Consider the following 57,671-nt stretch of genomic DNA (forward strand, 5'->3'; position numbering starts at 1 on the left):
TCCTACCATACAAGCGAGCCTGCTCGCGATAGCGGTGGATCAGTCACTAAAGAGGTGTCTGCACTACCGTCATCGCGAGCAGGCTCGCTACCACAGGTTTTTCTGGTGACCTTGCTTCAGGGAGTGACTCAGCGGATCTGATGCTTGTGCAGCAGGCGATAGAACGTTGGCCGGGACACGCCCAGGACCCGGGCTGCGACGCTCAGGTTGTCACTGTGCCGGTTGAGCACATCGCTCAATGCCTGGCGCTCGGCACGGGTCTTGTAGTCTTCAAGGGTGCCCATCGGTGCCACGACCCCATGAGGGCTGGCCAGGCCAAGGTCGCGGGCTTCGATCTGCCGCCCCTCGGCCAGCACCAGGCCGCGCCGGACACGATTGGCCAGTTCCCGGATATTGCCCGGCCAGTCGTGCATGCCCATCGCCACCAGCGCATCCTCGCTGAAGCTACGGGGCCGACGGCCGGTTTCCTGGCTGTAGAGATGGGAAAAGTGACTGGCGAGCATCGACAAATCGCCGTGGCGTTCCCGCAGCGGCGCCATTACCACTTGCAACACGTTCAGGCGATAGTACAGGTCTTCACGAAACAGCCGATGCTCGATGGCCGCCTCCAGGTCCACGTGGGTGGCCGCCAGTACCCGCACATCGACGGCAATCGGCTGGCTGCCACCCACCCGTTCGATGTGCTTTTCCTGCAGGAATCGCAACAGATTGGCCTGCAATTCCAGCGGCAGGTCACCGATCTCATCCAGAAACAATGTCCCGCCGTGGGCCGCTTCGATGCGGCCGATCTTGCGCTGGTGAGCGCCGGTGAACGCGCCTTTCTCGTGACCGAACAATTCGGATTGGATCAGGTGTTCAGGGATCGCGCCACAGTTGATGGCAATGAACGGCTTATTGCGCCGCAGGGATTGTGAATGCAGGGTGCGCGCCACCAACTCCTTGCCAGTACCGCTTTCGCCACGAATCAATACCGGCGACTCGGTGGGCGCCAGTTTGCCCAACAACTTGCGCAATTCGCGAATCGGTTTGCTGTCGCCCAGCAGTTCATGTTCGGGGAGCTGGACATGAACCGAGCCCTGCCCGCGCAGACGCGCCATGCCAAACGCCCGGCCCAGTGTCACCTGCACCCGTGAAACGTCGAAAGGCAAGGTATGGAAATCAAAAAACCATTCGCAGACAAAATCGCCCACATTCTTCAGGCGCAACACTTCCTGGTTGAGCACCGCGATCCACTCGGTACCGCTGCGGCTGATCAACTCCTTGACCGCTTCCGGGCGCTCCAGGTGAAAAGGCTGCAACCTCAAAAGACCCACGTCGCACGTTCGATCAGCGGCATGTTCGAGCGAGCAGCTCTCTACCGCCCAACCCACGGTGCGCAGGCCCGGTAACAGGCGATGGCAATCATCGCAGGGATCAACCACGAGCAGACGACGTGACGTACTGGCTTCGATCATGACTGATCCTTGGCGCCAAAAATAAGAAATATGATTAGAAACAGTCGTTTGGCAAACCTGCATGTAACAGTAGCAAGAAGTTGACACACCCTTGTATCAATTGATTATTGAAATCTCTTCAAAGTGGTTATAAGCGAGCGTTTCGTTAGTTGCCGTGTCGAAAAACTTTCAGGACGCTTTCAAACAAAAGGCTTTTGACCGGGTCTGAAAGAAAATCGAAATTTATTCAAGGAATGTGTGACCTGACCCACGGTTCGGAACATCAGTACAAGTAACCCGCCGCACGGTCCGCCCAACCGACGGCACATCATCTGATTGGGCACTTTTATGAGAGAACGCCATGAACGCCCCGCTCCGTATCAACGAAGCTCTTTTGATTGCCGACCGCGCATTTAAACCTTTCCAGTGCGTGGCCTGGGCTCCACAGGATGGCAACGGCGAATTGAGCCTGACCGTCGTCGACCGCACCAATACCCATATTGGCCGCACTCAGATTCCAAGCAGCGCCTATACCGATCCAGCCCAACTGGCCAACCTGTTGAAACAGGCCCGCGCCGAATTGAGCCAGGAAGGTTACAAGTTGCAATCCTGGTCCATGCCGGAATAAACGCGCTCTTTTTCGTATACAGTCCGAAGCCTGTTTCGATAGCAGGCTTGGCACTGAGCCGGAAAGTCATTGCTCTGGCACGAATCGCAGCTATTTGTACAGCATCTGACAGTTGTGCGCTGTCACATTCAGGGATTGAATGTTGCCCTCATGCAGTCATCGCCCCTCCGGGCCGGTCGACGCGCAAGGAGAGGCATGCATGCTCAATCAATTCGCGCCTGAGCTTCCAATGGCGGCGGTACACGCCGGCCAACTGGACGCTGGCTTTGCCTACAACGGCAAGGCATTGGTTCAATTTTCCGGGAGCATCTCCAGCCTGACCACAGGGCTGGCCCTCGACCGTACCGGACGTATTCTGCTGGCGGCCAGGATCGAGACTCCCCATGGCAGCCGGTTCGGGCTCGCACGGCTCAACCACGACGGTTCGGCGGATCCGGGCTTTGGAGTCGATGGCTGCGTAACCGGTTCCTTTGAGCACGGCTTCGAAGCAACGGCAGGCAAAGTCGCCGAGTTGCCCGATGGAAAGATCCTGTTATCCGGCCTGCATTACGAAAGCGCCGAGCGTACTCTCCCCGCCCTGGCTCTGTTCGATCAACAAGGCCGCCCCGTTCCCGGTTTCGGCAACGCCGGACGACAAGTCATCCGGATCGAAGGCAATCTCTCCCAAGGTCTGCGCGACCCCTGGTTGCCACCTGGCTTACCAGGCCTGGAAGCCTGCGACGTGCGCGTGCAGGCGGACGGTCGGATTCTGTTGTTGGCCAATCATCATTACCAGCTGTCCGACCATGTCGGCATCCTGATCCGACTGCTACCCGACGGCACACTGGACGCCTCATTCAACAGAGGCGGTTTTGTCATGGTCCGGCGCCTGCTGAAGAACACCTGGCTGAGCTGTCTCGCTCTCCAGGCCGACGGCAACATCGTGGTGGGTGGCGCCATCGATCTGCCCCAGCAAGGCTTGATGGTCCGCTATGACCCCAGCGGCAGGCTGGACGACAGCTTCGGCGAGAACGGTTTCCTGTGCATCGCCGCCAAGGAACGCGGTGTGATGATCAACCAGATCGTTCAACACCAGAACGGTGATCTGCAAGCGTTCGGCAGCAGTCGCGACCCCATGCACTGCCTGTCCCTGAAGGTGCACCGGGACGGCAGACCGGATCAGCACTGCAACCAGGGACAGTGCCGGCTCCTGGAGATCGGGCGCAACGCCAGCCAATGGACCGCTGCCCAGGTTCAACCCGATGGAAAACTGGTCACCGCCGGAGCCACCATCGGAGGCATCGAGGCCGACTTCGTGCTGGCCCGGCATCTGCCGGACGCCAACCTCGACCCGATGTTCGGCCAGGGCAAAGGCTGGGTGCGTACGCGGCTCGGCTATAGCCTGGACACCGCCACCTCTCTCGCGATACAGGCCAATGGAAAAATTCTGGTGGGAGGCCATTCCTTCCACGGTACCTACCGAGCCGTGGTGACCCGGTATTGGGCCTGACCCGGAAAGCACCGACCGTTGATGAGCGGTATGAATTCCTACGCTTGATATTCCTCATGGCTTACGGCAAGTTGCGCGCTTCTAAATAAAAGGAGCAGCCGATGTCCGGTTCCATGGCCCAGGCTTTCGCCCACAACTTCCTTGGGCACTCTCCACGCTGGTACAAGGCGTGCGTCGTCACCTTCCTGATCGTCAACGCCCTGGTATTGTGGACCCTCGGTCCGGTGGCGGCGGGCTGGATGCTGGTCATCGAGTTTATCTTCACCCTCGCCATGGCCCTCAAGTGCTATCCATTGATGCCCGGCGGCCTGCTGCTGATCGAAGCCCTGGCGCTGGGCATGACCACCCCCAAGGCGCTGTACGACGAGTTGCTGCACAACTTCCCGGTGATCCTGCTGCTGATGTTCATGGTCGCCGGGATCTACTTCATGAAGGACCTGCTGCTTTTCCTGTTCTCCCGTCTGCTGCTGGGCGTGCGCTCCAAGGCATTGCTGGCCCTGATGTTCTGCTTTCTCTCGGCGTTCCTGTCGGCCTTTCTCGATGCGCTGACCGTCACGGCGGTGATCATCAGCGCCGCCGTGGGCTTCTATTCGGTTTATCACCGCGTCGCGTCGGGGAATGATCCACGCCAGGACAGCAGCGTGGATGAAGACCACGACCTGCCGGCCTTGCACCATGGGGACCTCGATCAGTTCCGGGCGTTTTTACGCAGCCTGCTGATGCACGGCGTCGTCGGCACCGCGCTGGGTGGCGTATGCACCTTGGTGGGTGAGCCACAGAACCTGCTGATCGGCCATGAAATGGGCTGGCATTTCGCAGATTTCTTCCTGAAAGTCGCCCCCGTATCGCTGCCGGTGCTGGTGGCCGGGCTGGTGACCTGCGTGGCATTGGAAAAGCTGCGCTGGTTCGGTTACGGCACGCTGCTGCCGGATAACGTTCGCGCCGTGCTGGCCGATTACGCCGAACAGGACAACCGCGAGCGCACCTCACGGCAACGCGCGGCCCTGATCGTCCAGGGTATCGCCGCACTGATCCTGATCGTGGCCCTGGCGCTGCATATTGCCGAAGTCGGTCTGATCGGCCTGACGGTGATCGTGTTGATCACTGCGTTCACCGGTATCACCGATGAGCACCGCCTGGGCAACGCGTTCAAGGACGCGATGCCGTTCACCTCGCTGCTGGTGGTGTTCTTTGCGGTGGTGGCGGTGATTCACGATCAGCAGTTGTTCACGCCACTGATCCAATGGGTACTGGCCCTGCCCGCCGATCAGCAGCCCGGCATGCTGTTTATTGCCAACGGTCTGCTGTCGGCCATCAGCGACAACGTATTCGTGGCCACCATCTACATCACCGAAGTGAAGCAGGCCTTCATCTCCGGCCACATGAGCCGCGAACAGTTCGAGACCCTGGCGGTGGCGATCAATACCGGCACCAACCTGCCCAGCGTTGCCACGCCCAACGGCCAGGCCGCCTTCCTGTTCCTGCTGACCTCGGCCATTGCCCCGCTGATTCGCCTGTCCTATGGCCGGATGGTGTGGATGGCAGTGCCCTATACCGTGGTCATGGGTGGCTTGGGGTGGTTTGCGGTGACGTATTGGTTGTAGCCAGGGATCTTGCAGCCCAACGCGAAACCCTTGTGGGAGCGAACCTGCTCGCGATTGCGTCAGCTCAGTCACATCGGCGCTGGCTGACCCGAAGCCATCGCGAGCAGGCTCGCTCCCACAGGTTCCGGGTCAGTTACGGGGCAGGATGTACCGCTCGATCGCCAGCGCCGCGCCGTCCTCGGTAACAGGTGCGGTGATCACATCGGCCTGGCGCCTGATCGCCTCTTCCGCCTGGCCCATGGCAATCGACAGGCCTGCGCGATGGAACATCGCCGGATCATTGCCGCCGTCGCCCATGGCCGCCGTCTGCTCCAGCGGCACCCCCAGGAATGCCGCCAGGGTCGACAGCGCCTCCCCCTTGTTGGCTTGTATCGCGGTAACGTCCAGGTAGATCGGTTGCGAACGCGACACCTGGGCCTGGCCCTTGAGCAGCGAATGCAGGCGGGTCTCCAGCTCGACCAGCAGATCCGTATTGGCGCTGGTGGCGACGATCTTGTCGATGCGCTCCAGGTAGGGTTCGAAACTCTCGACTTCAACCGGCGGATAGCCCAGGCCACGGGTTTCCACCGGCACCATCGGCCCGTGGGCGTCACGCACCAGCCAATGGCCATCAGCAAACACCCAAACCTCGATGCCAGGCTGGTCGGCGTACAGCGCCAGGGTCGTCAACGCCACCTCGGGTGGCAGGTAGTGCACAGCGAGAAAGCTGCCGTCGGGATGCACCAGGGTACCGCCGTTGAAGGCCGCCGTCGGCAAATCGACACCCAGGGCTTCGATCTGCTGCAGCATTGCCCGGGGCGGCCGTCCGGTGGCGAGGCTGAACAACACGCCGGCCTCGCGCAGGGAGCGAACGGCTTCGATGGTGCGCTGGTTGAGGCTGTGATCGGGCAGGAGCAGCGTGCCGTCCATGTCACTCAGCAGAAAACGGATGGGGCGTTTCAATTGATCACTCATCCGAGGTCATGCCAGGCGCGAGCATCGCGTGCCAACAGGTCATCGGCGGCCGACGGGCCATCCTCTCCGGCCTTGTAGGGCTGGACGGTCGCGTCCTGCTGCCAGGCATCGAGAAACGGCTGCACGGCACGCCAGCCATTTTCGATGTTGTCGGCGCGCTGGAACAACGTCTGATCGCCGGTCAGGCAATCGTAGATCAGGGTTTCGTAACCCGTGGATGGTTGCATTTCAAAGAAATCCTTGTAGGCGAAGCCCAGTTCTATATTCGCCATGTCGAGCGTCGGCCCCGGTCGCTTGGCCAGCAGATCGAACCACATGCCTTCGTTGGGCTGGATCTGTATCTTCAGGTAGGTCGGTTGCAATTCCTCGACTTCGGTATCGCGAAACTGCGCGTAAGGCGCCGGCTTGAAACAGATGACGATTTCCGTGTCCCGCACGCTCATGCGCTTGCCGGTACGCAGATAAAACGGCACCCCCACCCAGCGCCAGTTGTCGATCATGACCTTCAGCGCGACATAGGTTTCGGTGCCGCTGTCGGCCGCCACGTTGGCTTCCTCGCGGTAACCGTTCACCGGCTTGCCATCGATGGTGCCTGCGACGTACTGACCGCGCACCGAGTTGGCACGAGCCTGTTCCACCGACCAGGGGCGGATGGCCCCAACCACCTTGGCCTTCTCCCCTCGGACCGCGTCGGCACCGAAGGCGGCCGGCGGCTCCATGGCCACCATCGCCAGCAACTGGAACAGATGGTTGGGCACCATGTCCCGCAGGGCGCCGGTATGCTCGTAAAAACTGCCACGGGTTTCCACCCCCACCGTTTCAGCGGCGGTGATTTGCACGTGGTCGATGTAATGATTGTTCCAGAACGCTTCGAAGAAACTGTTGGAGAAACGGCTGACCAAGATGTTCTGTACGGTTTCCTTGCCCAGGTAATGGTCGATCCGATAGATCTGCTTCTCGCTCATGACCTTGAGCAGGCAGGCATTCAGCGCTTCGGCGGTGTGCAGGTCCGAGCCGAACGGCTTTTCGATCACCACCCGCCGGAACGCATCAGCCCGTTCCTCAAGCAACCCGGCCGCACCGAGGCGGCGGACCACTTCACTGAAAAAGCGCGGCGCGGTCGCCAGGTAGAACACCGCATTACCCGTACCGCTGGTGGCGATCTTCGCTGCCAACGCGGCATAGGTGCTGTCGTCGAGGAAGTCGCCCTGTACATAGCTGATGCCTTTGGCCAAGCGGGCCCACAGCACCGGGTCGAGCGCACGGTCGGCATCGCCGCCCTTGCTCGCCGCTTCGTGACGGATGAAGTCCTCGAGTTTCCTGGCGAAGTCCACGTCGCTGATGGCATTGTGATCAACGCCGACGATCTGCAGTCCATCCCCCAGCAACCCGTCACGGCTGAGGTGGTACAGCGCCGGCATCAGCAGGCGCTTGACCAGATCACCATGGGCACCGAACAGGAACAGCGTGGTCGGTGGTGCGGGCTCTGCCTTGGATTTCCTGCCGGTCGCGGTCATTTTTTCGGCGTCTCCACATGGCCGCCGAAGCCGAAGCGCATGGCGGACAGCATTTTGTCACCGTAGGTGCTCTGCTGGCGGGAACGGAAACGGGCGAACAGCGAACTGGATAGCACCGGCACCGGTACCGCCTGCTCGATGGCGGCCTCGATGGTCCAGCGCCCTTCGCCGCTGTCGGCCACCTCACCGGAAAAGCCGTCCAGCTTCGGATCGCTGGCCAGGGCGTCGGCTGTCAGATCCAGCAACCAGGACGACACCACACTGCCGCGTCGCCAGACTTCGGCGATATCGGCCAGGTTCAGGTCGAAACGCTGTTCCGGCGGCAGGCTTTCGCTGGACTTGGTCTTGAGGATGTCGAAGCCTTCGGCAAAGGCCTGCATCATGCCGTACTCGATGCCGTTATGGATCATCTTCACGAAATGCCCGGAGCCCGCCGGGCCGGCGTGAATGTAGCCGCGCTCGGCGCGATCGTCGTCGGACTTGCGGTCACGGGTGCGGGGAATATCGCCCATGCCCGGTGCCAGGCTGGCGAACAGCGGATCCAGGCGTGTGACCACCTCGGCGTCGCCGCCGATCATCATGCAATAACCGCGCTCCAGGCCCCAGACGCCGCCGGAAGTGCCCACATCCATGTAGCTCAGGCCTTTTTCCGAGAGGGCTTGAGCACGGCGGATGTCGTCCTTGTAATACGTGTTACCGCCATCGATGATCACATCACCTGGCTCCAGCAGCGCGCTGAGCGCATTGATGGTGTCTTCGGTGGGCGCGCCGGCCGGCAGCATGACCCAGACCGCCCGCGGTTTATCCAGGCCGGCCACCAATGCCGGCAGATCCGCTACACCCGTGGCCCCTTCCTGGACCAGGTTTTCGACGAACGCGACGTTGCGGTCAAAGACCACCGTGGTGTGCCCATCGAGCATCAGGCGCCGCGCAATATTGCCGCCCATGCGGCCCAGTCCAATAATCCCGAGTTGCATGTGCTGATGCTCCCTACTACAAATAAAGGTAAGTCAAAGGTTTAGCTTCAATATGATTTGGCTGCGACAAATGGAGGTTAGTCCAGAGCCTTGCTGCATAGTTTCCGGTTAATTCGTGCGATCACAAGGGGGATAACGCTTCAAACCCGGTCGAAGGCACGGCGACCATGAAAAATAAAAAAGTTCCATTCACGAGCAAAAGAAATCAGAATCGGCGCCGATAGTAGTGGTGTCGACCAAAAAGCTGGCGACATCTCTATAGTTGATGTAGCCATTTGCGAGGTGAGCAATGGACCCAGTCGTTACCGCACGTCCTCCCCAAACCCTTTACGTGACCATTCGTCGCGACGAATTGCGCCTTCTCAAGGAAGAACGCGATCTGCTGCTCGATGAAGTGACCCAGCTGCGCATGCAGTTGCAGCATGCCCAACTGTCCCATCAGGGCCAGGCCCTGGCTCGATAACCGATCCACAGGCGCAACGCAAGGAAGTGGCATTGGGGAAACCCGTGTCGCTTCCCACAGTTTCCTGGACAGGTTTGTTCGGCACTTCCCCTCGCCACACGTGCATTCGCACCCAAGCTACCGATTTATAACCGAAAAACTCACGAAGTTTTCACAACGCTCTCGGGATACTTCCGGCCTTTAGGGTGCTCGGCGCATGCCTGCGGTTACCATCCGGTGGCAACAGCTTCGTCGGTGTAGATAAAAAGGCTGGAGCGCTTGATGAGTCTGTTCAAACGCAGCAAAACGACTGCGAAAGGTTTCGATTGGGCCGGTTTCGGTTGGCTTTTCCTGTTTTTCTGGTATTTCTCGGGCATTACTCAACTGCTGATCCTGTTGAGCGATACCTCCGGGTTCTCCGGGTTTCGCCAGGCATTCACCATGAGTGCGCTGTGGCTGGCGCCCATGCTGCTTTTCCCCGCCCGGACCCGCCTGCTCGCCGCGCTAATCGGTGTAGTGCTGTGGGCCTGCTCCATGGCCAGCCTGGGTTATTTCTTCATCTATCAGCAGGAATTTTCCCAAAGCGTCATCTTCATCATGTTCGAGTCGAACGTGGCTGAAGCCGGCGAGTACATGACCCAGTACTTCGCCTGGTGGATGGTGCCGGCGTTCCTCGCCCATACCGCAGTGGCTTATTTCCTCTGGACGCGCCTGCGTCCGGTGTACCTGCCCCGCGGCCAGGCCCTGGTCGCGGCGGTTGTGATCCTCGGCGCCGTGGTCGGTTACCCGCTCGTCAAGCAAACCCAGCGCGCCGGCAGCCTGGCCGGCGGCCTGGAAAAATTCGAAGACCGCATCGAGCCAGCCGTACCTTGGCAGATGCTGGTGGCATACCGTCGTTACGGCGAGCAATTGGCAAGCATGCAAGGCATGTTGCACAGCGCCAGCAAGATCGAGCCATTGCGCAGCCTCAAGGACACCATGGCCAACCAGCCGGCGACCCTGGTGCTGGTGATCGGCGAGTCCACCAACCGCCAGCGCATGAGCCTGTATGGCTACCCGAGGGAAACCACGCCGGAGTTGGACAAACTCAAGGACCAACTGGCGGTCTTCGACAATGTGATCACGCCGCGCCCATACACCATCGAAGCCCTGCAACAGGTGTTGACATTCGCCGACGAGCAGAATCCGGACCTGTACCTGACGACCCCTTCGCTGGTCAGCATGATGAAGCAGGCGGGCTACAAGACCTTCTGGATCACCAACCAGCAGACCATGACCAAGCGCAACACCATGCTCACGACGTTCTCCCAGCAGGCCGATGAGCAGGTGTACCTGAATAACAACCGTAACCAGAACGCCGCGCAGTACGATGGCGACGTGATCGCTCCGTTCAACAAGGCCCTGGCCGATACCGCACCGCGCAAGTTGATCGTGGTGCACCTGCTCGGCACTCACATGAGCTACCAGTACCGTTACCCACCGACCTTCAACAAGTTCACTGACCGCCAGGGCGTACCGGCAGGCCTGCGTGACGATCAGGTGCCCACCTATAACAGCTACGACAACGCAGTGCTGTACAACGACTTCGTGGTTTCCAGCCTGATCAAGGACTACGCCAAGAGCGATCCCAACGGCTTCCTGTTGTACCTGTCGGACCACGGTGAAGACGTGTTCGACTCAGCGGGTCACGCCACCCTTGGCCGCAACGAAGGCAAGCCTACCGCGCCGATGTACACCATTCCATTCATCGCCTGGGCTTCGCCCAAGTGGCGCGAAACCCATGACTGGAACTTTGCCGGCGACCTGTCACGGCCTTACAGCAGTTCTCAGCTGATCCATACCTGGGCAGACCTGGCAGGCTTGAGCTTCGATGAGCTGGACCGCAGCAAGAGCCTGGTCAGCAGCGACTTCCTGGCCCGCCCACTGTTGATCGGCAACCCCTATCAACGCCAGCACAAGGCGCTGATCGACTTCAGCCTGATGCAGCCCAAGGCGCCGACGGTCAAGGTGGTGCAGCAGTAATCGCAAAAGTGTCGGCACACCCGACACTTTCATCAGTGCCCCGCGCTTTCGCGAGCAGGCTCGCTCCCACAGGGAAATGGCGGTGAATACGGCTTTGTGTTCAGCCGAGATCAATGTGGGAGCGAGCCTGCTCGCGAAGGCGTCGGTACATTCAGCACAGGCATAGGGAACCCGTCACAGGGGCTTGGTCCAGAACAGCATGCGCCCGTGGGCCGGGTCGAACATGCCGGCGGCGAAGCCGAATTTCGAATAACTGGCCTGGGCCACGGCATTGCCTTCAAGCACTTCCAGGGTGATCTTGCAGCAACCGCGCTGGCGTGCGATGTCTTCGACTTTCTGCAGCATCTTCTGGCTCAGGCCCAGTCCGCGAAACGCCTTCATGACGACGACATCATGGATATTCACCAGCGGCCGGCAGGCAAAGGTCGAAAAACCTTCGAAACAATTGACCAGCCCCGCCGGCTCGCCGTTGACGAACGCCAGCACGCTGAACGCGTGGGGACGCTTGGCCAGTTCCTCCGGCAGATGCAGCAGGACTTCGGCCGGCAGCGACCGGCCGCCGCCCATGGGGTCCTCCGCATAGCCGTTGAGGACGAGACAGATCGCTTCGGCGTGAACCGGATTGGTGTAGCTGGCTTGCAGTACTAGAACGTCCTTGGCTTCTTCCATGACCTTGCATCTCTCTTCGCGGGTACGGCGGGTAATACCGGCGGATGGGGCCGTCGGCGGGTACGGGTCAGGCGGGCTGACCAAAACGTTGCATCTGCATTTCCTGGAGGCGACTGAGGGTACGGCGAAACGGGAATTGCAGATAGCCCTCGGTATACAACTGGTCCATGGGCACTTCGGCCGACAAGTACAGTGGCACCTTGCGATCGTAGCATTCGTCGATCAGGGCAATGAAGCGTCGTACACCGTCATCGTGGACCGACAGTTGCGGCAGCTCCCGATCCCCCGCCTCGACCCGCTCTACGCCGTCTTCCGTACCTCGGGCGATACGCCCTTCGCGCTGCTCGGCACTCAAGCTGGGCACGTCGCTGAGCAGGATAACCTTGTAGCGGTCACACAGCCCCATGAAATCCAGGGCGGAGAACGGCTGCTCGCACAAATCCCGGTAGCGGCTCCAGAGCACCGTGTCGCTGGCCTTGACCGGCTCCAGCAAGCGATGGCCGACTTGCACCGGATCACTGCTGGACTGTTGCCCTGCGCTCAACCGTTCGAAGACTTCGCCCAATGGCTCGGGCTGCCCGGCGCCTCGTAGCCAATAGCGTTGCTGTAGCGCGCCTGGGTGCTGGCGGTGATCCTGCCAGCCGTTCACCGGCACGACTTGCATGTGTTGCTTGATCGCCGTGATGGTCGGCAGGAACCGTTCGCGGTTATGGCCGTTGGCATAGAGTTCGTCGGCTGGCAGGTTCGAGGTGCTCACCACTACCATGCCCAACTCGAACATGGCCTGGAACAGGCGCCCGAGGATGATGGCATCGCCGATGTCGGTGACGAACAACTCATCGAAACACAGCACCCGCACTTCCCGGCTCAGCTCCCTGGCCAAGGCCTGCAATGGGTCCGGCGTGCCCGTGAGCTGGAACGAACGCTGGTGCACCCAGGCCATGAAGTGATGGAAATGCTGACGACGGGCCGGAACCTGGAGACTTTCATGGAAACGGTCCATCAGCCAGGTCTTGCCACGCCCCACCGGCCCCCAGAGATACACCCCCTTGATCGACTTGCGTCCCTCGTGCAGAGCCTTGTGGCATTGCTCCAGGGTCATGATCGCCAACTCCTGGGCCTCATCCTGGACAAAACCGTGATGTTCGATGGCGTGCTGCCAGGCACTCAAGGGGGAGTCGAAAGTCATGCGGCCCGGGTCCGGAGGAGGGAGGGGCTGAGTATGCCATGCCAGCAGCGACCAGTGAGCGGGCCCACCTATGAATCCACTCGAACCCGTGGCGGGGCATTCTTGTGGCGAGAGAGCTTGCTCCCTCGCCACAAAAGCAAGCTTCTTCAGCTTAAATCGAGATATCCAGCCGGCTGATCTTGCCCTGCTCATCGAGCCGGAAGGTATACCGCAACTCCAGCGGGCTGCCGGGGAAAGCCCCCGAGATCAGGTTGTGCACCAGCACCTTGCCCGTGCGTTGTTGCACGTTGAGCACTTCGACCCGCGGCTGGTAGCGGCGGGAAGTGTCTTCCATCCATTGGATGATGGCCTGGGTGCCGGCCCGATGCAGTCCTTCATCGAACACATTGGCATCCTCGGCAAAAAAACGCGTCACCGCCGAGCTGTCACGGGCATTGGCGGCCGCGATGTAACCGGCGATGGCCGGTGCCAGGGAAGAGACGGGATTGGACATGGTAGGGCTCCTTGTTTTTATCGAACGGGCACCATGCTAAAACACCCTCATGTCAGTTCTTGTCAGGAGTGAAGCGTCCGGTTTCGTCCAGTTTCATCGACTTCATCCAGGCCCGCAGCAAGTCGCTGCGCCTGCCGGGATAGCGCTCGCCCTGCTCGGTGGCCGAGGCAATCCGGTCGGTGCGAAAGGTCCGGTAGGCGCCACGCAATTCGCACCAGGCCACCACCACCCGAGCCTCGTTGAAGAAACCCAGGGCCAGGGGCCAGATCAGCCGCTGGCTCGGGGTATTGTTGACGTCGGCGTAATCGATGTGCAGCTTCGCCTGGACACGGATGGCCTGGCGATACACGTTCAGTTCCACGGTATTCTGCGGATACCCGTACCCCGGCGGGCCGGGCAACACCGTGGGGTTGCGCAAGGCATCCCGGACATCGGGAGCCAACACCGCGGCGACCTTCGCCAGGGCGTCGGCGGCCGCCTTGCCCAGTACCTCATCGCCGCGCTGATCCACGTAGCGCAAGCCCAGTACAATGGCCTCGATTTCGTCGGCGGTGAACATCAGTGGCGGCAGGAACAGGCCGCTGCGCAATACATAGCCGATGCCTGCCTCACCCTGGATCGGCGCCCCGAGGGCGGTCAGCTCGGCAATGTCGCGGTAGAGCGTGCGCTCGGATACCTTCAACTCTGCCGCCAGGGTCGCGGCGGTGACCGGGCAGCGCTTGCCACGCAAGACTTGCAACAAAGTGAGCAGCCGAGTGGTACGGGACACGATGGGCGATCCGGATGAAAAAGTTGCTGCAGATTAGCAGAGGCTGTTGTCAGAAACTGTCAGGAGCCCGGCCTATAGCATCGGCCCTGCTACAGCTCCTTTAGCCAGGAAGCTTGTGTGGCGAGGGAGCTTGCCCCCAGAAATCCTGGGAGCGCTTCGCACTCCAGCGGGAGCAAGCTCCCTCGCCACAAGGTTTGCGCTTATCCTGACCCAGTCGCGGCTTATTTTTTATAGAGAGAATCATCATGCGCAGAATCCCCGGCCTGTTCCTCCTGCTGACCCTGCTCAGCCTCAGCGCCTGCGCCCTCTTCCCGCACCGCGACCCGCTGAACATCAACGTGGTCGGCATCGAACCCTTGCCCAGCCAGGACCTGGAGATGCGCTTTGCCGTGAAGCTGCGCCTGCAGAACCCCAACGAAACCGCCATCGACTATAACGGCGTGGCACTGGATCTGGAGGTCAACGACCGCACGCTGGCGACCGGGGTCAGCGACCAGAGCGGCTCCATTCCACGCTACTCCGAAGCGGTGTTGAGCGTCCCCGTGAGCATTTCGGCCTTTTCCGTGCTGCGCCAGACCCTCGGCCTGAGCCAGACACAGGGTCTGGATAACCTGCCCTATGTGCTCAAGGGCAAGCTCTCCGGAGGGCTGTTCGGCACCATGCGCTTCGTCGACCGCGGAACCCTCGACGTGCCGGGGTCCGCGGCGACCTGGTAACTCAGGCGGTGAACCGCACGCCGGGCCGGGCCCGCTCATCCACCACCAGTTCGAACACGTCCGGCCTGGCGTAATGACCGACCACGTCATAGTCATAACGCGCCCGCACCAGGTCATCGGTATCGATTTCGGCGGTCAATAAGCCCGCCGCGTCCTTCAGCGGCCCGGCCAGCACATCTCCCATGGGTCCGACGATCACGCTGCCGCCGGCGATCAACGGACGCTCCGACGGCCAGTGCTCGACATCGATGCCCAGCGCCTGGGGCGAGGCCTGGACCTGGCAGGCACTGACCACGAAGCATCGTCCCTCGTGGGCGATATGACGCATGGTCACCTGCCACATCTCCCGTTCATCCACCGTCGGCGCACACCAGACCTCCACACCCTTGGCATACATCGCGGTGCGCAGCAGCGGCATCATGTTTTCCCAACACACCGCCGCGCCGACCCGCCCGACCTGACTGTCGATCACCGGCAACGTCGAACCATCGCCCTTGCCCCAGATCAGCCGCTCGGTGCCGGTGGGCATCAGCTTGCGATGCCTGGCCACCAGCCCTGCCTCCGGTTCGAAGTACAGTGCCGTGCAGTACAGGGTGCTGCCGGCCCGCTCGATGACGCCCAACACCAGGCTGGCCCCCGTACGCGCCGAAAGCCCGGCTAACGCTTCGGTTTCGACACCCGGTACATCAATGGCATTGGCAAAGTAGCGGGCGAATGCCTCCCGCCCCTCCGGCAGCCGGTAGCCCAGTCGGGTGCCGAACCCTTCGCCCTTGGGATAGCCTCCCAACAGGGCTTCGGGCATCACTACCAGGCGGGCGCCGGCCTGGCGTATGGCGTCTTCGTAGGAAAGGATCTGCGCCAGTGTCTCCTCCTTGCCGCCCGGCAAGGAACCGATCTGCAGGGCAGCCACAATGGATTTCGGCATGGGTGTTCAACTCCTCGGTCATCAGGTGTTGCCGATTCTCAGGCGGCGGACGATCATGAATAAAGCCCCATACATTGCTAAACGATATGAACGCCATGAATATCGCCAACCTCGATCTCAACCTGCTCAAAACCTTCGAAGCGCTGCACGACGAATCCAGCGCCAGCCGCGCCGCATTGCGCCTGGGCGTGACCCAGTCGGCCATCAGCGCGGCGCTGCGCAGGCTGCGGGATGTGTATGACGATCAACTGTTCGTGCGTACCGGTCGGGGTCTGGCGCCAACACTGCGGGCCAATCAACTCAAGCCGGTGATCAGCGAGGCCCTGGACAAGTGCCGCCAGAGCCTGACGATGATCGATCCGCAGGCCAGTCATTACGACGGTCGCTCGGTCATCGTCGGCCTGTCCGACGACTTCGAGCTGGCCTATGGGCGCCGGCTGATCGAGGAAGTCGCGCGGCGGGCGCCGGGGTTGCGGCTGATCTTTCGCCAGACCCACAGCCAGATCGTCGGCCGCAACCTGATGGAGCGCAATTTCGACCTGGCGATCACGGCGGGTGGTTTCACGGAACGGTTGCTCAGCCGCCAGGTATTGGGTGAAGGCGATTATGCCTGTCTGGTCGACCCGGACAGCCTGGAGGAGAACCAGCAGACCCTCAGCCTGGAGTCGTTCGTGGGGCGCGAACACCTGTTGGTGTCATCGGGTGGTTTCATCGGCATCACCGACGAAGGACTGGCCGGGCTCGGCTTGAGCCGCAAGGTGTGCGCCTCGACCACGCATTTTGCCGCGTTGCCGTTCCTGCTCAAGGGCAGCCGGGCCGTGGCGACCATTCCGGGGCACGCCGCGAGGGCCATCGCGGCGTTCGGCGGCCTGGCGCTGCTGCCCTGCCCCCTCGCCTTGCCACGCTATCCCATCGAACTGGGATGGCGTACCCACACCCAGATGGATCCGGCCGCGGTCAAGGTTCGCGAGGCCATCGTCACGACCTTTGCGTGAGGCTTATTTGTTGGCAGCCATCAGCCGGTTGACCTCACTGCGCACCATGTTGGCGTATTCTGGAGGCGACATGCCGTCCAGCTCGGCACGTACCCATTCAGCCCATTTGCCTTTGCGCTTGGAGCGCTCGCCAAACAACCGGGCAGCGTCGCCCTTGGCCTTGCCCAGGTTGTTCTGCCACAACTCGAACAGTCGGGATTTTTCGTCTTCCAGCGCGGCACGCTCGGCCAGCGGCTTGTCAGCCAGATTGAAACTCATGGGAATTACCTGTTGCGTAAATGGGCGACATCTTACACCTTGTGCGGGAGCGTCTTAACCATCATTTAGGCTTGGCCATGCTGGCACCGCCTGACCTTCTGCAACTTTTGCACAAGCACAACACTCCACTGTTCACGGTAATCATCAACAAGGAGTAACTCGATGGCTCGTAGACCCACCGCGCAAGCGAACGGAGAGCAAATCAAGGATCAAGTGTTCAGTGAACTGAAGGCTTTGATCGAAGAGTCGGAGAAGCTGCTCAAGAGCAGCGAGTCGCTGGTCGGTGAAGAAGCCGAGAACCTGCGGGGCCAGATCTCCCAGAAACTGCAGCAGGCCTTGGACTCGGTCGCCAGCGCACGGGAGCGTACCCGGCCCATGGTCGACGCCACTGAACTCTACATCGGCGGCCACCCTTGGCAAACCGTGGCGATTTCCGCCGGTTTCGGGCTGGTGGTGGGCTTGTTGCTAGGGCGGCGTTAAGCAACGAACCCGTGGGAGCAAAGCTTGCTCGCGATAGCGGCAGACCAGCCAATACAGTTCGACTGACTGGCCCACTCGCGAGCAAGCTTTGCTCCCACAGGCGGAGGCTTGAAACCGACTGTTTTCAGGCAGCAGTTCCTTCGGATTACAATCCCGCCAGTTCCCGCAGCTGTTGCAATGTCTGCTCATCCAGCGCAATTCCATGCTGATCGGAGTGACTGCGCTCCCGATGCCGACGATCTCCCGGCAATCGCCGCAACCCCACTTCCTGCATTTGCCTGACCAGCTCCTGGCTGCGCTCGGCAAAGTTCTGTCCGGCGGCCTTGCTCGGGTCGATCACGATCAGCAATTGCCCGGTCCACGGCGTCTTGGCTCCCGGATGCTTGTTCCAATCGAACTCGAACGAGAAATTGCCGCCAGTCAGGGCCGCCGCCAGCAGCTCGACCATCATCGACAACGCCGACCCCTTGTGCCCGCCAAACGGCAGCAACGCGCCGCCGTCGAGAATCGCCTTCGGGTCGCAGGTCGGCTGGCCGAGGCTGTCCACCCCCATGCCTGGCGGCAACAACTCGCCTTTGCGCGCGGCGATCTGTACGTCGCCATGGGCGATGGCGCTGGTGGCCAGGTCAAATACAATCGGCTCGCCACCGGCCCGTGGCGCGGCGAAGGCAATGGGATTGGTCCCGAACAACGGACGGTCCGCGCCGTGGGGTACCACGCACGTCATGCTGTTGACCACGCTCAATGCCACCAGGCCTTCGTAGGCAAACGGTTCGACGTCCGGCCAAAGGGCGGCGAAGTGATGGGAATTCCGGATAGCCAACACCGCGATACCAGCGCTGCGCGCCTTCTCCAGCAATAACGGTCGTGCAGCGGCGAGGGCCGGCTGGGCAAAACCGTTGCCGGCGTCCACCCGGACGAAGCCCGATGCGACGTCTTCGACCACCGGCACCGCCTGGCCATTGACCCAGCCGCTGTTCAGCGTCGAGACATAGCCCGGCATACGGAAAACGCCATGGCTGTGGGCACCGTCGCGTTCGGCGCGGGCGCAGTTTTCAGCCAGGGTACGCGCCACCTCGGCGGAGGTGCCATGTCGCAGGAAAATCTTCTCCAGGAGCCCCACCAAGGCATCTAAAGAGAGAGGGCCGGAACCGGCATGATCGGATAGCGCAGACATCTGAAGCTCCAGAATGATTGTTGGAGGTAGCCACAGTGAGGGAGGAACAGTCCCGGATTAACACTGCTTCAGCCGCGTGCTGTCAATCTTTTCACCGCTGGCATGTCTGGAGCGCCTCAACCTGACAGGTCTGGCGCTTCGCGTGCGGTAACTATGTACCACCTTTGTCCCTTCATCGTTCTCTAGGCTGGCCGCTTCATCCATGCAAGTACCGCCTCATGGCGCCTTGATCGAGACGCAACGATGACCCGTGAGACCACCCCACTGCTATTTTGCGACGTCCTGGACGCCAAACGTCTGGACGAATTGAGCGCAACCCATGGGTTGGCGCAATCCGACCTCGACTGGCTGCACCACGCAGCCCTGCCCAGCCACACATTGCGTGCCGCGCAGACGCCATCGATGTCTGCCGAAAGCGTTCTGCTCCAGACCGAGGGACACGCTCCTGTTCCGCTTGCAGGCTGTTTCACCCTGACAACCTTGCCAGACGTCGGCACATCGTCCCCCAAGCCGGCATTCCTCTACACGCCGCTGGGTGGAATCGAGAAATTCGACAGCGCGCAGGCCCTCGAAAACCGAATCGACCAAATGCTCGCAACCCCTGTCGAGCGTAACGGCCTGTTCCAGCTCCTGGCCATTTCCCAACGCGCCGAACTGAACACGGGCAGCAATATCAGCCAGTCCCGACAGACCATAGACGAAGATGTTTTCAAGGCCCAGGTCGAATCCATCGAGCACGCTCAAAGCCTCAACGCGCTGACCATGGTCGATGAGCTGATCAAACTGCCCTCGCTGACCTCGATGCTCGACCACGTGTTGAAAGAAGTGCTGGCGAACCTTGACCATCAACAGACACGGGTAGCAATCACCGCCGATGCCGGACTCGGCGATCCGACCATGGGCAAAGTGACCAACAATCTGTCGCTGTCCGAAGCGGTCCTGTTGTACTTCCACCATCAGGGCCGACCAGCCCGGCATGACGTTGATTTCATCCACCCGGAAATCACGCTATCGCCCCATAACTCGCAACAGTGGGAAAACCTGTTGCGGGTCACTGCCAAAAACCTGATTCCCAAGCTCACCGAGTGCCTCAATGCCTATTGGGACGCCACCGGCCCATTCCATACCTCACGCCGGAAGCTGCTGTCGCAAGTCCTCAGCGACGCCCTGCGCGCAACTGTCCTGGGCAAGCGCGAGCAAAGGCAACTGACCGATGCCCAAAGCCAGGAACTGCTCCGATTGTTCGGGCCATCGCGCCAGGACGAGACGCCGCTGTTTATCGAAACGGTTCGCCTTTGGGAGTACGAGCCGCTCCATGTGGAGCTTGCCGGCTCGCTGATGATCAGTGGCAAGGGACATTACCTCTACACACCCAGTCATGACCTGCAGGTAGTGGACAATTACCGGGGGTTCAAGGAGGCATTGTTGGCGACGCCGACAGGTCTCCCACGCCAGGAGCAACTCTATAGCCTGTTGAGCCTGGAAGAGCGCAATCGCTTTCTGCGCCTTGACGAACCACAGGTCTCAGGAGGTTCGGTGGCTTTGCCGGTATTCGAATCCCTGGCGGAGGCCATCATCGGCAAGCAGATCAGTAACCTTCACTACGCATTGGAGATGTCCCGCCAGGCCACCGTGAACATCCACGCCCTGGTCGACAAGGCACTGGACATTCGCTCGTTGATCAACAAGAACCTGCTAGAGCATGGGACCGATGGGCACTGGGGTACCCTGCCGGCGTTTTATGGCGACTCGCGACCGTCCAACCTCATGGCCGATCAACTGACGAGAAAGATCAAGAGCTATACCACCGTCGAAGAGGCTTTCGACACGCTGTTCGCCCAGCTGCCACTCTCCAACGAAATCTCACTGCACAGCCGACTCAGAGCCATGTTACCGGAACTCAGCAACGTTTTTTCCGTGGGCATACGGGCTGAAGCCGAACTCAGGAAACTCAACGGAACACTGCCGCCCGCCGCAGACGATCTCATCAACTGTGTTTTTGCCTATGATGCCGACTATCCGAATCGCGAGCAGCGTATTGGCCTCAAAGGCTTTCGGCCCGACGCCTACTCACTGAGGCTTGCCTGCACCACCGAGGGCCACACGGTCTCCCTTCCCCTCGCCAATTGTTTTTTCCTGACCGAACGCGGAGGGCTGGACACGCCTTATTCGGGCTTGGGAGTCCTCTGGACGCCAAGCGACGGCTTGCAGGTGTTCCCCTCTGTCGATGTCGCAACGACACAATTGAACCGAAACCTGCTCGACTCGCGCAAACGCTTTGGTTTGCTCGCCAATCTGCCCTGCGCCCAACGCAAGCCTCATGGGCGTTATCAACTCGAAGCCTTTGAGTTGATCGAAGACAACGTGTTGCTGGATCGGATGAATTCGTTCATCAGGCTGTTCGAGATCGAATACGGCTACCTGAAGACATTGAAAACCCGGAACTGGCAATTGACCGGGGTCGCGTTGGTCAAAAGCCTTGAAGCGCTACGGGACAAGGGGGCCCCCACCAATCTGACCCGTGCCAAGCGCATCGCCCGGGCGGACTGGTGGCAGCAGAAGCTGCCTGCCTGGCTTGGCACGGCCTCTCTTGGAGACCAGCGCCTGCATATCGATCTGCTTGAGCAATATCGAAACAGCGTGCTCGATGGCAAGGACTACCTGGACGGTATCGAGCCCTTGCAGGCCTATACGAATAAAAAACTGCAAGCGCTGCTGGATGCGCGCTTCACCGAAAAAGGCCTGGACCCGGAGACCATTCAGATCACACCGAATCTCGCACTGGCGGGGCCTCCCGGTTCCCTGAGCGAGTTCGCCCTGAATCATGTCGATGTCACTCAAAAAACCGGATTCAAGGTGTCCTCGACGTCCAGACGGAAACTGCCTGACAGCCTGAACGAGACGGCGGTCAAACAGCTGCTGCTGTCATTGGATATCGCCACCTCGTATAAACAACATGTGCTGGACAAGCTGTCCGGCACGACGGAGGACGTCCAACAGAGAAAGCAGCGCTTCCACCAACAACTGCCCTGGCAATTGTTGCAATACGCTCACGCACGGTGCCTGCAGCAGTATCTCTCCCCTTCGGCCTTCGATTTGATTCACCAGGTGCTGGACATGCCGGACGCGATTGCTCGCCAGGCGGTGAGAGGCGCGAGTGCGTTGATTCGTCCGTTGGAGCTGATCAAGACCGATGGCGCCGCGGCGATCAAAGCACTGGGGCTTTACCTGATCGGGTCGGGCACCGACGCGCAAGCGCCCCACGTCCTGTACGCCCCTTACCATCGGGGCCCGGGTTTCACTGAGTTCAAGGACGAAGCGAGTGTCGTGGCCGCCTTCAACCGGCCCGGGTCGCTGCAGGACTTGTTGATCAGTCGGCTGCCCGCCAACCAGCAAAGCACATTCAAAAACCTGTTCGCCGCCACCCTGGGGCAGCTATCGGAAGTTACCCTGGCCTCGAATCCGATCCAGACGAACATCTTCGATACATTGTTCAACGACAATACCCGTCTGTTATCGGATTTGCTGACCACTCAGACAGATAGGAAGCGTCAGTTCGATTGGGAAACCGTGCGGCATCTGCTCAGCGTCGGCGCCAGGTTCGCAGGCAGGCAGTTACCGGGCAAACTGACTTTTTTCGAGACACTGTGGGAAAGCTACCAGGACTTCAAATCCTCCTCCGAAGCGTTGCAACAGCATGACTGGAAAGCCGGCCTGCATGATTTCATCGCCGGCGCCGCGGAAATGGTGTCCCTCGGTTTCATGAACAGGGAGGATACGTTCGGGCTGCTCGCCCCCGTTGGCCCTGCCCCGCAAAACACCCCGGCGGCCCCGATCGATTGGAAGGACATCGCTTCCACCGCCCCGATCCGCACCGACCTGCGAGCCTTCGAAGCCACGGGCGTAAGCCTTCGGGATCTGCAAAGGATCCCGGCTGACGGGACGTTTAAAGCCTCAGGCTCCGACAAGCGCTATGTCAGCGTTGTCGGCAAAGTCTTCCAGGTGGCGAAGGTCAATCAGGTCTGGCGCGTTGTCCATGACAAGGGAGAGGGACCGATACTCAAGAGATTGCCTGAAAGCCAGGAGTGGGTAATCGCCCCACAACGACAGACCGTTCGCTACGGCAAGGCCATGTCGACCCTCGCGAACGCGTACAGCGACTACAAGGCTTCAGACACCCTGAATATCGAAGCCCGAGGCATGGCCGAGATACGCAGGAAATACCCCCACCATGCGAACGTCATTGTGCAGGCACTGGAAACAGCCCGGTATTACTCGCTCAATGCGCTTCATAATCTCGATCAAGCCCGGCAACAGGTTTCATCGGGCTCCCGGCTGGATACTTACCTCAAGACATTTTTCGGCGTCAACCAGGTCGAGGCCAACTTGATCACAAAGCTGCATGCCGCTGTTGCGCCGATCTGCCAGATATTGGCCGATCCATCCTGGGAATCGCGAAACCAGAAGCGCATCGTGATCGGCAACCTCAAGAGTGCCGACGACACGGCGACTGCATTCGTGCTCGAACCCAATGCGGGCGGAAAAATCTACCTCACACAGTTTTTCTTCGACGCAGGGCTGGACACGTACAAGGCCATCGTCCCCGAGTCCTTCAACGTCGACGCTCACGCCCAGGGAGCGACCCTCATCCACGAACTGACCCATCAGTTGCTCGACACCCATGACATCGCTTACCTGGACGCGCTATTGCCATTTCCCGACCTGATTTCGCAAGCCACTCATTACGGACGAGCCCGGTATGAGGCCCAGAAAGACCAGCAACTCAATGGGCTCTCGCTGAGCACCCCGCGTTCCCGGTTGTTCATGGGGTGGGATACCGCAGCCAGCACGTTCAAGAGCCTGGAGTTGCTCCCCGAGCTCAAGGCTACCGCCAGGGAAGTGCTCAAGGTGACCGGCGCCAGGACCATGAACGAGGCGCGTGATGTCTTTCTGAACCCTGGCTCGGCGGACAAGCGCATCGACCTCATCCTTCGAAACGCCGACTCCCTGACCCTGCTCATTTGTGAGCTGGGACGCCAGCTCGACTCGCCCACATGAACGCCCTCGCCCCAGATGCAGAAAAATCGCCTGCACAATCACAAGGCTTTAACGACATCCCGGCGAATTTTTCACATCACGGCCCGCATGATTGGGCGTTCCTGTTGAAGGAGCACGCATGACTATTTCCGATCAGGCCGGTAAGGACCTTTTGCATGCAGAACGCGCAACTGCCTATGGAGAATAAGCCGGCTTCGAGCGGCGTCGCGATGACGACCCCGAATGACGTGCCCGCCAAAGCGACGGAACGAGGCAACAACGATCACATCAGGCGCCTGCTCAAGAGCTTCGGGCTCAGGACCAGCCTGATTCGCCTCAAGATCATCGACATATTGCTCACGTCTACCGTGGAGAACAGCTGCCTGGGCGCACGGGGCGTACACAGCCAGCTGTTGGCGCTGGACATTCCCTTGTCCTTTCTCAGCGTTCGTGAGGTCTTGAAGCGCCTGTGCAGCGAGGGTCTGGTGACGCTCAATCCCGATAAGAGCTACAGCCTGCACCCCCGGGCCATGGCCGTGCTCGCGGCCGGGGAATGAACGGTTAATTCGAGTAAACGAACTAGGGCTTGACCTTGCGCCGCATCACACCGTTGATCACCACCACGATCACCGCCACGGCAATGGCGATGTATTGAAACAGCTGCTCGCTGATCATGCCTTTGTTCTGCATCCACGACAGTCCCAGCATGATTGCCAGGACCACGAGGATAATCAGAATCGAGTATTTCAAACGTTGCGAATGAGTCATTGCCAATTCCTGAATGTATCCGTTCTGTATCCGTTCGCTTGCCAAGTGCCTACCCGGTTCCAGGGACAAGCGGCAGCCAACGGGGTCCCATGGTACAGCCGAAGGAGCGCCGTCGCGCAACCACGGTGTTCAGCCATGAGGATTTTATTTATGTTTCGTCACATGTCACTGCTGCTGCCGCCGTTATCGATTCTGTCGCTCAGCGGCTGTCTCTTTTTTCCTCCTGGCCACGGGCATGGGGAAGGACCAGGACATCCTGGGGGGTCTGGTTTCGACCAGCACCGCTAGGGCCTTTCCCCTGTTTCGCTGTTGAAGCGCCTGTAGCGAGCAAACCGCTGCTGCGATCCTTCCTACTTATCTATCAGTAACTAACTGACTTAGATAGGAAATAAATGTCCGCCTCTGCGGACATTTTCCTACGTCCGCGAAGCACATTTCCTCCGTCAACACCGGGGAACTCCGTCTTTCAAGCCTTATCGCCCCCCACGTATTCTCGAATAAGAGGCGCTCACCTCTTTACTCGAAATAAACGTTGGGAATGCCAAACTTGCTGACCACTTTCTCGCCAAAACGATTGACAGGTTTTTGTCTGGCTATCGCGCTCTTTGAATTACTGACTTACATGGCCAGCGACCTGGTCATGCCCGCGATGCTTGCCGTCACCGAAGAACTCGGGGCCACTGCGGATCAGATTCCCTATGCATTCAACCTCTACCTGCTGGGTGGTGTCCTGCTGCCCTGGTTGATCGGGCCGTTGTCGGATCGCCATGGACGTCGGCCATTCATGTTGGCCGGTTGCGCCGGGTTCGTGCTGGCTTGTGCGGCGACCGCCCAGGTCGGCCACATGCAGGGGTTCAACGGCCTGCGCCTGATCCAGGGAATGGGCCTGGGCTTCGTGATCGCTGTCAGCTATCCCGCCATACAAGATATGTTCAACGAGTCGGATGCCGTGAAAATCATGGCGCTGTTGGGCAACCTGGCCCTCTTGTCGCCCTTGCTGGGCCCGCTGCTGGGTGGGTTGCTGCTGCAATGGCTGTCCTGGCGCGAGCTGTTTCTGCTCCTGGCCGGCCTTGGCGCAGTAAGCTGGCTGGCGCTCTGGGGATGCATGCCCCGCCACCCGAGGCCAGGCAGCCAGCAGCCGCCACCCGTTCCTTTCGAGCTGCGTGCACTGATCAAGCGCTATGGCGCCTTGCTCGGCCATCCCCGATTCATGGCGGCCAGCGTCGCGCTGGGGCTGATGAGCCTGCCGCTGATCGCCTGGATCGGCCTGTCGCCCCTGCTGCTGATACAGGGACAGGGCGTTACTCCACTGGTATACGGGCTCTGGCAGATCCCGGTGTTCGCCGCGGTGATCCTCGGCAATCTCCTGCTCAATGCCCTGGTGGAACGGATCGGCGTGCGCGGCGTGCTTCGTTACAGCCTCTGGCCCCTGTGCGCCGGTCTGCTCGCCCTGGTCATCGCCAGTCGGTTCACCCTTTCCCTGCCCGCGCTGGTTGGCGGTCTTTCGCTCTATGCCCTCGGCCTCGGCCTGGGCAATGCGGCGCTGTATCGACTGGCGTTGTTTGCCAGCGACGACAGCAAAGGGTTGGTCTCGGCCATGGTCGGGATGATCTCCATCGCCGTGATGAGCGCTGCCGGTTCGCTGTTGGCGTTACTGGGCGCCGGCAACAGCCTGGAATCCTTTGCCTTGATGGCCGGCGTCGCCGGGCTCAGTTGTCCTGTTGCGTTGTGCCTGTTCAGGTCGCGACCGGTCGCACACGTTTGAGTTGCTCCGTTTCCTAGGAAAGTTATCCGATGATTCATTTTCCCCACGCCGATGCGCTGTGTGCATTGCCCCAGCCCTATAGCCCCGAGTCGATCCCTTCCGGACTGTTCGATCGGGCCATGGCCGAGATCAGCCTGTTCCATAGCCACCACACACCCGGCTACGAAGACTGGCTCAACGCCAACGGGCTCGCCGTCGAGGACCTGGAACACCTGACGGACTGGTCGCGCCTGCCGCCCATCTACGCCAACTATTTCAAGCAACGCTTGCTGATCAGCCCGACGGGCGAGGAGGCCTTGGAACTCACGTCCTCCGGTACCGGCGGCCAGAAAAGCCGCATGCGCTATGACGAGCGCAGCATGGCCGCGGCCCAGGCAATGGTGGCGCGCATCTTCGATCATTACGGTTGGTCCACGCCGGACACGCCCTGCAACTACCTGTTGCTCAGCCATGAACCCGAACCGGACAATCGCCTCGGTACGGCCTATACCGATCAGTTCCTGTGTCGCTTCGCTCCTGTCAATAGCCTGACCTATGCCTTGCGGCACACCGGCAACGGTCATGAATTCGACGTTTTCGGCGTCATCCGCGCCTTGCAGGCATTCGCCGAACAAGGTCTTCCGGTGAGGATCTTCGGCTTTCCGGCGCTGCTCTGGCACGTACTCGAACGCATGCGCGAAAGCCGCATCCCGGACCTGACGCTCGCGCCTGATTCCCTGGTGTTCCTGGGCGGCGGCTGGAAGAAACAGGCTGCCCAGGAAATACCCCGCCATCAGGTCTATGAGCGCATTACCCGGCAACTGGGCGTCGAGGCCCATCGGTGCCGCGACGGTTATGGTGCCGTCGAGCACGCCGTGCCCTACATCGAATGTGCCCGGCATCGGTTTCATGTACCGGTCTATTCGCAAGTCTTCATCCGTCACCCCTCGAATTTCGCCGTGCAGCCGTTCGGCGAAGCTGGATTGCTGTCGTTCGTATCACCCTATATCTCCTCCAGCCCCGCCCACGCCGTGGTGATGAGCGACCTGGCGACCCTGCACCCCGCCAACTGTGAATGCGGTTCGAACACCCAGTGGTTCGAATTGCATGGCCGTGCCGGCACCAGCCCCAGCCGAAGCTGCGCCATGGCGGCCGCTGAACTGATCAAGGAGCATTGATATGTATCTCATCAACGGCCAACTGCACGCGAGCCTGACACTCGACCAGGCCCTCGAACGCCTGCAAGCGCAACTGCCCGCCCTCCTGGCCTCGGCGCCCTTGAGCGACAGCGTGCTCGACTGCGCCGAGGCGTTCGCCCAAGCGCTGCGTGCCGGACGGGAAGCCTTCCTCGACGAGGACCAACGCCAGGCACTGATCGCATTCTGCGGACGCGAGCAACTGAGCTTGAAACTGGCGCGGGAGCTGGGTCCCGATCCTCGCTCGCTGCGGCGCATCGACTACAGCGACGGCCCTTTTGAAAGCTGGCAGCCCTTGGGCCTGGTGGTACACGTCACGCCGAGCAATGCGCCATTGCTGGCGTTCTGCGCGGCCCTGGAAAGCCTGCTGGCGGGCAACATCAACTGGATACGCCCAAGCACACAAGATGGGACATTGACGGCGCGCCTGCTGGCGGCGTTTCTGGCCTGCGACAGCAGCGGCCGGCTCAGCGATTACCTGGCGGTGCTGCCGGTTCCCCACCACGACAGCCGGCGTCTCTTCGCCCTGGCACAAGGTGTCAGCGCCTGGGGCGGCGAGACGGCCCTCAAGGCCTTGCGCGAGCAGGTCCCGAGCGGGTGCCGCTGGATCGACTGGGGCCATCGCGTCAGCTTTGCCTATATCACCCCTCCCGCCGCCACCCCCCAGGCACTGGATGACCTGGTGGATGAAATCTGCAGCCTCGACCAGCAAGCCTGCTCCAGCCCGCAATGGCTGCTGGTCGACACTGACCAGCCCGGCGTGATGGAACACGTGGGTAACGCCCTGGCCGCTGCATTCGAGCGACGGGCCGGACGCTGGCCGGCACTGACGCTCACCACGGCCGAAGCCTGCGAGATCACTACCCGAACGGCACTCGCCCGACTGGACCACAGCTTCGCGGGACATGCAGGCCAGGTCTGGGCCGGTGATGGCTGGCGCATCCTCTGGGAACATCACCGCGACCTGTCGCCGTCGCCGCTGTTCCGCACGCTGTTGCTGCGGCCCGTCCCTCAAGCGTGGCTGACCGAGACACTGTTGCCCTGGCGGAACGTCTTGCAGAGTTGCGCACTCATCTGTGAACCGGAGCAGGCACCAGGGCTGAGCCGTCGCCTGCTGGTTGCCGGTGTGTCCCGCGTCTCGGCAACCCGTGAGGTTCAACAGGGCTACGCCGGAGAGCCCCACGACGGCGTCTACGCACTGCAACGCTTGAGCAGGCGAGTGTCGGTTGGTCTTGAGCCCCACGTCGCAAGTCATCGTGTCACCCTGGACACCCCTCCAGCGCCGATAACAATGAGTCCTTCAACGCCGATCATGGACAAGGCCGATTTCATGGCCCTTCCCATCGTCCCCCAGGCGCAACTGTTCTTCCGTTCCGGTGGCAGCAGCGGTGCGCCCGTGCTGTCGTGCTACAGCCACCGCGATTTCGATCGCCACATGCGTGCTGCCGCTGACGGCCTGCGTGCGGCCGGCCTTGACCCGGCGCACGACCGGGTGATGAACCTGTTCTATGGCGGCAACCTCTATGGCGGCTTTTTCAGCTTCTCGAAAATACTCGAACAGATGAACGTCGTGCATTACCCCATGGGCGCACCGGCAGACGATTCATTCGACGAAATCGCCCGGATGATCGTCGCCCATGGCATCAATACGTTGATCGGCATGCCGAGCACACTGCACCGTCTGTTTTCCAGCCAGAAAAGCCTTCTTCAAGACTACGGCGGTGTGCGCAAAATCCTGTTGGGCGGCGAGCACCTGGGACAAGCCACTCGACAATTGTTCCTGGCTTGCGGCGTCACACGCATTCGCTCGGCCCTGTACGGCAGCGTGGACGCAGGCCCGCTCGGCCATGCCTGCGCCGCCAGCGACGACGGCGTGTTTCATCTGATGGACGCCATTCAACATCTGGAGATCATCGAGCTGGATCGCGATGCTCCAGTCACGCCTGGGGAAACCGGGCGCATGTTGTTCACTTCCCGACAGCGCCAGGCGCAGCCCCTACAGCGCTACGACGTCGGCGATTGCGGGCGCTGGTTGCCGGGGCCCTGCCCTTGTGGCCTGGAGTCGCCCAGGTTCGAACTGCGCCAGCGCCACGGCCGGGTGCTGCGCGTCGCCACGGAATCCATCAATAGCCAGGAGCTGGCCGAACTGGCCCAGGTAGCCATTCAAATCGTCCTCGATCACCACGGCAGCGGCTGCGAGCGCATGTTGATCCGCGCCGATGGCGACGCCGAAACGGTACGGCGCAGGGTCCTGGCCCTGCAACCGTTGTGTGCATCCGTCGATGCCGCGCTGCTGGTACTGGAAGTCCAGCGCTGTACACCCGAATGTTTCGAACATAACAAGCACAGCGGCAAAGTCCCGCTGGTGATCGATGGCCGAAGCCCCGGCTGACAGCCCTTCGCCCGTGCCCTACCCAGCGATCTTCATAGCCCGAGAACCCCTGATGAGCCCTTCCTTCCCATTCGAACAATGGCTTGCCCATGTGCGCCTGCATTCCAAGTATTACCAGAAACACTGGCAGCATTTACCCGCGCAAGGCTGCACTTTCGAGGACCTGCCGATTGTCGACGCCAACGATTATTGGAGCGGCAGCCATGACCTGGATACCTGGGAGGTATTGACGGGTCCCGTCACGGACGCACTGATCTATAAAACCGGCGGCACCACCAGCCAGGGAAAGCTGTCGGTGTACACCCATGGGGAATGGCAGCGGATGCTCGATAGCTTCGCCGGCAGCCTGTCCGCCCAGCTTGAAACAGGCGATCGGATTGCCAATCTGTTCTTCTCGGGGGACCTGTATGCGAGTTTCCTGTTCATTCATGGTGCCCTTTGCCAGGTTGACCTGCCGATAGCCGAGTTCCCTTTCACCGGGTCGATCGATCCCGATGTGCTGGCCGATGCCGTCACGGCACACCGCATCAATGTCCTGGCGGGTGTACCGGCTCATCTGCTGGCCATCGCCAGCCATCTGGGTCGGCAGGGCCGGACGCTGCCCGGCATCACCGCCGTGCTGTTCGGCGGGGAGCATCTGTTCGAGCGTCAACTTCCGATGTTGAGGCAAGCCTTTCCCCAGGCACGCTTCGCGTCCATCGGTTATGCCAGCGTGGACGCCGGACTGGTGGGGGCCAGCGCCGCTGATTGCCTGCTCGGCGAGCATCGCGTATTCGACGAACAGACGCGGCTGGAGATCGTCGATGAAGTGAGCGGCGAGGTGATCGAGGCCTGTGACCGCCCCGGCAACCTGGTGGTGACCAACTTCACCCGAACCCTGATGCCCATGGTGCGCTATCCCGTGGGGGACCGGGCCTGCTGGCGGGAGCCCGTCGGCACTCCACGACGCAAGTTCGAACTGGCGGGACGTAGCGCACAGAGCCAGCGGGTACGGGTTGGCGTGGTTTCGCTGTTCCCGCAACGGATCAGCGAGATCATCCACAGCCTCGGCGGCGAACTTCAATGGCAACTGATCATCGAGCCTGTCGAAAACAATGACCGTGTAGTACTCAAATGGGTGCCCGAGAAGCCGTCGAGCATCTGCGGGTCGCTGTCCCAGGCGCTGGAACTCGCCCTGATCCAGCAGCATCCGGGCATCGATCAACTCGTTCTGCATGTCCAGGCCTGCCAGGCGCAGGACCTGGAGCGTCACCCCCGTTCCGGCAAACACCTGCAGATCGTCGATCGTCGGGGCTATGGCCCGATGGTAGCGAGGCACGCCAGATGAGTGCCTTGATCATCAGGATGTTCAGGCCCGCCGACGCCATCGGAATCAGCGAACTGTTTCGCCGGGTGTATGGCGACCACTACGTTGCGCCGGACGTCTACGTGCCCCATATGATCTGCCAGCACCACCAGCATCGACACTGGTTTTCCATGGTCGCCGTGATGGACGGACAGGTGGTTGGCCACGCTGCGTTGTGCCGACCTGCGGCAAACCGGGTGGATGCCGAGCTGGCGCTGGTGGCCGTGGATCCGGCGCTGCAAGGCAGTCAGATCGCTACCCGCCTCGGCCGGCAACTGTTGGACCGCTGTGCAGATCTCGGCCTCGTCAGGCTGTCCATCAAACAGGTCACCAGCCACCCCTACAGCCAGCGGCTGGCACAACGACTCGGTTTCCATGACACAGGGCTGATGCCCGACCATGTACCCTCGCCGTTCGCCCCGGCCCAGACCGAGACCATCGTGGTCGGCTGCCAGACGATGGGCGACCATCACCGGCCCTTGCCGCACGTGCAATGGCCTGCCCCGTGCCAATGGCTGATGGCGCCCTTGACTGCACAATTTGGCACCACGTTCGACCCCGCACCCACTTCGATGCAGCCATTGCAGATCAGTACGTTGCCCGGACGTATCGACGTAGTAGCCGGACACATGAGCCGGCATCTGGCCAGGCAACTGCAACGCTTGCCGGCCCACTGGTCGATCGCGGTACGACTCGGACTGCACCGACAGTTCCCCGAGGATTACCGACGGCTGATGGCTGCCGGATTCATTTTTACCGGCATGATGCCCACCGAAGGCGAGCTGCACTGGCAGGCGCTGTTCCACCGTGGCGCGCTGGCTCGCCAATTGGACTTGCAGGCAGCGCCGATGCAACGACTGCACGATGAGCTGCAGCGCCATACGCAGAACTGGAGAGGCGCGCAGGCCAGCACGGCAGCGTGACAGGGCAATATTGGCGACGAACGGTACCCCTCGCCAGGCATGGGACATTCAAGGGCAACGACCAGGAGCCGATACAGACATGTCTACCGTCCCGAAAGATGCCTTCGAGCAAGGAACCGTCCAATGCCCTCATTCCGCACCATTCAGGCTCGCTACACGCTGTTCCTGATCTTGTTCATCCTGGTGTTGTCCATCCTCACCGTCGTGGGCATCAGCTACCTGGTCGCGCCCAAGCTGCGCCAGACCGAAGAGCAAGTGGCGCTCAATCGCATCGGCGAAGTCGCGGAGCAGATCCAGGGCGAGCTGAACAAAGTGCAGGCCCAGCAACGCAGCATTACCCAGACCATTCCGTTGCTCGACAGCGATGCCATCGACAAGGTGCTCCCGGGCCTGGTGGATCAATATGGCGAACCGAAAGTCTTCGGCGGCGGGATCTGGCCGCTGCCCAACCAGCGCGCCGAAGGACGCAACAAGTTCAGCACGTTCTGGCATCGCGACGGCTCCGGCAAACTGGTAGTCAATACGTTCTGGAACAGCGACGCCGCGCCGAACTATTACGAGCAGCCTTGGCACAAGGGCGGCATGGCCACCCCGCCCGGCAAATGCGCCTGGGCCGCCGCCTATAAAGATGACGCCAGCGCCGAACCGCGCACCAACTGCGCCATGGCCATCCAGAAAAACGGCGTGCCTTATGGCGTCTCCACCATCGACGTGACCCTGGGCTTCTTCAATGACCTGGTGGCGCGCAAGGAAGCCGACCTGAACGCCGAAATGCTGATTGTCGAAGGCGACGGCAAGATCATCAGCAACAGCTCGCGTATCAGCGGTCCGATCGTGCTGAAGAACATCAGCGAACTGGCAGCCACTTCGCCGTTCGCCGCTCAGGTCAAGGCAGGCCTGGCTCAGCGCGACCAGCCGTTGCAGCGGGTCGAGTTCGACAACAAGGGCGAAGCCAGTACGTTCTTCATGCGCCCCATCGAAGGCACGCCCTGGTTCCTCGCCACCGCCTTGCCAACCCGCCTGATCACCGCCCAGCGCGATGACGTGCTGAACACCCTCAGCCTGCTGCAGATCCCGATGGTCATCCTGCTGGTGCTGATGCAGTTGTACGCAATCCGCCAGTTGACCGGTCGCATGAAAGTGCTCAAGGGCAACATCGATGCGCTGTCCACCGGCGATGCCGACCTGACCCGACGCATCACCATCCGCGCCGAGGATGAGCTGGGGGCGATTGGCCACTCGGTCAACCGCTTCATCGTTTACCTGCAGGACATGATCAGTGAAGTGACCCAGGCCACCGGTGCCATGGCATCGAGCCTGGACAACCTGCAACGGACGTCGGCCCATACCAGCGAAATCCTGATGCGCCACGCCTCGGAAACCGACCAGACCGTGACCGCCATTACCCAGATGAGCTCCACGGCCGAGAGCGTGGCCAATAACGCCGCCGAAACGGCCGCGTTCACCCAGCGCGCCAACGAACATGCCGACCGCTCTCGCGTGGTGGTGGGTGAAGCCTCCAACAGCGTGGTGGCGTTGATCGATGAAGTTGCCAGCGCCACCCGCAAGGTCGAGAGCATGCAGCAGGATGCGCAACGCATCACCGAGATCCTCGGCGTGATCGGCGCCATCGCCGGACAGACCAACCTGCTGGCGCTCAACGCCGCCATCGAAGCCGCCCGGGCCGGCGAACAAGGCCGCGGGTTTGCAGTGGTGGCCGACGAGGTACGTGCCCTCGCCGCCCGCACCCAGGCCAGTACTTCGGAAATCAACGAAATGCTGACCCGCCTGACCCAAGGCGTGAGTTCGTCGGTTTCGGCGATGGAAAATACCCAGGCCAGTTGCCAGTCGGCTGCCGACGCGACCTCCCGGGTCAACAGCGGCCTGGATGAAATGGCCGGCTCCGTCGGCCAGATCAACAGCCTGAGCACTCAGATCGCCACCGCCGCCGAACAACAGAGCGCCGTGACCGAAGAAATCAACCGCAGCATGGTGCAGATCCGCCACATGGTGGAGGAACTGGTGGAAGGCGGACTGGCCAGCGAAAACAACACCCGGCAACTGCTGGAAGCCAACAGTCGGGTGAATGCAATCATGGGGCGGTTCAAGCTTCGCTGAGAACGGTTACTCCCATGCAGCTCTGAAGGGCTCATGGGAGCACTCCCCTGTGGGAGCGAGCCTGCTCGCGATGGCGGTGGGTCAGCTTGCATTGATGTCGAATATCAAACCGCTATCGCGAGCAGGCTCGCTCCCACACTGGATCTTCAGTGGGCGAGCTTGCGAGCGGCGGCGACTATTCATGCCATCCACCTGACAATTCTGTCATCTGCCCCTCAGCACCCCGTCAGCTCACAACCGCTACTCTGGTATCCTCCCGCCAACCCGCTCCACACGAGACTGCTTCCATGGCCAATCCCCTGCACCTGCTCGCCCTGAGCGCCCTGTTCGTCACCACCCTGGCCCAGGCGGCCACACCGACCACCATCGATGTGCACCGCGATGCCAACTGCGGCTGCTGCAAGAAATGGATTGCTCATCTGCAAGAGAACGGCTTCAAGGTCAACGATCATGTGGAAACCGATATGAGTTCGGTCAAGGAACGCCTGGGCGTGGCGCCCAACATGCGTTCCTGCCATACCGCCGAGATCAACGGCAAATTCGTCGAGGGCCACGTCCCAGCCGATCAGGTACGGGCGTTGAGCCAGCGTGATGATTTGCTCGGCGTGGCCGCGCCGGGCATGCCCATGGGTTCGCCCGGCATGGAAATGGACGGCATGAGCGATGCCTACCAGGTGATCGGCCTGAAAAAAGACGGGACGCAGACCGTGGTGGCGGATTACCCGGCCCACTGACGGGCACCGCGCCCGTCATGGGCGTATTTTCCTGGGTGGGTTGAACATTCCAGCCTGTCGATTGCCTGTGGTTAATGTCGCCATAACCGGACCGTTCCAGGATCGGCCGGCTGCCACAAGGAGATCGACCATGCCGCGCCCCACCCTTCGCTGGTTATCCAGCCTGTTCCTTTCCGCCGCCCTGCCGCTGGCCGCCCATGCCGAAAGCCCTGTGCAAGGGCCGGCCTACGGGCCGGAACTCCAGGGTTTCGAATACCCCTATACCCTCAAGCACTTCGCCTTCCAGTCCCAGGGCAAGTCCCTGCAAATGGGCTACATGGACGTACCGGCCCAGGGCAAGGTCAATGGCCGCAGCATCGTGCTGATGCACGGCAAGAACTTCTGCGCCGCCACCTGGGGCGACTCGATCAAGACCCTCAGCGAGGCCGGTTACCGGGTGATTGCGGCGGACCAGATCGGCTTCTGCACGTCCAGCAAACCAGACCACTATCAGTACAGCTTCCAACAATTGGCGACCAACACCCAGGCGCTGCTCAAGGCCCTCGGCGTACAGAAAGCTGTCATCCTGGGACACTCCACCGGCGGTATGCTCGCCACCCGTTATGCGTTGCAGTTTCCCGATCAGGTAGAGCGCCTGGCGATGGTCAACCCTATCGGCCTGGAAGATTGGAAGGCCCTTGGCGTGCCCTACCGCACCGTGGATCAATGGTACGAGCGGGAGTTGAAGCTCAACGCCGACGGTATCCGCAATTACGAGCGCACGACTTATTATGGCGGCCGCTGGAAACCGGAATTCGAACGCTGGGTGGAGATGCTCGCCGGCTTGAACAAAGGGCCCGGCCACACCCAGGTCGCGTGGAATTCCGCGCTGATCTACGACATGATCTTCACCCAGCCGGTCTACTACGAGTTCAAGGACCTGAAGATGCCGACCCTGTTGCTGATCGGCACTGCCGATACCACGGCCATCGGCAGCGACATCGCCCCACCGGCAGTGAAAGCCAGGCTCGGCCGCTACGAGGTGCTGGGCAAGCAGGCCGCCCAACTCATCCCGCGCTCGACCCTGGTGGAGTTCCCTCATCTGGGGCACGCTCCGCAAATGGAGGAGCCGGACCGCTTCCATGAAGCGTTGCTGAACTGGCTGAACAAACCCATTCCCTGACGAGGTGCTTCATGGCGGTGCAAATAGCGGTCATCGACGATTGGCAAGGTGTGGCGCGAGACGTGGTGGACTGGTCGGCCCTGGACAGCATCGGCCAGGTCACGTTCCTGCATGACTACCCTGCCGACCCCGACACCCTCGCCGAACGTCTGGCACCCTTCGAGGTGATTTGCGTGATGCGCGAACGCACCTCATTCGACGCAGGCCTGCTGCGCCGCCTGCCGAAGCTCAAGCTGCTGCTCACCGGCGGCATGCGCAATGCCGCTCTCGACCTCAAGACCGCTGCCGAGCTGGGCATCCAGGTGTGCGGTACCGAAAGCTACAAGCATGCCGCCCCCGAACTGACCTGGGCGCTGGTAATGGCCTTGAGCCGCAACCTTGTCCAGGAAGCCAATGCCCTGCGTGCGGGCCTGTGGCAGCAAGGACTCGGCGGAGACTTGCACGGCAAGACCCTGGCCATCCTCGGCCTGGGCAGCATCGGCAAACGAGTGGCGCAGTTCGGCCTGGTGTTCGGCATGCGGGTGATCGCCTGGAGCCAGAACCTCACCGCCGAACAGGCCGCCGAGGCGGGCGTGACCTACGTGAGCAAACAGCAGTTGTTCGAGCAGGCGGACATTCTCTCGGTCCATCTGGTGCTGGGTGAGCGTACCCGAGGCCTGGTGGACGCCCAGGCGCTGGCGTGGATGAAGCCCGAGGCGCTGCTGGTCAACACCGCACGGGGGCCGATCGTCGATGAAAACGCGCTGATCGATGCTCTCCGCCACAAACGCCTGGCCGGCGCCGCCCTGGATGTATTCGCCCAGGAGCCCTTGCCTGTCGATCACCCGTTCCGAACGCTGGATAACGTACTGGCGACGCCGCATGTGGGCTATGTCAGCGGGCAGAACTACAGGCAGTTCTATGGGCAGATGATCGAAGATCTGCAAGCCTGGGCCGCCGGGGCACCGATCCGCTTGCTGACCTCGACCGGCTGACAGATTGTCATCGCGAGCAGGCTCGCTCCCACATGGGCTCTCTTGCGATAGCAGATCCGAAGCCACTGCACATCTCCTGTGGGAGCGAGCCTGCTCGCGATAGCGGTGGGCCAGTCGATGAAGATGTTGACTGTATTGACGCCCTCGCGAGCAAGCTCGCTCCCACAAAAACTCAGTATTTCTTTGATCGGCAGAGCCATCAAAACGCCTCTATTTCCCCCGCACTCCGATGGTGCATCAAGTCACCCGATCGCGCACGCGGATAAAACCGCCCCTGCCCCCTACCGCATTTTTGTTTCAGGCATGTGCACTTCGTCGGCGCGTATCTCCCGTCGTCGTGTAAGACATTGCCGACAAAAAACGTGATTGTCCGACAAATCGACGAAGCGCACCGCACCGCTCTAGGTTCTGACCTAGACTGCCGATCCGGGGGGGAAACCGACCGGTCATCCCGACGAAAAAAAGTCGAAACTTTTCGCAACGGCGACGGGTCAGGTTAGAGGTAGGGCAACAGCGGCTGGTGCAGTCCTTGCACAGCCCCATTACCTGATTCGCTTCGCCGCATTGGGCAGCGCTTTGCTCTCCTTGCGTAGCGCTTGTGCGCCTGGCCGCAGGATTCGGCCAATGAAACAACAGCTCTGGCGCGTGCCGGAAACAGATCGAGATACAGGAGATACTTATGATCAGTGCTGCCTTGGAACCCCAGCAAGTCCGTTCACAACTACCGCCGGCGGCCGAATCGCCGACGGCACCGGTGCTGTCCACCGGAGGCAAGGCACTGCTCCCCGTCGTCCGCCAGAACCCCAACCGCAAGAAAGTCCTGTTCGTCACCTCGGAAATCGCCGATCTGGTGAAGACCGGCGGCCTGGGCGACGTCTCGTCCGCCCTGCCCCGGGCGATGGCCGGTCTGCATGATGTCCGGGTGCTGATTCCCGGTTATCCGCAGGTGATGAACAGCGGCAATCCGATCCACATCGTTGGCGAGCTCGGCGGCCATGCGGCGCTGCCACCCTGCAAGATCGGACGCATGGACATGGCTGACGGCCTGGTGATCTACGTGCTGATCTGCCCCGAACTGTTTGCCCGGGAAGGTTCGCCCTACGGCGCCAACAATGGTCGCGACTGGCCGGACAATCACATCCGCTTCGCGCGCCTGGGCCTGGCCGCGGCGGACATTGCCGCCAACCTGGCACAGATCCACTGGTGCCCCGATCTGGTCCACGCCCATGACTGGCCGGCCGGGCTGGCGCCCGCCTACATGCACTGGCGCGGACAACGCACCCCGACCCTGTTCACCATCCATAACCTGGCGTACCAGGGCGTCGTCAGCCTGGCTTCCTGCCCTGAGCTGGGCATTCCCGAGCATGCGCTGCAGCAGGAAGGCATGGAGTTCTACGGCAAGCTGTCGTTCCTCAAGGCTGGCATGGCCTATTCCAGCCACATCACCACGGTCAGCGCCACCTATGCCCAGGAAATCACCACTCCGGCGTTCGGCTGCGGGCTCGATGGTTTCCTCGCGGCCAAGACCCAACAAGGCTTGCTCAGCGGGATTCCCAACGGCATCGACGAAAGCTGGGATTCGGCCACCGACACGCACCTGTTCCGCAAATTCGCCATCGGCGACTGGGAGGGCAAGGCGGTGAACGCCGACCACGTGCGCGAACTGTTCGGCCTCGATGAGTCCAAGGGCCCGTTATTCGCCGTGGTATCGCGCCTGGTGTACCAGAAAGGCCTGGACCTGACCGAAGCCGTGGCCGAATTCATCGTCGAGTCCGGCGGCCAGATCGCCATCATCGGCCGTGGCGAACCGGAAGAAGAACAGGCCATGCGCGAGCTGGCGCTGCGTTTCCCCGGTCGCATCGGCGTGCGCATCGGCTTCAACGAAACCGATGCGCGGCGGATGTTCGCCGGCAGTGACTTCCTGCTGATGCCATCGCGCTATGAACCCTGCGGCTTGAGCCAGATGTATGCCCAACGCTTCGGCTCGCTGCCGGTGGCGCGCAATACCGGCGGCCTGGCGGACACCATCGAAGACGGCATCACCGGTTTTCTGTTCGCCGAGTCCACCGTGGACAGCTACAAGCAGGCACTGAGCCGGGCCTTCAAGGTCTTCGCTTTCCCCGAACTGCTCAACGCCATGCGCTGCCGGGCGATGTCGGCACCTTTCAACTGGAGCAAGGCGGTCGAACCCTACGCCGAACTCTACGAACAACTGGTGGCTCAATCCCTGGGTAAATCGGCCAGACAATGAGGTGATCGATGCCGTCAAGGACGCCTGACACCTGGACCCACGGCGCGACCCTGCTTGATGCCGAGCACACTCGCTTCGCCCTGTGGGCCCCGGATGCGTTTTACGTCAGTGTCGAACTCGACACTGGCGAATCAATACCGCTGCTGCCCCAAGCCAACGGCTGGTTCATGATCCAGACCCGCTGCCCCGCCGGCACCCGCTATCGCTACAACATCGACGGAGAATTGGAAGTCCCCGATCCCGCTTCCCGTGCCCAGGCCGGAGACATCGACCGCCCCAGCGTGGTGGTCGATCCCCACGCTTATCAATGGCGCCACACCCAATGGTCCGGCCGCCCCTGGTACGAAGCAGTGATCTACGAATTACATGTCGGCACCCTCGGCGGTTTCGAAGGGGTCGAGCAGCAACTGGCACGCCTGGCCGGGCTGGGTGTCACCGCCATCGAACTGATGCCCCTGGCGCAGTTCCCCGGTGATCGCAACTGGGGCTACGACGGCGTCCTGCCCTATGCGCCCCAGGCCTCCTATGGCACGCCGGAGCAGCTCAAGCACCTGATCGACAGCGCCCACGGTCACGGTCTCGCGGTGATCCTGGATGTGGTCTACAACCACTTCGGCCCCGATGGCAATTACCTGCACCGCTACGCCAAAGGCTTCTTTCGCGAAGACAAGCACACGCCCTGGGGCGCGGCCATCGATTTCCGTCGCCGCGAAGTGCGGGACTTCTTCATCGACAATGCGCTCATGTGGTTGCTGGAATACCGCTTCGACGGCCTGCGCCTGGATGCCGTGCACGCGATTGAAGACCCGGATTTTCTCCAGGAGCTGGCCACCAGGGTGCGTCAACAGGTCGACCCGGCGCGGCATGTCTGGCTGACCGTGGAGAACGAACACAACCAGGCGAGCCTGCTCGAGCAGGGTTACGACGCCCAGTGGAACGACGACGGCCACAACGCCCTGCATGTGTTGCTCACCGGGGAAACCGACGCCTATTACGCCGACTACGCCGAACAGCCCACGGAAAAACTGGCACGCTGCCTCAGCCAGGGTTTCGTGTTCCAGGGCCACCTCAACCGCCATGGCGAGCCCCGGGGCGAACCCAGCGGTCATTTGCCCGCCAACGCGTTCGTACTGTTCCTGCAGAATCACGACCAGATCGGCAACCGAGCCCTGGGCGAGCGCCTGCACCAGTTGACTCCGCCACAGGCTCTGCAGGCGGCGACGGTGCTTCTTCTGTTGAGCCCGATGATTCCGTTGCTGTTCATGGGCGACGAAGTGCTGGCCGAACAGCCGTTCCTGTTTTTTACCAGCCACCACGGTGAACTGGCAGAGCTGGTGCGCGAGGGCCGGCGTAACGAGTTCAAGGCTTTCAGTGCCTTTGCCGACCCCGAGAAACGCAAGCGGATTCCCGATCCCAACGCGGCCGCCACGTTCGACGCCTCGCGACCGAATCTGGAGTCCCGTGGGCCGGAGCAGCAAGCCAGCGAGGCGCTGTACCGTCAGTTGCTGAAAATCCGTCGCGAAGAAATCGTCCCGCGCCTGCCCGCGATTCAGGCATTGGGGGCCGACGTGCTGGGCCACGGCGCGATCAGTGCACGCTGGCGGATGGAGGACGGCAGCGTGCTGCGCATCGACCTGAACCTCAGCGAACAGCCGGTTGAACACAGCGCCCCGGAGCAAGCGCGCATTCTTTTCGAACATCCGCAGCAAGCCATGGGTCTGTTGGAACAGGGTGCTCTTGCGCCCTACAGCGCGCTGGTCACTCTGACGCAAGCGGCAACGTTGCCCAACATTACTGGAGAGCGCCCATGAGCGATGCGCAACTGGAAATCCTCGCCGGCCGGGCGGGCCTGGCGGTGGACTGGATCGATGCGAATGGCCGGGCCCAGAAAGTCTCGCCGGCGGTATTGCGCTCGGTCCTGACGGGCCTGGGCCATCCGGCCGGCAGTGCTCAGGAAATCGACGCCAGTCTTTTGCAATTGCAGGAAGAGCAACAGAATCATCGTCTGCCCCCCTTGATCACCGCCGACGTCGGCGCCAGCATCGACCTGAGCCGCTATTTCGAAGGCTCGGTACCCTGCGAGATCCAGCTCGAGGACGGCGCGACGCTGAACCTGAAGCTCGACGCCGATGCGAAGCTGCCGGGGATGGTCCCGGTGGGCTACCAGCAGGTCCGCATCGAGGACCAGCATTTCACCCTGGCCGTCGCGCCCGCCCGCTGCTACAGCGTGGCCGAGGCCGTCGACGACCCGACGCCCAGGGCCTGGGGCTTGAGCGCACAGCTGTATGCGCTGCGCCGCCCCGGCGATGGCGGCTTTGGCGATACCCAGGCGTTGGAAGAACTGGCACGGGTGGCCGGCGAGCGCGGTGCCGATGCCCTGGCTATCAGCCCGATACACGCGATGTTCAGCAGCGACACCGGTCGCTACAGCCCCTACTCGCCCTCGAGCCGGCTGTTCCTCAACAGCCTGTATGCCGCGCCGGGCGCGATCCTGGGGGAGCGGGCCTTGCGCACGGCGATCGACGCCACGGGCCTGGTCAATCAACTGCGCCACCTTGAAGAACAGCCCTTGGTGGACTGGCCGGTGGCGGCCGAGGCCAAGCAGAAAATCCTCCGCGCCCTGTACGACGGCTTCAGCCAGGGCGAGCATCCGTTGCATGAAGACTTCAGCAGCTTCCGCCACACCAGCGGCGAAGCCCTGGAGAACCACTGCCGTTTCGAGGCCCTGCAAGCGGAACGCGCCGCCCGTGGCGAAAGCCTCGACTGGCGCCAGTGGCCTGAAGAGTGGCGCAATCCGCGCAGTGCGGCGCTGGCACGTTTCGCCGAGGAAAACGCCGACGAAATCGGCTACTACGCGTTTTGCCAATGGCTGATTGCCCGATGCCTGGAACGGGCCCAGAGCGCCGCCAGATCCAGCGGCATGGGCATCGGCCTGATCGCCGACCTGGCGGTGGGTGCCGACGGCGCCGGCAGCCAGGCCTGGAGCCGCCAGGATGAATTGCTGGCCTCGCTGACCGTAGGCGCACCACCAGACATCCTCAATCGTTCCGGCCAGGGCTGGGGCATCTCGGCGTTTTCGCCGGAAGGCCTGGTGCGCAACGGCTTTCGCGCCTTCATCGAAATGCTGCGGGCCAACTTTGCCCATGCCGGCGGCTTGCGCATCGATCACGTCATGGGCCTGCAACGGCTGTGGGTGATCCCCAACGACGCGCCGCCCTCCGATGGTGCCTATCTCTATTATCCGGTGGACGATTTGCTGCGCCTGCTGGCCCTCGAATCCCATCGCCATCAGGCCATCGTGCTCGGCGAAGACCTCGGCACCGTGCCCGACGGTCTGCGGGAGAAGCTCAGCGCCCGCTCGATACTGGGCATGCGGGTGCTGTTGTTCGAACAGGACAACACCCGCTTCAAGCCCATTCTCGATTGGCCGGACAACGCCTTGGCGACCACCAGCACCCATGACCTGCCAACCCTCAATGGTTGGTGGCACGGTCATGACATCGACTGGAACGCCCGCCTGGACCTGATCGACTCCCATACCGAAATGGACTGGCGCCGGCATCGCGAGCGTGAGCGCGAGGGCCTGCGGGACGTGCTGAACCAGGACCCGCAGAACTTTCGCGAAGAGCATCGCGAGACCGATCAGGTGCTGGACGCCAGCGTGCGCTTCCTTGGCCATACCCGCGCACCATTGGTACTGCTGCCACTCGAAGACGCCCTGGGCATCGACGAGCAGGCCAATCTGCCCGGCACCACCGACACTCACCCCAACTGGCGCAGGCGCCTGCCCGGCGAGAGCCAGGCGCTGCTGGATGGCCCGGACGCCGCGCGGCGTCTGGAAATACTCGCCTGCGCGAGGCTTCAGGCGAACGAGCGTGACCAATGAAACAGACGTCGACCCAACCCCTGCGGGCCACCTTGCGCCTGCAGTTCCATAAAGGCTTCACCCTGGACGATGCTGTACCGCTGGTGCCGTACTTCGCCTCGCTGGGCATCAGCCACGTGTATGCCTCGCCCCTGCTCAAGGCCCGGGCCGGCTCGATGCACGGCTACGACGTAGTCGACCCGACCCTGGTCAACCCCGAGTTGGGGGGCGAAGCCGCGCTCAAGCGCCTGGTGGCAACCTTGCACGAGCATCGGATGGGCCTGATCCTAGACATCGTCTCCAATCACATGGCGGTCGGCGGTAACGATAACCCCTGGTGGCTGGACCTGTTGGAATGGGGGCGCTTGAGCCCCTATGGCGAGTTCTTCGATATCCAGTGGCACTCTCCCGATCCGCTGATGGAAGGCCAGTTGCTGCTGCCATTCCTGGGCAGCGACTACGGCGTCGCGTTGCAGGAAGGAACGCTGAAGCTGCGCTTCGATCCTGGCTTGGGCCGCTTCTACGTCGAGCATTACGAGCATCACTTTCCCATCTGCCCGATGCAGTATGGCGAACTGCTCAGACCCGCCGACGACTTGCCAGCCCAACAGGCCGAACCCCTCAAGGCCCTGGCGGAGCGCTTCACCACGCTGAACTACCAGACCGACGCCCATACCCTCGCCCGCCCGCTCCAGCAGGAATTGAGCGAATTGGCTACGCAGGGGCAAATCCTGAGCGCCATCGAAGGCAACCTGCGCCGTTACGACTCCGAGGAACCCGAGGGTTTCCAGCGCCTGCATGAATTGCTGGAACGCCAGAGCTATCGCCTCGCCAGTTGGCGCACGGCGGCGGATGACATCAACTGGCGGCGGTTTTTCGATGTCAACGAGCTGGGTGGCTTGCGGGTCGAACGCCCGGCGGTGTTCGAAGCGACCCACGCGAAGATTTTCGAGTTGATCGAAGAAGGGCTGGTGGACGGATTGCGGATCGATCACATCGACGGCCTGGCCGACCCTCGCGGTTACTGTCGCAAATTGCGCAGGCGTGTCGATGGGCTGTCGCCGTCGCGGCACCTACCGATCTTCGTCGAGAAAATCCTCGGCGATGGCGAGACGTTGCGCCGGGACTGGAACATCGATGGCAGCACCGGCTACGAATTCATGAATCAGATTTCGCTGCTGCAGCATGATCCGAGCGGTGCCGCGCCCCTCGCCGAGTTCTGGAGCCGCCACAGCGAACGACCGGCGCACTTCATCGAAGAAGCCCGCCTGGCCCGCCAGCAGATTCTCAACGGTTCCCTGGCCGGGGACTTCGAGAGCGTCGCCCAGGCCTTGCTGCAAGTCGCCCGGGACGACGTGATGACCCGCGACCTGACCCTCGGGGCGATTCGTCGGGCGTTGCAAGAACTCATCGTGCATTTCCCGGTGTACCGCACCTACATCAGCCCTTTGGGGCGAAGCGCGAAAGACGAGGGATTTTTCCGTCAGGCCCTGGAAGGCGCGAGGCAAACCCTCAGCGAAGCCGACTGGCCGGTGCTCGACTGCCTGGCCGACTGGCTCGGTGGAATGGCCTGGCGGCAACGTCCACGAGGGAGCCAGCGCAAACGCCTGCGCCATGCCTGTGTGCGCTTCCAGCAACTGACCTCGCCCGCTGCCGCCAAGGCCGTGGAGGATACCGCCCTGTATCGCTCGGCGGTCCTGCTGTCGCGCAATGACGTGGGCTACAACACCGAACGTTTCAGTGCTCCGTCGCAGGAATTCCATGAGGCTTGCCTGGAACGGCAGGCGCATTTTCCCGATAACCTGATCACGACAGCCACCCACGACCACAAGCGTGGCGAAGACACCCGGGCACGGCTGGCGGTGCTCAGCGAACGCGCTGACTGGTACACCGCCTGCGTCGAGCAATGGCGGATTCTCTCCCCGTCGCTGCACAGCGATCCCGCTGCGCCCTCGGCCGGCGATGAGCTGATCATGTACCAGGCGTTGCTCGGGAGCTGGCCACTGGACCTCGATCTCAACGATCACAAGGCACTCTCGGACTACAACGAACGCTTGTGGCAGTGGCAGCGCAAGGCGTTGCGTGAAGCCAAGCTGCAAAGCAGCTGGGCGGCCGTCAACGACGCCTATGAACAGGCGACCCAGATGTTCCTGGAACGACTGCTGCTGGGCGATGAAGGACTGCCGCTGCGCAGCGCCATCGCCGAGGCTGTCCAGGCCATCGCTCCGGCGGGCGCCCTCAACAGTCTGGCGCAGACACTGTTGCGCATGACAGTACCCGGCGTACCGGATCTGTACCAAGGCGCCGAGTTCTGGGATTTCAGCCTGGTGGATCCGGACAACCGCCGCCCGGTGGACTTCGATGCGCGCCGTCGGGCACTAGAGGCCGACAGCCCGCCTGCCGAGCTGATACGCGACTGGCGCGATGGCCGGGTCAAGCAGGCCCTGATCGCCAGGACGCTGGCGTTGCGGGCCGAATACCCGGAGTTGTTCCGCCAGGGCAGCTACCAGCCATTACCGGTGACCGGCGAACACGCGGACCGGGTCCTGGCCTTCATGCGTGAGCACGAGCAACAGCGGGCCATCGTGGTGGTACCGATCCATGCCGCCGGCCTGCTGGGCAACGGTACCGAACCCTGGGTGACCGCTTCGAACTGGGGCGATACCCGCGTTTCGCTACCGTTCGCCGTGGAGGATGGAAAACTGAAGGGACTTTTTACACACACAACAGTCACACCCCAAGGGGAGTTGATGGTCAACACCGCACTGGGGGATTTCCCGGTCAACGTCTTTATCCCATCTTGAGTCATGTCAGGAGCATTGCGATGAGTACCGACGATAAACGCATTCGTGAATTCGCCTATCAGATCTGGGAATCCGAAGGTAAGCCTGCCGGGCAGGAAGAGCGTCATTGGGAGATGGCACGCAAATTGGCCGAAGCCGAAGCGCTGGCGCCGAGCAAACCAGCCAAGGCCGCCGGCAAACCAGCCGCCGGCAAGGCCGACGGCATCAAGCCTGTAGCGGCCAAGAGCACCCCGGCCAAGGCGCCGGCAAAAAGCGCCGCGCCCAAGGCCAAGCCTGCGGCTAAACCCGCTGCGGCAGCGCCAGCGGCTGGCAAGCCGGCCGACAAGAAACCACGAGCGCCGCGCAAGCCTCCGGCGGTTTGATCCTCGGGCTCAAGCAGACCGCATTTGTGGCGAGGGGATTTATCCCCGCTGGGCTGCAGGGTTCTGTGTCAGCTCTAGTCACACTGGAGCGTCAGCTCTGGCCACACTGGAACCAATGATTTCTGAACCACCCGCTTTGCCGTATCTGTCTGTCTTTTGCAGGAGCAACCCATGACCCGTCCAAAGAAAACCACCCCGCCGCCTGTTCTCGAGGCCTCGCGGATTCGTGAAGGGCTGCCGTTCCCGCTCGGTGCGACCTGGGATGGCCTGGGGGTCAATTTCGCGTTGTTCTCAGCCAACGCCACCAAGGTCGAACTGTGCATCTTCGATGACACCGGCGAGATCGAACTCGAACGCATCGAACTGCCGGAATACACCGACGAGATCTATCACGGGTATCTGCCCGATGCCCATCCGGGGCTGATCTATGGCTACCGCGTCTACGGGCCCTACGATCCGGAGAACGGTCATCGTTTCAACCCCAATAAACTGCTGATCGACCCCTACGCCAAACAACTGGTGGGCCAATTGAAATGGTCCGAGGCGCTGTTCGGCTACACCATCGGCCACCCCGATGGCGACCTCAGCTTCGATGAGCGCGACAGTGCCCCATTCGTGCCCAAGTGCAAGGTCATCGACCCTGCCCACACCTGGGGTCATGACCATCGGGTCAGCGTGCCTTGGGACAAGACCATCCTGTACGAGACCCATGTGCGCGGCATCAGCATGCGCCACCCCGCCGTACCGGAGAACCTGCGCGGAACCTTCGCCGGGCTGATGGTCGACGACGTGCTTGAACACATTCGCAAACTGGGCGTGTCGTCGGTCGAGCTCTTGCCCATCCATGCGTTCGTCAACGACCAGCACCTGTTGCACAAGGGCATGACCAACTACTGGGGCTACAACAGCATCGCGTTCTTTGCCCCGGACCCGCGCTACCTGGCCAGCGGCAAGATCGCCGAGTTCAAGGAAATGGTCGCGCACCTGCACGATGCCAACCTGGAAGTGATTCTCGACGTGGTCTACAACCACACCGCCGAAGGCAACGAGCAAGGCCCGACCCTGTCCATGCGCGGTATCGACAACGCCTCCTACTACCGGCTGATGCCCGATGACAAACGCTACTACATCAACGATTCGGGCACCGGCAACACCCTGGACCTGAGCCACCCATGCGTGCTGCAGATGGTCACCGACTCCCTGCGCTACTGGGCCACGGAGATGCACGTTGACGGGTTCCGCTTCGACCTTGCCACCATCCTCGGCCGGTATCACGACGGTTTCGATGAACGCCACAGTTTCCTTGTTGCCTGCCGCCAGGACCCGGTGCTGCGCCAGGTCAAAATGATCGCCGAACCCTGGGACTGCGGCCCGGGTGGTTATCAGGTGGGACGTTTCCCACCGGGCTGGGTCGAGTGGAACGACAAGTTCCGCGACACCGTGCGCGCGTTCTGGAAAGGCGACGACGGCCAGCTTGCCGACTTCGCCAGTCGCATGACCGCCTCGGGCGAGATGTTCAACCAGCGCGGGCGCCGTCCCTATGCCTCGGTGAACTTCGTCACCGCCCACGACGGTTTTACCCTGCACGACCTGGTGTCCTACAACGACAAGCACAACGAAGCCAACGACGAAAACAACCAGGACGGCAGCAACAACAACCTGTCCTGGAACCACGGAGTGGAAGGCCCGACGGATGATCCGCAGATCAACGCCCTGCGCCATCGGCAGATGCGCAACTTCTTCGCGACCCTGCTGTTGGCCCAGGGCACGCCGATGATCGTCGCCGGGGACGAGTTCGCCCGCACCCAGCATGGCAATAACAATGCCTATTGCCAGGACAGCGAGATCGGCTGGGTCAACTGGGACCTGAGCGAAGACGGCGCGGCATTGCTCGAGTTCGTCAAGCGGCTGATCAAGTTGCGCCTGGCCTACCCGATCCTGCGCCGTGGACGGTTCCTGGTGGGTAACTACAACGAGGACATCGGCGTCAAGGACGTGACCTGGCTGGCACCGGACGGTAGCGAGATGACCATCGAACAGTGGCAGGACGGCCATGGCCGCTGCCTGGGAATGCTGATGGACGGCCGTGCCCAGGAGACCGGCATCCGCCGCAAGGGCGGTGACGCGACGTTGTTGCTGGTGGTCAACGCACACCATGACATCGTCAATTTCCGCCTGCCGGAAGTGCCTGAAGGCAGTTTCTGGACTTGCATGGTAGATACCAACCAGCCCAAGGTACGGGGCCAGGAGCGTTTCGATTTCGATTCCGAATACTCCGTCACGGGCCGCTCCTTGCTGTTGTTCGAGTTGCAGCGCGAAGAGTAAAACTGGTTCGGTGACAAACGGTTACAGACAATCGGGTGCCGCAAGGACGCGGCCCTGAAGCCGTATCACCGGCTTGTACAGTCCAGTTCGAATAAGAAATTGCAGTTCAGATACACAAGTGACGCGACGAATCGAGCGTCATGGTCAATACTTCACAGGCGGTATTCCAGGATTCGGAGCACTGCGGATCGCAGCCAGCCCCTTCGGGGCATCCGGGCAGTCGGCCCGATGCGTGGCTGAAAGATTGAATACAACAAGGACGTACCCCATGAAACTTGCCTCTCGCTTGCAAGGTCGGCAGCACCCGCAAATCTGGAACAGCTCGCCCCAGCTGGCCGACATTCCCATCATCAGCACCCAGACACTCATCCCCGCCGGCGCCCGCGCCGTCATCCTTTCCCCGCACCCTGGCGATGAGATCGGTGCCTGTGGCGGCTTGCTGCAATTGCTCAGCAACCTGGATTATCCGATGTTGCTGATCTCGGTGACCGACGGTGACCTCAACCACCCCGCCTCGCCTTTGTGGACCGATGAGCGCCTGCGCATCTATCGGCCCCACCCCCAGGAAAGTGTGGATGCCCTGAATCGCCTGGGCGTATCGACCCACGGTTTGCAGTGGGTGCGCGGCGGCTTCCCGGAAAAAGCCCTGACCGAACATGAGGCACAACTGACCGCCTTCATCGGCCATTACCTGCGACCCGGCGACGTGGTGTTCGGTACCTGGCGCAAGGACGGCGACAGCGATCATGAAACCGTCGGTCGCGCCGGTGCCCTGGCCGCTGAAAGCGTGGGCGCGACCTTCAACGAACTGCCCGTGTGGGCCTGGCACTGGCCAGTTCGGGAGCAGAACAAGATCCCTTGGCACCGTGCGCGAAAACTGCGTCTGGACGTCTGGACCACCGCCCGCAAACGCCACGCGATGCACGCCTACGCCAGCCAGCTCAACGGCGAACCCGCCAGCGGCATCGCCCCGCTGGTGCCACGGGTCATCCTGGATCGCATGGGGTTGCCGTATGAGATTGTGTTCATCTGAAGCCCCACGAACGCGTTGGGCCAGGTAGGGCCTCTTCGCGAGCAGGCTCGCTCCCACAGGGGATTTGTGGCGACACTGTATTGTGTGACCATCCGAAGCCCATGTGGGAGCGAGCCTGCTCGCGAAAGCGGTGATGGATCAACATGAAAGTCGGCTGAAGCAGTAAATATCCGGAACTGCCAATGCCCCCATCAGTCGCATGAACAGGTACCTCTGATTCAGGAGTGAATGTGACTCGCGATCCCGACTGGCAAGCTGTCGAATCGGTGCCATTGGATTCGCCTGTGGCGGTCCATCGGCTGCAAGTGCTGACGGTCAATACCCATAAGGGTTTCACCGCCCTGAACCGCCGTTTCATCCTGCCGGAACTCCGTGAAGCGGTGCGCAGTACCGGCGCCGACCTGGTTTTCCTGCAGGAAGTCCTGGGCGAGCACGACCGCCATGCCTCGCGCTACGACAACTGGCCGCAGACGTCCCAGTACGAATTCCTTGCCGACAGCATGTGGAACGATTTCGCCTACGGCCGCAACGCGGTGTACCCCGACGGCCATCACGGCAACGCGCTGCTGTCCAAATACCCGATCCGCCAGTTCCGCAACCTCGACGTTTCAATCACCGGTCCGGAGCGACGGGGGCTGTTGCATTGCGTGCTGGACGTGCCGGGTCACGCCGAAGTCCATGGCATCTGCGTGCATCTGAGCCTGTTGGAAAGCCATCGCCAACTGCAGCTCAAATTGCTCTGCCAATTGCTCGAATCCCTGCCCGAGGACGCCCCGGTGATCATCGCCGGCGACTTCAACGACTGGCAGCTGCGCGGCAACGTCACCCTCGCCCAGCGACAGTATCTGCACGAAGCCTTCGAGCACCACCACGGCCGTCCGGCCAGGACCTATCCGGCGCGTTTCCCCCTGCTGCGCCTCGACCGTATCTACTTGCGCAACGCCACCAGCCATGCCCCGAAAATCCTCGGCAGCAAGCCCTGGACGCACCTGAGCGACCACCTGCCGCTGTCGGTGGAAGTTCATCTGTAAAGCTGGCGATGGAGCGCTGATGACAACGTGCCACCTGTAAGTTCTGACAGTAGCGACGTATATCTTTCATTGTTACGGTGCCATCCCATACAGCGAGCGTTGCCAGGCCCTGTGTGCCAGTTGTCGTGCAGCCGATGCTGAAACCGGCGTTCCCCGAATGCCGATGCAGAGGGATAGCACATGAGCTCGCACGATCATGGTTTCAAGCGGCTGTTCAACGCCTTGTGGGTATCGACCCCCTTCCTGTTACCCGTTCCTACCGCCATGGCTGCCTGTACGCTGACGCCTACCGCCGGTAATGACAGCTATGTCTGCGACAGCGGCACCAGCCCCGGGCTGACGGATCTTTCTGGCAACAACAGCCTGACCATGCCCACCAATGGCAGTGGCATCATTCAGGGCGACGTCACCTTTGACGAAGGCGTCGATCGCATCGAAATCCACGCCAACGGCGTGATTGACGGTGACGTGAGCCAGGGCTCGGAGGCCGACGACTTTCTCATGACCGGCGGCCGTATCCTGTCGCTGTCCCAGGGTGATGGCCTCGATACGTTCACCATGTCCGGCGGCACCATTGTCGATGCGTTCGAAGACGGCGATATCGCGCATATGAGCGGCGGTACGATCGGCCGGGTCGATATGAAGCTCGACGACAACCTTTTCGACATGTCGGGCGGCCAGATCATCGGTAACCTGGTGACCGGCTTCGGCCAGGACACCATCATCCTGTCGGCGGGACGCATCGGCGGCAACGTCAGCGTCAGTGGCGGCAATGACAGCATTACCATCAGCGGTGGCGAAATCATCGGCGAGGTCCGCGCCAGTGCCGGCAATGACCAATTGCAGTGGAGCGGCGGCCTGCTGCATTCCGCCGTCCTGATGGGCGACGGCAATGACACGACGTTGTTACGCGGTCTCGATGAAACGACGCTTGCCGTAACACCAAGCCTGAATGGCGGGTTGGGCCAGGACATCCTGACCCTTGAAGGCAGCTCTTCCAGCACGGGCGCCCGTTACGTCAACTGGGAGAACGTCAACCTTACCCAGGGTTCACGCCTGGATCTGAATGACGCCCTGGTCCTGGGCGACAGCGCCACGGCCACGGGCACCCTCACTCTCGACAGCAGCAGTGTGTTGACCTCGACCCAGGGCAGCCTCACACCCTTCACCGCCGGCCAGTTGGCAACGCTCAACAACGGTGGAACGGTGGACCTGACCCGAGACAATACCCGCACCAACGACACCCTCACCGTGCAGGGCAACTACGTCGGTACCAACGGCCAGCTACGCCTGCAATCGGTCCTGGGAGCCGATGACTCGCCCAGTGACAAGCTGGTGGTCAATGGAGGAACGCTGACAGGGACCACCGCCATCACCGTGACGAATGTGGGGGGCGCGGGCGCGCTGACCACGCAAAACGGCATCGAACTGGTCCAGGCCCAGGGTGGCGCCATCAGCGACAGCGGCGCTTTTTCGCTAGCCAATGCAGTGTCGGCCGGCGCCTTCGATTACCGCTTGTTCAAGGGCGGCGTGAACGGCAATGACAACAACTGGTACCTTCGCTCGACGGTGGTCGCCGGACCGGTGGCGGCGCCCAGTCCGAGTTTGCCGGCGTTGCCGGCAGCGGTGCCGGGCGCCGCGCCCATTCCCTTGTACCGTCCGGAAGTGCCCACCTGGTCGGTATTGCCTCCCGCAGCGGCGCAACTGACCCTGATGGCCCTGGGCACCTTCCATGACCGCCAGGGCGATCAGCGCCTGCTCACCGAAACCGGTTCGTTCGGCGCGGGTTGGGGGCGAGTCTATGGCAAGGATCTGGACCAGACCTGGGCCGGTACGGTCTCGCCCAGGTTCGACGGCTCCATCAAAGGCTTCCAGGTGGGCAATGACCTGTACAGCGCGCCGATGTCCGGCGGCCAGACCCAGCGCATCGGTTTCTTCGTCGGCCACACCGAATTGAACGGTAATGTCGACGGCTTCAACCTGGGCTTCCAGGGCCGCCGCGCCGGCAAGATAGAACTCGACGGTGACAGCTACGGGCTCTATTGGACGCTCACCGATCCCTCCGGCGGCTACGTCGACGCGGTCGTGATGGGCACCCGGCTGGACGGCGACAACCGCTCCGACCGCGGTCTCAAGATCGACAACCGTGGACACGCGCTGACCCTCTCCGCGGAGGCCGGCTACCCATTCGCCGTGGCCACTGACTGGGTCCTGGAACCCCAGGTCCAGGTGATTCATCAGAAAATCTCCCTGGACACCCAGGACGACGGAGTCTCCAGGGTCGAGTTCAATTCCGACAGCGCCTGGACCGGCCGTCTCGGCGCCCGACTCAAGGGCCGTTATCAAGTCAGTGGTATGCCCGTCGAGCCGTATCTGCGGGCGAACCTGTGGCACACCTTTTCCGGCACCGACTCAGTGACGTTCGACAATACCGAACGGGTCGAAACCCAACAGCGTGCCTCCACTGCCGATCTGGGTGTCGGCGTGATCGTAAGCCTGGCCCCCTCCGTCAGCGTCTATGCCAGCGCGGACTACAGCAACAATCTGGACAGCAACCAGCAACGCAGCGTGGCGGGCAATCTGGGTATGCGGGTTAGTTGGTGACCCAGCGCGACCGCCTCCGACGGTGATTTGACGCCAATCAGGCTCATCGATAACCGAAAAAAAATCAGTTATTTATCGGGCCTGATTTCATATCGCCATTCATCGCACAGTTTCTTGACGCGATGGCATCAATCTTCTTGACTACACCGTACTACCCCCGGAAACACAGTCAGGGGCAGGCCTCGGGAACCCGTTGCGGCGGGCTGCCCGAGACTTGCCTCAATCCATTCGGTCGCCCCTCATTCGGGGTAGGAGAGACGCCCTAAGCGAGAGACGCATGCGATTGCAAGGCAGACCCCCATGAGAACTTCTCCCCGCCCACAAGAAATCACCACCACCTTCTACACCGTGTCGACTTCGTTGTTGCTCTGCTCCTCCATGGAGGTCATGGCCTGGCCCGTCGAGCAATCCTGGTATGGCCGAACACCCTCCGACAACCCGAATGCCACCCTCTTCAACGCCGACTCCGTATCCGACAAAGGCCCCGCCTTGTTCACGCTTCGCAACGACAACGGCCATACCCAGCGCGTGGGCCTGATCGGTGGCCAGAGCCAGATCATCGCCAACGTCGGCGGCGTGTTGGTCAGCCCGGCCATGGCCGAACCGGGTAAAGACGCGCTGAACTTGCAGGGAACGAACCTGGGCGCTTACTGGAGCCTGACCGGTCCCGACGGCTGGCACGTGGACCTGAGTGCCAGCGGCGGCCGGGTCAACGGCTACAGCCGTACCGAACAAGGTCAGCGCCAGGCGGCCGAAGGCCACGCCGTCACGCTGTCGGTCGAAGGCGGCTTTCCCATCGGCATCAGTGACAATTGGGTGGTCGAACCCCAGGCGCAGTTGATCAACCAGCGCATAACTCTCGATACGGATAACGCCGAGGATGGCAGCCGCAATGCACTGAGTACCTGGAGCGGGCGTGTGGGGGCACGGCTCAAAGGTACTTACGAAGTCAACGGCCTGGGCGTGGAGCCCTACGTGCGGACCAACCTGTGGCACACCGTCCAGAATGCAGACACCCTTTCCCTGGACAAGGTCGACAAGATCAGCAGCAGCCGCAAATCCTCCACCGTCGAGCTGGGCTTGGGCCTGGTGGCGCGGGTCACGCCCGTGGTGAGCCTGTATGTCAGCGCCGATTACAGCAGCGACGTCGACGACAACGACCTCAATGGCGTGATTGCCAGCCTGGGCGTACGGATGCGCTGGTAAAACACTGCATATGGGCCGGCAAACGGCTGCCGGCCCATGCCACTAGTGTCCTATCTCGGAAATACGTTCTTTTTTGGCGAGTGGCTTGGGTGTTCGGCCAAGGCGCCGCGACGAGTCATAGCAGGGCTATGGCGAGGAGTGGCAACGTCGGCCGGGCACCCAAGACGCAGCCAAAAATGAACAGCTTATTTCCGAGACAGGACACTAGCGTTTAGCGATGCTATCGGTTCTCGCGTGTATGCCACAGGCGCAGCAGGTAAAGAGTGGAACTCACTACTTCATAGCGCATCTCGTAGTGACCGATCTGTATTCGGCGCACATCGCGAGGCTCAAACTCTTCCAGGCGTTCGCCTATGCGCGGATTGTCCAGCAGCGTGGTTGGCGCTGCCGTAAGTTGCTGTACCGTTCGTGCGGCCGCGGGCTGATTCACCGCAGCCAGAAACTCATACAGCCTGGCAAGGTCGGAAAGCGCCTTGCTTGTCCACTTCAACTCCATCAGCGCGGTACCGGCAACGGAGTGTCGGTACTGAGGCTATCCGCCCAGGCCTGGATAGCTTGATGGTCAATTACACGGCCAGCATCAACGTCAGCCAAGGCTTCGCGGGTCAGGCGACTACGTTCTTCTTCCTGGTCGATCCAAGCGGATAGAGCCTGTTTGACGATCCAATTCTTGGAGCGCTCCAGGCGTTCAGCCATCAAGTCGACCTTTTCGGCGAGTTGCACAGGGACGTGAGCCGTGACGGATCGGGTTTTCGTGGGGATTGCCATAACGGGGCTCCTGGTCGCTACGTCTTCTGAATTGGATGTCACCGGATCCGGCGACGGAATGATTGCAGATTTTCCGCAGCGCCGCGTCAATTCGATTTATAGTTAATCATAATGAATAACGGTATACCGTCAAGCGCACCGCCAGTTGAGCTATACCCATATTCCGATCAGTACGCCCTTCAGCACCTGAGCGATAAATCCCAGATGGAGTAACGACATGACCACAGCCAACCTCCTCGCCAATCTGTTTCCCCGTGCCGCCGATATCCCCCAGGCCTATCGCCTCGAAGAGCGGATCGAGCAGCGTGAATACCTGGTCGATGGCGTGCTGAAGACCTGGCCGGGACCGCTGGCTGTCGTGCGCAGCCCGGTGTACCTGGCCGGTGAACAAGGCGATGAACAAGTGGTTCTGGGCAGTACGCCGCTGCTCGATGCCGAAACCGCCCTCACCGCCCTGGACGCCGCCGTCCGGGCTTACGACCGTGGCCAGGGCCTGTGGCCGACGATGCGGGTGGCCGAGCGCATCCGTCACGTGGAAACCTTCCTGGCGCGCATGCGCGAGCAGCGCGAGGCCGTCGTCAAGCTGCTGATGTGGGAGATCGGCAAGAACCTCAAGGACTCCCAAAAGGAGTTCGACCGCACCTGCGACTACATCGTCGACACCATCAATGCCCTGAAGGAACTCGACCGACGCTCCAGCCGTTTCGAGCTGGAACAGGACACCCTCGGCCAGATCCGTCGCGTGCCCCTGGGCGTGGCCTTGTGCATGGGGCCCTACAACTATCCGCTGAACGAAACCTTCACCACCCTGATCCCCGCCTTGATCATGGGCAATACCGTGGTATTCAAACCGGCCAAGCTCGGCGTCCTGCTGGTGCGTCCGCTGCTGGAAGCCTTTCGCGACAGTTTCCCGGCGGGAGTGATCAACGTGATCTACGGCAGCGGCCGGGAAACCGTCAGCGCCTTGATGGCCAGCGGCAAGATCGACATCTTCGCCTTCATCGGCACCAACAAGGCCGCCAGCGACCTGAAGAAGCTCCACCCGCGCCCACACCGCCTGCGCGCCGCCCTGGGGCTGGATGCGAAAAACCCGGGATTGGTGCTACCGGACGTCGACCTCGACAATGCCGTCAGCGAAGCTCTGACCGGCTCGCTGTCCTTCAACGGCCAGCGCTGCACGGCGTTGAAAATCCTCTTTGTCCACGAGGACGTGGCACCGGCGTTCATCGAGAAATTCAATGCCAGGCTCGCCAATCTCAAGCCGGGCATGCCGTGGGAGGACGGTGTGGCGCTGACGCCGCTGCCCGAGGCGGGCAAGATCGATTACCTGCGTTCCCTGGTGGACGACGCAGTGGCCAAGGGTGCGACGGTGACCAACGCACACGGCGGCGAATCCCGCAGTTCATTCTTCTACCCCGCCGTGCTCTATCCGGTGAACACCGCGATGCGGGTCTATCACGAGGAGCAGTTCGGCCCGGTCGTGCCCATCGTGCCGTATCGCGACCTCAATACGGTGATCGACTACGTGCTGGAGTCCGACTTCGGCCAGCAACTGAGTATCTTCGGCACGCATCCGGCCGAAGTCGGCAAACTGGTGGACACGTTCGCCAACCAGGTCGGGCGCATCAACATCAATGCCCAATGCCAACGCGGGCCGGACACCTTCCCGTTCAACGGCCGGAAAAATTCGGCCGAGGGCACTTTGTCCGTGCACGATGCGTTGCGTACCTTTTCGATCCGCACCCTGGTGGCGACCAAGTTCCAGGAGAGCAACAAGGCGCTGATCAGCGACATCATCCGTGAGCGGGACTCGAACTTCCTGACCACCGATTACATCTTCTGACCCGCATTACAGCAGGGCTGGACGGCGTGCCTTGATGCCCCAGCCCTGCTGCATCCCCGCGCCCGCCAGCAGGATCGCCGCCACCCCCAGCCATTGCAGCGGTTCGAGGCGATGGCCGAAGGCGAACCAGTCGACGAAGATCGCCGCGATCGGATAGATGAATGACAGTGCGCCGGTGATTGCGGTCGGCAGGCGTTGGATCGCGCTGTACAGCAACACATACATGACCCCGGTGTGGACCATGCCGAGGGTGACGAGGCTGGCCCAGCCCGCGGGCTGTTGCGGCAAGGCCGAGAAGTTCGCCCAGGGCGCCAGCAGCAATACACCGGTGCTGACCTGCACCAGCGCAATCAAGTGCGGCGGCGTGCCGGTCAAGCGCTTGATGATCAGCGCGGCAATGGCATACAGCAGCGCCGCCCCGAGTGCCAGGGCGATGCCAGCCAGATACT

The 57,671-nt window shown here is 61.7% G+C and carries 46 protein-coding genes (1 of these 46 running past the window's edge); 31 read left to right on the plus strand and 15 right to left on the minus strand.

The window, feature by feature from the left end; genetic code table 11:
• Positions 1-128: 128 nt before the first annotated feature.
• A complete protein-coding gene (locus N005_RS00805) occupies positions 129-1,454 on the minus strand; it encodes a sigma-54 dependent transcriptional regulator (protein WP_047698523.1) in 1,326 nt (441 codons plus the stop codon).
• 340 nt (positions 1,455-1,794) lie between these two features.
• Between N005_RS00805 and N005_RS00810 the strand changes: the two genes are divergently transcribed.
• From N005_RS00810 to nhaB, 3 genes are all read left to right on the plus strand, one after another.
• Complete coding sequence (locus N005_RS00810; protein ID WP_047698525.1) at positions 1,795-2,061, plus strand: hypothetical protein; 267 nt, start codon at positions 1,795-1,797, stop codon at positions 2,059-2,061.
• Positions 2,062-2,260: 199 nt separating this feature from the next.
• The gene (locus N005_RS00815) at positions 2,261-3,550 is read left to right on the plus strand and encodes a hypothetical protein (protein ID WP_047698527.1); all 1,290 of its coding nucleotides are present in this window, start codon (positions 2,261-2,263) and stop codon (positions 3,548-3,550) included.
• Between the two features lie 101 nt (positions 3,551-3,651).
• Positions 3,652-5,154: a sodium/proton antiporter NhaB gene (gene nhaB, locus N005_RS00820; protein ID WP_047698529.1), complete on the plus strand. Its 1,503-nt coding sequence runs from the start codon at positions 3,652-3,654 to the stop codon at positions 5,152-5,154.
• Between the two features lie 129 nt (positions 5,155-5,283).
• Here nhaB and N005_RS00825 read toward each other — a convergent pair whose 3' ends face one another.
• Genes N005_RS00825 through gnd form a run of 3 tightly spaced genes read right to left on the minus strand, consistent with a single transcriptional unit; the run spans position 5,284 to position 8,602 of the window.
• Positions 5,284-6,108, minus strand: coding sequence for a Cof-type HAD-IIB family hydrolase (locus N005_RS00825; protein WP_047698531.1), 825 nt, complete (start codon positions 6,106-6,108; stop codon positions 5,284-5,286).
• Positions 6,105-7,625, minus strand: a complete 1,521-nt coding sequence (gene zwf / locus N005_RS00830; protein ID WP_047698533.1) for a glucose-6-phosphate dehydrogenase — start codon at positions 7,623-7,625, stop codon at positions 6,105-6,107. Before zwf ends, N005_RS00825 begins: the two co-directional genes overlap by 4 nt.
• Positions 7,622-8,602, minus strand: a complete 981-nt coding sequence (gene gnd, locus N005_RS00835) for a phosphogluconate dehydrogenase (NAD(+)-dependent, decarboxylating) (RefSeq protein WP_047698535.1) — start codon at positions 8,600-8,602, stop codon at positions 7,622-7,624. Before gnd ends, zwf begins: the two co-directional genes overlap by 4 nt.
• A gap of 289 nt (positions 8,603-8,891) precedes the next feature.
• On the opposite strand from gnd, the gene N005_RS29375 reads away from it, so the two are divergent.
• Both N005_RS29375 and N005_RS00840 read left to right on the plus strand, forming a co-directional pair.
• The gene (locus N005_RS29375; protein WP_162843604.1) at positions 8,892-9,065 is read left to right on the plus strand and encodes a DUF6026 family protein; all 174 of its coding nucleotides are present in this window, start codon (positions 8,892-8,894) and stop codon (positions 9,063-9,065) included.
• Between the two features lie 261 nt (positions 9,066-9,326).
• Entirely contained in the window at positions 9,327-11,066 is a 1,740-nt protein-coding gene (locus N005_RS00840) for a phosphoethanolamine transferase CptA (protein ID WP_047698537.1), read from the plus strand.
• A 174-nt stretch (positions 11,067-11,240) separates the two neighbouring features.
• On the opposite strand, the gene N005_RS00845 is transcribed toward N005_RS00840, so the two are convergent.
• From N005_RS00845 to N005_RS00860, 4 genes are all read right to left on the minus strand, one after another.
• A complete protein-coding gene (locus N005_RS00845; protein WP_047698539.1) occupies positions 11,241-11,735 on the minus strand; it encodes a GNAT family N-acetyltransferase in 495 nt (164 codons plus the stop codon).
• 67 nt (positions 11,736-11,802) lie between these two features.
• The gene (gene zapE / locus N005_RS00850) at positions 11,803-12,924 is read right to left on the minus strand and encodes a cell division protein ZapE (protein ID WP_047698541.1); all 1,122 of its coding nucleotides are present in this window, start codon (positions 12,922-12,924) and stop codon (positions 11,803-11,805) included.
• A 151-nt stretch (positions 12,925-13,075) separates the two neighbouring features.
• Entirely contained in the window at positions 13,076-13,417 is a 342-nt protein-coding gene (locus N005_RS00855) for a nuclear transport factor 2 family protein (RefSeq protein ID WP_047698543.1), read from the minus strand.
• 52 nt (positions 13,418-13,469) lie between these two features.
• Complete coding sequence (locus N005_RS00860) at positions 13,470-14,186, minus strand: helix-turn-helix transcriptional regulator (protein WP_047698545.1); 717 nt, start codon at positions 14,184-14,186, stop codon at positions 13,470-13,472.
• 245 nt (positions 14,187-14,431) lie between these two features.
• On the opposite strand from N005_RS00860, the gene N005_RS00865 reads away from it, so the two are divergent.
• Positions 14,432-14,902, plus strand: a complete 471-nt coding sequence (locus tag N005_RS00865; protein ID WP_047698547.1) for an LEA/WHy family protein — start codon at positions 14,432-14,434, stop codon at positions 14,900-14,902.
• Between the two features lies 1 nt (position 14,903).
• On the opposite strand, the gene N005_RS00870 is transcribed toward N005_RS00865, so the two are convergent.
• Positions 14,904-15,827, minus strand: coding sequence for a carbon-nitrogen hydrolase family protein (locus N005_RS00870; protein WP_047698549.1), 924 nt, complete (start codon positions 15,825-15,827; stop codon positions 14,904-14,906).
• 86 nt (positions 15,828-15,913) lie between these two features.
• On the opposite strand from N005_RS00870, the gene N005_RS00875 reads away from it, so the two are divergent.
• Positions 15,914-16,822 (plus strand): LysR substrate-binding domain-containing protein, encoded by a 909-nt coding sequence (locus tag N005_RS00875; protein WP_047698551.1) that lies wholly within the window; start codon positions 15,914-15,916, stop codon positions 16,820-16,822.
• A 3-nt stretch (positions 16,823-16,825) separates the two neighbouring features.
• Here N005_RS00875 and N005_RS00880 read toward each other — a convergent pair whose 3' ends face one another.
• A complete protein-coding gene (locus N005_RS00880; RefSeq protein WP_003181187.1) occupies positions 16,826-17,080 on the minus strand; it encodes a hypothetical protein in 255 nt (84 codons plus the stop codon).
• Positions 17,081-17,242: 162 nt separating this feature from the next.
• Here N005_RS00880 and N005_RS00885 point away from each other — a divergent pair, with 162 nt between their 5' ends.
• Positions 17,243-17,560 (plus strand): ElaB/YgaM/YqjD family protein, encoded by a 318-nt coding sequence (locus N005_RS00885; RefSeq protein WP_047698555.1) that lies wholly within the window; start codon positions 17,243-17,245, stop codon positions 17,558-17,560.
• 145 nt (positions 17,561-17,705) lie between these two features.
• On the opposite strand, the gene N005_RS00890 is transcribed toward N005_RS00885, so the two are convergent.
• Positions 17,706-18,737 carry an Ldh family oxidoreductase gene (locus tag N005_RS00890; RefSeq protein WP_047698557.1) on the minus strand — a complete coding sequence of 344 codons (1,032 nt, stop codon included), beginning with the start codon at positions 18,735-18,737 and terminating at the stop codon, positions 17,706-17,708.
• 243 nt (positions 18,738-18,980) lie between these two features.
• On the opposite strand from N005_RS00890, the gene N005_RS00895 reads away from it, so the two are divergent.
• Genes N005_RS00895 through N005_RS00900 form a run of 3 tightly spaced genes read left to right on the plus strand, consistent with a single transcriptional unit; the run spans position 18,981 to position 24,331 of the window.
• Positions 18,981-23,795, plus strand: coding sequence for a dermonecrotic toxin domain-containing protein (locus N005_RS00895; protein WP_047698559.1), 4,815 nt, complete (start codon positions 18,981-18,983; stop codon positions 23,793-23,795).
• On the plus strand, positions 23,792-23,917 hold the full coding sequence (locus N005_RS29770; RefSeq protein ID WP_265086674.1) for a hypothetical protein: 126 nt from the start codon (positions 23,792-23,794) through the stop codon (positions 23,915-23,917). Before N005_RS00895 ends, N005_RS29770 begins: the two co-directional genes overlap by 4 nt.
• Before the next feature lie 33 nt (positions 23,918-23,950).
• On the plus strand, positions 23,951-24,331 hold the full coding sequence (locus tag N005_RS00900) for a fe2+ zn2+ uptake regulation protein (protein WP_047698561.1): 381 nt from the start codon (positions 23,951-23,953) through the stop codon (positions 24,329-24,331).
• A 22-nt stretch (positions 24,332-24,353) separates the two neighbouring features.
• Here N005_RS00900 and N005_RS00905 read toward each other — a convergent pair whose 3' ends face one another.
• Positions 24,354-24,542, minus strand: a complete 189-nt coding sequence (locus tag N005_RS00905) for a hypothetical protein (RefSeq protein ID WP_047698563.1) — start codon at positions 24,540-24,542, stop codon at positions 24,354-24,356.
• Between the two features lie 538 nt (positions 24,543-25,080).
• Between N005_RS00905 and N005_RS00910 the strand changes: the two genes are divergently transcribed.
• The 19 genes from N005_RS00910 (at position 25,081) to N005_RS01000 (ending at position 54,611) form a co-directional block, all read left to right on the plus strand.
• On the plus strand, positions 25,081-26,307 hold the full coding sequence (locus tag N005_RS00910; RefSeq protein WP_047698565.1) for an MdfA family multidrug efflux MFS transporter: 1,227 nt from the start codon (positions 25,081-25,083) through the stop codon (positions 26,305-26,307).
• 29 nt (positions 26,308-26,336) lie between these two features.
• Positions 26,337-27,464 carry a LuxE/PaaK family acyltransferase gene (locus N005_RS00915; protein ID WP_047698567.1) on the plus strand — a complete coding sequence of 376 codons (1,128 nt, stop codon included), beginning with the start codon at positions 26,337-26,339 and terminating at the stop codon, positions 27,462-27,464.
• Position 27,465: 1 nt separating this feature from the next.
• Positions 27,466-29,874, plus strand: a complete 2,409-nt coding sequence (locus tag N005_RS00920; protein ID WP_047698569.1) for an acyl-CoA reductase — start codon at positions 27,466-27,468, stop codon at positions 29,872-29,874.
• A gap of 52 nt (positions 29,875-29,926) precedes the next feature.
• Positions 29,927-31,201, plus strand: a complete 1,275-nt coding sequence (locus tag N005_RS00925; protein ID WP_047698835.1) for a phenylacetate--CoA ligase family protein — start codon at positions 29,927-29,929, stop codon at positions 31,199-31,201.
• Positions 31,198-32,142, plus strand: a complete 945-nt coding sequence (locus N005_RS00930) for a GNAT family N-acetyltransferase (RefSeq protein WP_047698571.1) — start codon at positions 31,198-31,200, stop codon at positions 32,140-32,142. The genes N005_RS00925 and N005_RS00930 overlap by 4 nt, the downstream gene beginning before the upstream one ends.
• Positions 32,143-32,265: 123 nt before the next feature.
• A complete protein-coding gene (locus N005_RS00935) occupies positions 32,266-34,260 on the plus strand; it encodes a methyl-accepting chemotaxis protein (RefSeq protein ID WP_047698573.1) in 1,995 nt (664 codons plus the stop codon).
• A gap of 287 nt (positions 34,261-34,547) precedes the next feature.
• Entirely contained in the window at positions 34,548-34,994 is a 447-nt protein-coding gene (locus N005_RS00940) for a DUF411 domain-containing protein (protein ID WP_047698574.1), read from the plus strand.
• A gap of 130 nt (positions 34,995-35,124) precedes the next feature.
• The gene (locus N005_RS00945) at positions 35,125-36,156 is read left to right on the plus strand and encodes an alpha/beta fold hydrolase (RefSeq protein WP_047698576.1); all 1,032 of its coding nucleotides are present in this window, start codon (positions 35,125-35,127) and stop codon (positions 36,154-36,156) included.
• Positions 36,157-36,167: 11 nt separating this feature from the next.
• Positions 36,168-37,130: a D-2-hydroxyacid dehydrogenase family protein gene (locus N005_RS00950; protein WP_047698578.1), complete on the plus strand. Its 963-nt coding sequence runs from the start codon at positions 36,168-36,170 to the stop codon at positions 37,128-37,130.
• Positions 37,131-37,809: 679 nt separating this feature from the next.
• Entirely contained in the window at positions 37,810-39,381 is a 1,572-nt protein-coding gene (gene glgA, locus N005_RS00955; RefSeq protein WP_047698580.1) for a glycogen synthase GlgA, read from the plus strand.
• A gap of 8 nt (positions 39,382-39,389) precedes the next feature.
• Positions 39,390-41,192, plus strand: a complete 1,803-nt coding sequence (gene treZ, locus N005_RS00960; RefSeq protein WP_047698582.1) for a malto-oligosyltrehalose trehalohydrolase — start codon at positions 39,390-39,392, stop codon at positions 41,190-41,192.
• Positions 41,189-43,267, plus strand: coding sequence for a 4-alpha-glucanotransferase (malQ, locus tag N005_RS00965; protein WP_047698584.1), 2,079 nt, complete (start codon positions 41,189-41,191; stop codon positions 43,265-43,267). The genes treZ and malQ overlap by 4 nt, the downstream gene beginning before the upstream one ends.
• On the plus strand, positions 43,264-46,050 hold the full coding sequence (locus N005_RS00970) for a malto-oligosyltrehalose synthase (RefSeq protein WP_047698586.1): 2,787 nt from the start codon (positions 43,264-43,266) through the stop codon (positions 46,048-46,050). Before malQ ends, N005_RS00970 begins: the two co-directional genes overlap by 4 nt.
• A gap of 20 nt (positions 46,051-46,070) precedes the next feature.
• Positions 46,071-46,412, plus strand: coding sequence for a DUF2934 domain-containing protein (locus N005_RS00975; protein ID WP_047698588.1), 342 nt, complete (start codon positions 46,071-46,073; stop codon positions 46,410-46,412).
• Positions 46,413-46,583: 171 nt separating this feature from the next.
• Positions 46,584-48,737 (plus strand): glycogen debranching protein GlgX, encoded by a 2,154-nt coding sequence (gene glgX, locus N005_RS00980; protein ID WP_047698590.1) that lies wholly within the window; start codon positions 46,584-46,586, stop codon positions 48,735-48,737.
• Positions 48,738-49,005: 268 nt separating this feature from the next.
• Positions 49,006-49,770 carry a PIG-L deacetylase family protein gene (locus tag N005_RS00985; protein ID WP_047698592.1) on the plus strand — a complete coding sequence of 255 codons (765 nt, stop codon included), beginning with the start codon at positions 49,006-49,008 and terminating at the stop codon, positions 49,768-49,770.
• A 230-nt stretch (positions 49,771-50,000) separates the two neighbouring features.
• The gene (locus N005_RS00990; protein ID WP_047698594.1) at positions 50,001-50,801 is read left to right on the plus strand and encodes an endonuclease/exonuclease/phosphatase family protein; all 801 of its coding nucleotides are present in this window, start codon (positions 50,001-50,003) and stop codon (positions 50,799-50,801) included.
• 180 nt (positions 50,802-50,981) lie between these two features.
• Positions 50,982-53,405: an autotransporter family protein gene (locus N005_RS00995; protein WP_047698595.1), complete on the plus strand. Its 2,424-nt coding sequence runs from the start codon at positions 50,982-50,984 to the stop codon at positions 53,403-53,405.
• Between the two features lie 300 nt (positions 53,406-53,705).
• Positions 53,706-54,611, plus strand: a complete 906-nt coding sequence (locus tag N005_RS01000) for an autotransporter domain-containing protein (protein ID WP_047698597.1) — start codon at positions 53,706-53,708, stop codon at positions 54,609-54,611.
• A gap of 220 nt (positions 54,612-54,831) precedes the next feature.
• On the opposite strand, the gene N005_RS01005 is transcribed toward N005_RS01000, so the two are convergent.
• Both N005_RS01005 and N005_RS01010 read right to left on the minus strand, forming a co-directional pair.
• Entirely contained in the window at positions 54,832-55,107 is a 276-nt protein-coding gene (locus N005_RS01005; RefSeq protein ID WP_047698598.1) for a type II toxin-antitoxin system RelE/ParE family toxin, read from the minus strand.
• Positions 55,107-55,379 (minus strand): CopG family ribbon-helix-helix protein, encoded by a 273-nt coding sequence (locus N005_RS01010; RefSeq protein ID WP_047698600.1) that lies wholly within the window; start codon positions 55,377-55,379, stop codon positions 55,107-55,109. The genes N005_RS01005 and N005_RS01010 overlap by 1 nt, the downstream gene beginning before the upstream one ends.
• 217 nt (positions 55,380-55,596) lie before the next feature.
• Here N005_RS01010 and N005_RS01015 point away from each other — a divergent pair, with 217 nt between their 5' ends.
• The gene (locus N005_RS01015) at positions 55,597-57,222 is read left to right on the plus strand and encodes an NADP-dependent glyceraldehyde-3-phosphate dehydrogenase (protein WP_047698602.1); all 1,626 of its coding nucleotides are present in this window, start codon (positions 55,597-55,599) and stop codon (positions 57,220-57,222) included.
• Positions 57,223-57,228: 6 nt separating this feature from the next.
• Here N005_RS01015 and N005_RS01020 read toward each other — a convergent pair whose 3' ends face one another.
• Positions 57,229-57,671, minus strand: the 3' end of a protein-coding gene (locus N005_RS01020) for a DMT family transporter (protein WP_047698604.1). Its footprint extends 451 nt past the window's final position; the window shows 443 of its 894 coding nt (coding positions 452-894); its start codon lies beyond the right edge, outside the window; the stop codon is at positions 57,229-57,231.

The sequence above is a fragment of the Pseudomonas mediterranea CFBP 5447 genome, assembly GCF_000774145.1.
GTDB lineage: Bacteria > Pseudomonadota > Gammaproteobacteria > Pseudomonadales > Pseudomonadaceae > Aquipseudomonas > Aquipseudomonas mediterranea.

Bases quoted from the DNA above. Each gene is read 5' to 3' on its own strand.
- N005_RS00880 (WP_003181187.1), bottom strand. From the start codon at position 17,080: ATGAGTTTCAATCTGGCTGACAAGCCGCTGGCCGAGCGTGCCGCGCTG.
- N005_RS00930 (WP_047698571.1), top strand. From the start codon at position 31,198: ATGAGTGCCTTGATCATCAGGATGTTCAGGCCCGCCGACGCCATCGGA.
- N005_RS00805 (WP_047698523.1), bottom strand. From the start codon at position 1,454: ATGATCGAAGCCAGTACGTCACGTCGTCTGCTCGTGGTTGATCCCTGC.
- N005_RS01000 (WP_047698597.1), top strand. From the start codon at position 53,706: ATGAGAACTTCTCCCCGCCCACAAGAAATCACCACCACCTTCTACACC.
- gnd (WP_047698535.1), bottom strand. From the start codon at position 8,602: ATGCAACTCGGGATTATTGGACTGGGCCGCATGGGCGGCAATATTGCG.
- N005_RS00815 (WP_047698527.1), top strand. From the start codon at position 2,261: ATGCTCAATCAATTCGCGCCTGAGCTTCCAATGGCGGCGGTACACGCC.
- N005_RS00810 (WP_047698525.1), top strand. From the start codon at position 1,795: ATGAACGCCCCGCTCCGTATCAACGAAGCTCTTTTGATTGCCGACCGC.
- N005_RS00970 (WP_047698586.1), top strand. From the start codon at position 43,264: ATGAAACAGACGTCGACCCAACCCCTGCGGGCCACCTTGCGCCTGCAG.
- N005_RS00915 (WP_047698567.1), top strand. From the start codon at position 26,337: ATGATTCATTTTCCCCACGCCGATGCGCTGTGTGCATTGCCCCAGCCC.
- N005_RS00920 (WP_047698569.1), top strand. From the start codon at position 27,466: ATGTATCTCATCAACGGCCAACTGCACGCGAGCCTGACACTCGACCAG.
- N005_RS00855 (WP_047698543.1), bottom strand. From the start codon at position 13,417: ATGTCCAATCCCGTCTCTTCCCTGGCACCGGCCATCGCCGGTTACATC.
- glgX (WP_047698590.1), top strand. From the start codon at position 46,584: ATGACCCGTCCAAAGAAAACCACCCCGCCGCCTGTTCTCGAGGCCTCG.
- N005_RS00895 (WP_047698559.1), top strand. From the start codon at position 18,981: ATGACCCGTGAGACCACCCCACTGCTATTTTGCGACGTCCTGGACGCC.
- zapE (WP_047698541.1), bottom strand. From the start codon at position 12,924: ATGACTTTCGACTCCCCCTTGAGTGCCTGGCAGCACGCCATCGAACAT.
- N005_RS00985 (WP_047698592.1), top strand. From the start codon at position 49,006: ATGAAACTTGCCTCTCGCTTGCAAGGTCGGCAGCACCCGCAAATCTGG.
- N005_RS00870 (WP_047698549.1), bottom strand. From the start codon at position 15,827: ATGCCGAAATCCATTGTGGCTGCCCTGCAGATCGGTTCCTTGCCGGGC.
- N005_RS00950 (WP_047698578.1), top strand. From the start codon at position 36,168: ATGGCGGTGCAAATAGCGGTCATCGACGATTGGCAAGGTGTGGCGCGA.
- N005_RS00945 (WP_047698576.1), top strand. From the start codon at position 35,125: ATGCCGCGCCCCACCCTTCGCTGGTTATCCAGCCTGTTCCTTTCCGCC.
- N005_RS00935 (WP_047698573.1), top strand. From the start codon at position 32,266: ATGCCCTCATTCCGCACCATTCAGGCTCGCTACACGCTGTTCCTGATC.
- zwf (WP_047698533.1), bottom strand. From the start codon at position 7,625: ATGACCGCGACCGGCAGGAAATCCAAGGCAGAGCCCGCACCACCGACC.
- N005_RS00840 (WP_047698537.1), top strand. From the start codon at position 9,327: ATGAGTCTGTTCAAACGCAGCAAAACGACTGCGAAAGGTTTCGATTGG.
- N005_RS00925 (WP_047698835.1), top strand. From the start codon at position 29,927: ATGAGCCCTTCCTTCCCATTCGAACAATGGCTTGCCCATGTGCGCCTG.
- N005_RS00825 (WP_047698531.1), bottom strand. From the start codon at position 6,108: ATGAGTGATCAATTGAAACGCCCCATCCGTTTTCTGCTGAGTGACATG.
- nhaB (WP_047698529.1), top strand. From the start codon at position 3,652: ATGTCCGGTTCCATGGCCCAGGCTTTCGCCCACAACTTCCTTGGGCAC.
- N005_RS29375 (WP_162843604.1), top strand. From the start codon at position 8,892: ATGGACCCAGTCGTTACCGCACGTCCTCCCCAAACCCTTTACGTGACC.
- N005_RS00865 (WP_047698547.1), top strand. From the start codon at position 14,432: ATGCGCAGAATCCCCGGCCTGTTCCTCCTGCTGACCCTGCTCAGCCTC.
- malQ (WP_047698584.1), top strand. From the start codon at position 41,189: ATGAGCGATGCGCAACTGGAAATCCTCGCCGGCCGGGCGGGCCTGGCG.
- N005_RS01005 (WP_047698598.1), bottom strand. From the start codon at position 55,107: ATGGAGTTGAAGTGGACAAGCAAGGCGCTTTCCGACCTTGCCAGGCTG.
- N005_RS00905 (WP_047698563.1), bottom strand. From the start codon at position 24,542: ATGACTCATTCGCAACGTTTGAAATACTCGATTCTGATTATCCTCGTG.
- N005_RS00910 (WP_047698565.1), top strand. From the start codon at position 25,081: ATGCCAAACTTGCTGACCACTTTCTCGCCAAAACGATTGACAGGTTTT.
- N005_RS00845 (WP_047698539.1), bottom strand. From the start codon at position 11,735: ATGGAAGAAGCCAAGGACGTTCTAGTACTGCAAGCCAGCTACACCAAT.
- N005_RS00900 (WP_047698561.1), top strand. From the start codon at position 23,951: ATGCAGAACGCGCAACTGCCTATGGAGAATAAGCCGGCTTCGAGCGGC.
- N005_RS00875 (WP_047698551.1), top strand. From the start codon at position 15,914: ATGAACGCCATGAATATCGCCAACCTCGATCTCAACCTGCTCAAAACC.
- N005_RS00995 (WP_047698595.1), top strand. From the start codon at position 50,982: ATGAGCTCGCACGATCATGGTTTCAAGCGGCTGTTCAACGCCTTGTGG.
- N005_RS01015 (WP_047698602.1), top strand. From the start codon at position 55,597: ATGACCACAGCCAACCTCCTCGCCAATCTGTTTCCCCGTGCCGCCGAT.
- N005_RS29770 (WP_265086674.1), top strand. From the start codon at position 23,792: ATGAACGCCCTCGCCCCAGATGCAGAAAAATCGCCTGCACAATCACAA.
- glgA (WP_047698580.1), top strand. From the start codon at position 37,810: ATGATCAGTGCTGCCTTGGAACCCCAGCAAGTCCGTTCACAACTACCG.
- treZ (WP_047698582.1), top strand. From the start codon at position 39,390: ATGCCGTCAAGGACGCCTGACACCTGGACCCACGGCGCGACCCTGCTT.
- N005_RS00975 (WP_047698588.1), top strand. From the start codon at position 46,071: ATGAGTACCGACGATAAACGCATTCGTGAATTCGCCTATCAGATCTGG.
- N005_RS00940 (WP_047698574.1), top strand. From the start codon at position 34,548: ATGGCCAATCCCCTGCACCTGCTCGCCCTGAGCGCCCTGTTCGTCACC.
- N005_RS01010 (WP_047698600.1), bottom strand. From the start codon at position 55,379: ATGGCAATCCCCACGAAAACCCGATCCGTCACGGCTCACGTCCCTGTG.
- N005_RS00890 (WP_047698557.1), bottom strand. From the start codon at position 18,737: ATGTCTGCGCTATCCGATCATGCCGGTTCCGGCCCTCTCTCTTTAGAT.
- N005_RS00885 (WP_047698555.1), top strand. From the start codon at position 17,243: ATGGCTCGTAGACCCACCGCGCAAGCGAACGGAGAGCAAATCAAGGAT.